At 49.4% G+C, this 57,671-nt stretch carries 50 protein-coding genes and 2 pseudogenes (2 of these 52 only partly in view); 37 read left to right on the top strand and 15 right to left on the bottom strand.

The features are described 5' to 3' along the window. The 12 genes from LDN30_RS14905 to LDN30_RS14850 all read left to right on the top strand — a co-directional run. Positions 1 to 637, top strand: the final stretch of a protein-coding gene (locus LDN30_RS14905) for an SLC13 family permease (protein ID WP_223930078.1). The gene continues 740 nt to the left of window position 1, outside the view; 637 of the gene's 1,377 nt are visible here — the last part of the coding sequence; the start codon falls outside the window, past its left edge; it ends in the stop codon at positions 635 to 637. A gap of 48 nt (positions 638 to 685) precedes the next feature. Next, the gene (gene pfkA, locus LDN30_RS14900; RefSeq protein ID WP_223927035.1) at positions 686 to 1,663 is read left to right on the top strand and encodes a 6-phosphofructokinase; all 978 of its coding nucleotides are present in this window, start codon (positions 686 to 688) and stop codon (positions 1,661 to 1,663) included. A 220-nt stretch (positions 1,664 to 1,883) separates the two neighbouring features. Next, on the top strand, positions 1,884 to 3,410 hold the full coding sequence (gene atpD, locus LDN30_RS14895; RefSeq protein ID WP_223927034.1) for a F0F1 ATP synthase subunit beta: 1,527 nt from the start codon (positions 1,884 to 1,886) through the stop codon (positions 3,408 to 3,410). A 125-nt stretch (positions 3,411 to 3,535) separates the two neighbouring features. Then, positions 3,536 to 3,775, top strand: coding sequence for an ATP synthase F1 subunit epsilon (atpC, locus tag LDN30_RS14890; protein WP_223927033.1), 240 nt, complete (start codon positions 3,536 to 3,538; stop codon positions 3,773 to 3,775). Between the two features lie 120 nt (positions 3,776 to 3,895). Next, a complete protein-coding gene (locus tag LDN30_RS14885; RefSeq protein WP_223927032.1) occupies positions 3,896 to 4,306 on the top strand; it encodes a hypothetical protein in 411 nt (136 codons plus the stop codon). 13 nt (positions 4,307 to 4,319) lie between these two features. Then, entirely contained in the window at positions 4,320 to 5,486 is a 1,167-nt protein-coding gene (gene atpB / locus LDN30_RS14880; protein ID WP_223930077.1) for a F0F1 ATP synthase subunit A, read from the top strand. Positions 5,487 to 5,547: 61 nt separating this feature from the next. Next, positions 5,548 to 5,790, top strand: a complete 243-nt coding sequence (gene atpE, locus LDN30_RS14875) for an ATP synthase F0 subunit C (protein ID WP_223927030.1) — start codon at positions 5,548 to 5,550, stop codon at positions 5,788 to 5,790. Between the two features lie 58 nt (positions 5,791 to 5,848). Next, entirely contained in the window at positions 5,849 to 6,358 is a 510-nt protein-coding gene (atpF, locus tag LDN30_RS14870; protein WP_223927029.1) for a F0F1 ATP synthase subunit B, read from the top strand. A gap of 6 nt (positions 6,359 to 6,364) precedes the next feature. Next, complete coding sequence (locus LDN30_RS14865) at positions 6,365 to 6,901, top strand: F0F1 ATP synthase subunit delta (RefSeq protein WP_223927028.1); 537 nt, start codon at positions 6,365 to 6,367, stop codon at positions 6,899 to 6,901. A 6-nt stretch (positions 6,902 to 6,907) separates the two neighbouring features. Further along, positions 6,908 to 8,503 (top strand): F0F1 ATP synthase subunit alpha, encoded by a 1,596-nt coding sequence (gene atpA, locus LDN30_RS14860; protein ID WP_223930075.1) that lies wholly within the window; start codon positions 6,908 to 6,910, stop codon positions 8,501 to 8,503. 10 nt (positions 8,504 to 8,513) lie between these two features. Next, complete coding sequence (locus tag LDN30_RS14855) at positions 8,514 to 9,485, top strand: F0F1 ATP synthase subunit gamma (RefSeq protein ID WP_223927026.1); 972 nt, start codon at positions 8,514 to 8,516, stop codon at positions 9,483 to 9,485. Positions 9,486 to 9,867: 382 nt separating this feature from the next. Then, complete coding sequence (locus tag LDN30_RS14850; RefSeq protein ID WP_223927025.1) at positions 9,868 to 10,206, top strand: MGMT family protein; 339 nt, start codon at positions 9,868 to 9,870, stop codon at positions 10,204 to 10,206. Positions 10,207 to 10,420: 214 nt separating this feature from the next. Here the strand turns inward: LDN30_RS14850 and LDN30_RS14845 are convergent, their stop codons facing one another. Beyond that, entirely contained in the window at positions 10,421 to 11,005 is a 585-nt protein-coding gene (locus LDN30_RS14845; protein ID WP_223930073.1) for a hypothetical protein, read from the bottom strand. A gap of 546 nt (positions 11,006 to 11,551) precedes the next feature. Here LDN30_RS14845 and LDN30_RS14840 point away from each other — a divergent pair. Continuing rightward, positions 11,552 to 12,895, top strand: a complete 1,344-nt coding sequence (locus LDN30_RS14840) for an MATE family efflux transporter (protein WP_223927023.1) — start codon at positions 11,552 to 11,554, stop codon at positions 12,893 to 12,895. 215 nt (positions 12,896 to 13,110) lie between these two features. On the opposite strand, the gene LDN30_RS14835 is transcribed toward LDN30_RS14840, so the two are convergent. From LDN30_RS14835 to LDN30_RS14820, 4 genes and pseudogenes are all read right to left on the bottom strand, one after another. Further along, positions 13,111 to 16,077 (bottom strand): leucine-rich repeat domain-containing protein, encoded by a 2,967-nt coding sequence (locus LDN30_RS14835; RefSeq protein WP_223927022.1) that lies wholly within the window; start codon positions 16,075 to 16,077, stop codon positions 13,111 to 13,113. A gap of 120 nt (positions 16,078 to 16,197) precedes the next feature. Then, positions 16,198 to 16,525, bottom strand: a pseudogene (rhuM, locus tag LDN30_RS16555) (RhuM family protein); the annotation flags it as partial. A 134-nt stretch (positions 16,526 to 16,659) separates the two neighbouring features. Beyond that, complete coding sequence (locus LDN30_RS14825) at positions 16,660 to 18,252, bottom strand: carboxylesterase/lipase family protein (RefSeq protein WP_223927020.1); 1,593 nt, start codon at positions 18,250 to 18,252, stop codon at positions 16,660 to 16,662. 505 nt (positions 18,253 to 18,757) lie between these two features. Next, positions 18,758 to 19,636 carry a DUF7281 domain-containing protein gene (locus LDN30_RS14820; protein WP_223927019.1) on the bottom strand — a complete coding sequence of 293 codons (879 nt, stop codon included), beginning with the start codon at positions 19,634 to 19,636 and terminating at the stop codon, positions 18,758 to 18,760. Between the two features lie 541 nt (positions 19,637 to 20,177). Here LDN30_RS14820 and LDN30_RS14815 point away from each other — a divergent pair. Continuing rightward, on the top strand, positions 20,178 to 20,606 hold the full coding sequence (locus LDN30_RS14815) for an Hsp20/alpha crystallin family protein (RefSeq protein WP_223927018.1): 429 nt from the start codon (positions 20,178 to 20,180) through the stop codon (positions 20,604 to 20,606). Between the two features lie 214 nt (positions 20,607 to 20,820). On the opposite strand, the gene LDN30_RS14810 is transcribed toward LDN30_RS14815, so the two are convergent. After that, on the bottom strand, positions 20,821 to 21,120 hold the full coding sequence (locus LDN30_RS14810) for a nitrous oxide-stimulated promoter family protein (RefSeq protein WP_223927017.1): 300 nt from the start codon (positions 21,118 to 21,120) through the stop codon (positions 20,821 to 20,823). A 167-nt stretch (positions 21,121 to 21,287) separates the two neighbouring features. On the opposite strand from LDN30_RS14810, the gene LDN30_RS14805 reads away from it, so the two are divergent. From LDN30_RS14805 to LDN30_RS14790, 4 genes are all read left to right on the top strand, one after another. After that, on the top strand, positions 21,288 to 21,809 hold the full coding sequence (locus LDN30_RS14805) for a low molecular weight protein-tyrosine-phosphatase (RefSeq protein WP_223927016.1): 522 nt from the start codon (positions 21,288 to 21,290) through the stop codon (positions 21,807 to 21,809). Next, positions 21,796 to 22,776 (top strand): aminodeoxychorismate synthase component I, encoded by a 981-nt coding sequence (locus LDN30_RS14800; protein ID WP_223927015.1) that lies wholly within the window; start codon positions 21,796 to 21,798, stop codon positions 22,774 to 22,776. The genes LDN30_RS14805 and LDN30_RS14800 overlap by 14 nt, the downstream gene beginning before the upstream one ends. Beyond that, positions 22,760 to 23,347, top strand: coding sequence for an aminotransferase class IV family protein (locus tag LDN30_RS14795; protein WP_223927014.1), 588 nt, complete (start codon positions 22,760 to 22,762; stop codon positions 23,345 to 23,347). The genes LDN30_RS14800 and LDN30_RS14795 overlap by 17 nt, the downstream gene beginning before the upstream one ends. Before the next feature lie 141 nt (positions 23,348 to 23,488). Further along, entirely contained in the window at positions 23,489 to 24,988 is a 1,500-nt protein-coding gene (locus LDN30_RS14790) for a DUF3843 family protein (RefSeq protein WP_223927013.1), read from the top strand. A 124-nt stretch (positions 24,989 to 25,112) separates the two neighbouring features. Here the strand turns inward: LDN30_RS14790 and LDN30_RS14785 are convergent, their stop codons facing one another. The 3 genes from LDN30_RS14785 to LDN30_RS14775 form a co-directional block, all read right to left on the bottom strand. Further along, positions 25,113 to 25,727, bottom strand: a complete 615-nt coding sequence (locus LDN30_RS14785) for a hypothetical protein (protein WP_223927012.1) — start codon at positions 25,725 to 25,727, stop codon at positions 25,113 to 25,115. Positions 25,728 to 25,757: 30 nt separating this feature from the next. Next, positions 25,758 to 26,252 carry an RNA polymerase sigma factor gene (locus LDN30_RS14780; RefSeq protein ID WP_223928297.1) on the bottom strand — a complete coding sequence of 165 codons (495 nt, stop codon included), beginning with the start codon at positions 26,250 to 26,252 and terminating at the stop codon, positions 25,758 to 25,760. Between the two features lie 284 nt (positions 26,253 to 26,536). Next, complete coding sequence (locus tag LDN30_RS14775; RefSeq protein WP_223927011.1) at positions 26,537 to 28,009, bottom strand: alkaline phosphatase family protein; 1,473 nt, start codon at positions 28,007 to 28,009, stop codon at positions 26,537 to 26,539. 184 nt (positions 28,010 to 28,193) lie between these two features. Between LDN30_RS14775 and LDN30_RS14770 the strand changes: the two genes are divergently transcribed. The 5 genes from LDN30_RS14770 to LDN30_RS14750 all read left to right on the top strand — a co-directional run bounded on the left by LDN30_RS14770 (position 28,194) and on the right by LDN30_RS14750 (position 38,683). Continuing rightward, positions 28,194 to 31,190, top strand: a complete 2,997-nt coding sequence (locus LDN30_RS14770; protein ID WP_223930071.1) for an FAD-binding and (Fe-S)-binding domain-containing protein — start codon at positions 28,194 to 28,196, stop codon at positions 31,188 to 31,190. Positions 31,191 to 31,205: 15 nt separating this feature from the next. Next, the gene (gene buk / locus LDN30_RS14765) at positions 31,206 to 32,252 is read left to right on the top strand and encodes a butyrate kinase (RefSeq protein ID WP_223930069.1); all 1,047 of its coding nucleotides are present in this window, start codon (positions 31,206 to 31,208) and stop codon (positions 32,250 to 32,252) included. Positions 32,253 to 32,356: 104 nt separating this feature from the next. After that, complete coding sequence (locus LDN30_RS14760; RefSeq protein ID WP_223930068.1) at positions 32,357 to 33,826, top strand: C69 family dipeptidase; 1,470 nt, start codon at positions 32,357 to 32,359, stop codon at positions 33,824 to 33,826. Between the two features lie 625 nt (positions 33,827 to 34,451). After that, the gene (locus LDN30_RS14755; RefSeq protein ID WP_223930066.1) at positions 34,452 to 37,268 is read left to right on the top strand and encodes a calcium-translocating P-type ATPase, PMCA-type; all 2,817 of its coding nucleotides are present in this window, start codon (positions 34,452 to 34,454) and stop codon (positions 37,266 to 37,268) included. 23 nt (positions 37,269 to 37,291) lie between these two features. Beyond that, on the top strand, positions 37,292 to 38,683 hold the full coding sequence (locus LDN30_RS14750; RefSeq protein ID WP_223930064.1) for a peptide-N-glycosidase F-related protein: 1,392 nt from the start codon (positions 37,292 to 37,294) through the stop codon (positions 38,681 to 38,683). A gap of 600 nt (positions 38,684 to 39,283) precedes the next feature. Here the strand turns inward: LDN30_RS14750 and LDN30_RS14745 are convergent. Next, entirely contained in the window at positions 39,284 to 40,183 is a 900-nt protein-coding gene (locus tag LDN30_RS14745; RefSeq protein ID WP_223930063.1) for a glycosyltransferase family 2 protein, read from the bottom strand. 113 nt (positions 40,184 to 40,296) lie between these two features. On the opposite strand from LDN30_RS14745, the gene LDN30_RS14740 reads away from it, so the two are divergent. Further along, complete coding sequence (locus tag LDN30_RS14740; protein WP_223930061.1) at positions 40,297 to 42,897, top strand: M6 family metalloprotease domain-containing protein; 2,601 nt, start codon at positions 40,297 to 40,299, stop codon at positions 42,895 to 42,897. A 211-nt stretch (positions 42,898 to 43,108) separates the two neighbouring features. Here the strand turns inward: LDN30_RS14740 and LDN30_RS14735 are convergent, their stop codons facing one another. After that, positions 43,109 to 43,726: a hypothetical protein gene (locus LDN30_RS14735; protein WP_223927004.1), complete on the bottom strand. Its 618-nt coding sequence runs from the start codon at positions 43,724 to 43,726 to the stop codon at positions 43,109 to 43,111. 273 nt (positions 43,727 to 43,999) lie between these two features. Here LDN30_RS14735 and LDN30_RS14730 point away from each other — a divergent pair, with 273 nt between their 5' ends. Together LDN30_RS14730 and LDN30_RS14725 are read left to right on the top strand one after the other, a co-directional pair. After that, positions 44,000 to 44,281 carry a DUF1905 domain-containing protein gene (locus tag LDN30_RS14730; RefSeq protein WP_223927003.1) on the top strand — a complete coding sequence of 94 codons (282 nt, stop codon included), beginning with the start codon at positions 44,000 to 44,002 and terminating at the stop codon, positions 44,279 to 44,281. Between the two features lie 50 nt (positions 44,282 to 44,331). After that, a pseudogene (locus LDN30_RS14725) lies at positions 44,332 to 44,726 on the top strand (hypothetical protein); the annotation flags it as partial. A 1,251-nt stretch (positions 44,727 to 45,977) separates the two neighbouring features. Here the strand turns inward: LDN30_RS14725 and imm40 are convergent. Further along, positions 45,978 to 46,322 (bottom strand): Imm40 family immunity protein, encoded by a 345-nt coding sequence (gene imm40 / locus LDN30_RS14720; protein ID WP_223927002.1) that lies wholly within the window; start codon positions 46,320 to 46,322, stop codon positions 45,978 to 45,980. A gap of 110 nt (positions 46,323 to 46,432) precedes the next feature. Then, on the bottom strand, positions 46,433 to 47,017 hold the full coding sequence (locus LDN30_RS14715) for a hypothetical protein (RefSeq protein WP_223927001.1): 585 nt from the start codon (positions 47,015 to 47,017) through the stop codon (positions 46,433 to 46,435). 315 nt (positions 47,018 to 47,332) lie between these two features. On the opposite strand from LDN30_RS14715, the gene LDN30_RS14710 reads away from it, so the two are divergent. The 6 genes from LDN30_RS14710 (at position 47,333) to LDN30_RS14685 (ending at position 52,732) form a co-directional block, all read left to right on the top strand. Beyond that, the gene (locus tag LDN30_RS14710; protein ID WP_223927000.1) at positions 47,333 to 47,614 is read left to right on the top strand and encodes an Hsp20/alpha crystallin family protein; all 282 of its coding nucleotides are present in this window, start codon (positions 47,333 to 47,335) and stop codon (positions 47,612 to 47,614) included. Between the two features lie 352 nt (positions 47,615 to 47,966). Then, entirely contained in the window at positions 47,967 to 49,145 is a 1,179-nt protein-coding gene (locus LDN30_RS14705) for an MFS transporter (protein WP_223926999.1), read from the top strand. A 107-nt stretch (positions 49,146 to 49,252) separates the two neighbouring features. After that, the gene (locus tag LDN30_RS14700) at positions 49,253 to 51,364 is read left to right on the top strand and encodes a prolyl oligopeptidase family serine peptidase (RefSeq protein WP_223930059.1); all 2,112 of its coding nucleotides are present in this window, start codon (positions 49,253 to 49,255) and stop codon (positions 51,362 to 51,364) included. Positions 51,365 to 51,432: 68 nt separating this feature from the next. Beyond that, the gene (locus LDN30_RS14695) at positions 51,433 to 51,693 is read left to right on the top strand and encodes a hypothetical protein (RefSeq protein ID WP_223930057.1); all 261 of its coding nucleotides are present in this window, start codon (positions 51,433 to 51,435) and stop codon (positions 51,691 to 51,693) included. A 3-nt stretch (positions 51,694 to 51,696) separates the two neighbouring features. Continuing rightward, positions 51,697 to 52,200: a gamma carbonic anhydrase family protein gene (locus tag LDN30_RS14690; RefSeq protein WP_223926996.1), complete on the top strand. Its 504-nt coding sequence runs from the start codon at positions 51,697 to 51,699 to the stop codon at positions 52,198 to 52,200. A gap of 7 nt (positions 52,201 to 52,207) precedes the next feature. Beyond that, on the top strand, positions 52,208 to 52,732 hold the full coding sequence (locus LDN30_RS14685) for an RNA 2'-phosphotransferase (RefSeq protein ID WP_223926995.1): 525 nt from the start codon (positions 52,208 to 52,210) through the stop codon (positions 52,730 to 52,732). Positions 52,733 to 52,953: 221 nt separating this feature from the next. On the opposite strand, the gene LDN30_RS14680 is transcribed toward LDN30_RS14685, so the two are convergent. Then, positions 52,954 to 53,307: a NifB/NifX family molybdenum-iron cluster-binding protein gene (locus LDN30_RS14680; RefSeq protein WP_223926994.1), complete on the bottom strand. Its 354-nt coding sequence runs from the start codon at positions 53,305 to 53,307 to the stop codon at positions 52,954 to 52,956. A 93-nt stretch (positions 53,308 to 53,400) separates the two neighbouring features. On the opposite strand from LDN30_RS14680, the gene LDN30_RS14675 reads away from it, so the two are divergent. The 3 genes from LDN30_RS14675 (at position 53,401) to LDN30_RS14665 (ending at position 55,287) form a co-directional block, all read left to right on the top strand. Continuing rightward, positions 53,401 to 53,913 (top strand): hypothetical protein, encoded by a 513-nt coding sequence (locus LDN30_RS14675; RefSeq protein ID WP_223926993.1) that lies wholly within the window; start codon positions 53,401 to 53,403, stop codon positions 53,911 to 53,913. A 65-nt stretch (positions 53,914 to 53,978) separates the two neighbouring features. Further along, positions 53,979 to 54,587 carry a low molecular weight phosphatase family protein gene (locus tag LDN30_RS14670; protein WP_223926992.1) on the top strand — a complete coding sequence of 203 codons (609 nt, stop codon included), beginning with the start codon at positions 53,979 to 53,981 and terminating at the stop codon, positions 54,585 to 54,587. A 145-nt stretch (positions 54,588 to 54,732) separates the two neighbouring features. Further along, the gene (locus tag LDN30_RS14665) at positions 54,733 to 55,287 is read left to right on the top strand and encodes a hypothetical protein (protein WP_223930056.1); all 555 of its coding nucleotides are present in this window, start codon (positions 54,733 to 54,735) and stop codon (positions 55,285 to 55,287) included. Here LDN30_RS14665 and LDN30_RS14660 read toward each other — a convergent pair. Next, positions 55,244 to 56,356: a transposase gene (locus LDN30_RS14660; RefSeq protein ID WP_223930054.1), complete on the bottom strand. Its 1,113-nt coding sequence runs from the start codon at positions 56,354 to 56,356 to the stop codon at positions 55,244 to 55,246. The two genes, LDN30_RS14665 and LDN30_RS14660, sit on opposite strands and share 44 nt — an antisense overlap. A 407-nt stretch (positions 56,357 to 56,763) precedes the next feature. On the opposite strand from LDN30_RS14660, the gene LDN30_RS14655 reads away from it, so the two are divergent. Then, the gene (locus tag LDN30_RS14655) at positions 56,764 to 56,958 is read left to right on the top strand and encodes a hypothetical protein (protein ID WP_223930052.1); all 195 of its coding nucleotides are present in this window, start codon (positions 56,764 to 56,766) and stop codon (positions 56,956 to 56,958) included. A 2-nt stretch (positions 56,959 to 56,960) separates the two neighbouring features. Further along, a protein-coding gene (locus LDN30_RS14650) for a DUF1810 domain-containing protein (protein WP_223930051.1) crosses the window boundary here: on the top strand, positions 56,961 to 57,671 show its 5' portion. 207 nt of this gene lie beyond the right edge of the window; the window shows 711 of its 918 coding nt (coding positions 1-711); its start codon is at positions 56,961 to 56,963; the stop codon falls past the right edge of the window.

The raw sequence follows: 57,671 nt of genomic DNA, 5'->3' as shown, positions 1-57,671 counted from the left end.
GTGGCAGCGACTGCTGATGCTCATCGTCGGCATAGGTGGACTGTGGTTCATACCGACGTTCCACAATATTACAAAACTCAGTCCGTTCCTCGGAGCACTCTGCGTATTGTCGGTGCTGTGGATAGTTAATGAGATTTTCAACCGCAAGCTGAATAATGTCGACAAGATGATTCAGAGCCGTGTACCACGGGTGTTGCAGTATGGTGTCATACAGATGATGCTGTTCATCGTGGGAATAGTCCTGCTCGTTGGGGTTATTATCGAAACCGGTGTGCTGCCGTGGGTTGCCAGCTGGGTGGCTGTAAATATCCATAACGTATGGGTTATCGGCACTGTGGCAGGACTGATAAGCACGGTGCTCGACAACTTTGCTACGGCGGCGACATTCTTCTCCTTCTTCGATGTTGCGACGACATCGCAGGGATTCGCCGCTGCTATGGTGCAGAATGGTATCTACTGGAAGATAATAGCCTTCTTGGTGCCTGCTGCCGGAAACGTGCTCGGCGTGGGGTCGATGGCCGGACTGGCCTTGCTGAAGATGGAGCACATGCACGTGGGATGGTATCTCAGAAATGTGGGATGGAAAGCTCTCGTGGGGTGTGCCCTCGGAATGGGTGCAATGTACCTTATGTATTAATATAGGAAATAAAAAAAATAATATAAATAACAATATCACTATTCAATTATGGGAAAGATTAAGACAATTGGAATCCTGACATCAGGAGGTGACGCACCAGGAATGAACGCAGCTATCCGCGCGGTCACTCGTGGAGGTATCTACAATGGTTTCAACATCAAAGGCATCTACCGTGGCTACGATGGTCTCATCAACGACGAGATTAAGCCGTTCACTACCGAGAACGTCAGTGGTATCATCAACCGTGGCGGCACCATCCTGAAGACCGCGCGCTCAAAAGAGTTTGAGACTCCTGAGGGACGTGAGAAAGCATATAAGAACATACAGGACGAGGGCATCGACGCTTTGGTTATCATTGGTGGTAACGGCTCGCTCACGGGTGCAATGATTTTCGCACAGGAGTATGACATCCCTTGCATCGGACTGCCAGGTACAATTGACAACGACCTTTATGGTACCGACAACACTATCGGTTACGATACCACGCTGAATACCATCGTTGAGTGTGTCGACCGTATCCGCGACACGGCCCAGAGCCATGAGCGTATCTTCTTCGTTGAGGTCATGGGACGTGATGCCGGATTCCTGGCCCAGAACAGCGCTATCGCTACCGGTGCTGAGGCTGCTATCATTCCGGAGGATTCTACCGACGTCGACCAGCTGCAGAACTTCATGGAGCGCGGTATCCGTAAGTCGAAGAAGAGCTGTATCGTCATCGTCTCGGAGAGTCCGAAGTGCGGTGCTCTCTACTATGCCGACCGTGTGAAGAAAGAGTTCCCTGGCTATGACGTGCGTGTGTCAATTCTCGGACACCTGCAGCGCGGCGGTAGCCCATCGGCCCGCGACCGTATCCTCGCAAGCCGCACCGGTGTCGGTGCTATCGAGGCTATCATGCAGGGACAGCGCAACATCATGGTCGGTGTGCGCAACAATGAGGTCGTCTACGTACCGTTCGCTGATGCTATACGTAGCGATAAGCCGTTCGACCGCAAGCTCATCACCGTCCTTGACGAGCTGAGCATTTAATGCGCTGACAAATCGTTCTTGAATAACCACTGTAAATATATTTGGCGAAATGGGCAAGTTTATGTTCATATCGGGAACAAATATAAAAACAGTGGTTAATATGGTTTTAAATAATGCTAAAAGATAACGAAAATTGCCGTTAGTGGTAAATTATTCATTACTTTTGCTCTGTAAATTTTGAGAACGATATTACATAAGTACTAAACTAAAACATAGAATTATGTCACAAATAATCGGACACATATCGCAGATTATCGGCCCGGTCATTGATGTCTTTTTCGACACCAACGGGGAAGATCCCGAGAAAGTGTTGCCTCAGGTTTATGAGGCACTGCGCGTGAAACGCCCGGGAAAGGCTGATCTCATCATCGAGACTCAGCAACACATCGGTGAGGACACTGTCCGCTGTGTGGCCATGGACAATACTGATGGTCTGCAGCGCGGTCTTGCCGTAGAGCGTACGGGCGCGCCAATACAGATGCCTGCCGGAGAACAGATTAAGGGCCGTATGATGAACGTCATTGGTCAGCCTATCGACGGCATGAAGGCTCTGGACATGAAAGGGTCATATCCTATCCATCGTGAGCCGCCAAAGTTCGACGATCTGTCTACTCATAAGGAGATGCTTGCCACCGGTATTAAGGTCATCGACTTGCTCGAGCCTTATTTGAAAGGTGGAAAGATCGGACTTTTCGGCGGTGCCGGTGTGGGTAAGACGGTGCTTATCATGGAGCTCATCAACAACATCGCAAAGGGACACAACGGTTATTCGGTGTTCGCAGGTGTCGGTGAGCGTACTCGTGAGGGTAACGACCTCATCCGCGACATGCTCGACTCGGGGGTTATCCGTTACGGTGAGAAATTCAGAAAGGCCATGGACGAAGGCAAGTGGGACTTGTCGCTCGTCGATCCTGAGGAGTTGAAGAAGAGCCAGGCTACACTTGTATATGGTCAGATGAACGAACCACCAGGGGCACGTGCATCAGTGGCTCTGTCGGGACTGACCGTTGCTGAGGAGTTCCGCGACCACGGAGGTCCTAACGGTGAGCCGTCGGACATTATGTTCTTCATCGACAATATCTTCCGTTTCACTCAGGCTGGCTCTGAGGTGTCGGCTCTGTTAGGCCGTATGCCGTCGGCTGTGGGTTATCAGCCTACACTGGCCAGTGAAATGGGTGCCATGCAGGAACGAATAACATCGACAAAACAGGGCTCTATCACATCGGTGCAGGCTGTTTATGTGCCTGCCGACGACCTTACTGACCCGGCTCCTGCCACAACGTTCACTCACCTCGACGCTACTACGGTGCTTAACCGTAAGATTACGGAGCTCGGAATTTATCCTGCCGTCGACCCATTGGCCAGCACATCGCGTATCCTCGACCCGCTGGTTGTAGGTAAAGAACACTATGAATGTGCACAGCGTGTGAAGGAAACTCTACAGCACTATAACGAACTTCAGGATATCATCGCCATCCTCGGTATGGATGAGCTCTCAGATGAGGACAAGCTCGTCGTGAACCGCGCGCGCCGTGTGCAGCGATTCCTCAGTCAGCCGTTCGCCGTCGCTGAGCAGTTCACGGGTGTACCCGGTGTCATGGTTCCTATTGAGGAAACTATCAAGGGCTTCAATGCCATCCTCGACGGTGAGGTCGACGACCTGCCGGAGCAGGCTTTCCTCAATGTCGGCACTATCGACGACGCCATCGCAAAGGGTAAGAAACTCCTCGATGCCGCTAAAGGATAAGCATGGTCATGGGTCGGAAAGGTGCTACGGTGGCAGCAGGGTATCTGTCACCATTGATGTGGGACAGAATTCTAAAGGTTACCGGGCAACTTATTCGACTCATATAAATAATAAAACTCAGAACAATGCTTAAACTCAAGATAGTCAGTCCGGAGAAAGTCGTATTCAAAGGCGACGTGGAGAGCGTGCTCGTCCCGGGAACACTGGGAAGTTTTGAGATTCTCACCGACCACGCTCCGCTAATCTCCTCGCTCTCTGAAGGCAAGGTGGAATACGGCACTAAGGACGGAAAGAAGCAGTTCGACATTCATGGGGGATTCGTCGAAGTTAAGCGAAACGAGGTCTCCCTATGTGTTGAGATGTAGCCTTTGGCACCATATATCGTTATTGTCGTGTCGGTTTTGACACCGCTGTTTCGACGGTGTTATTCTGATGTGACATTATATATATAAGGTGAAGAAAGGCTGAGAGAAAAATGATTTAGCATGGAAGTGATAAACAACATAGCAAAACGGTATTATAAGTACAGCTTGTGGCTCATTTTTGGGCTGACGGTTGTCATACTTATTGTCATGCAGTACTTCCAGGACACGTCGCTCGTCGGTGCCTTGTCCATAAGTGCACTCTTTTCTCTCATTTCCGGCATAGCCTACATCCAGTCGTGGAAAGCTGTGGCAAAACGCTCAACAGCATCGCTCGGAAAGTTCTACCTTGCGGCCTCGGCCCTGCGTATGCTTTCGGCGCTCGTGGTTGTCGTTATTGCCATGGTCGTCATGAAGGACGACAAGAGCTCGCTCTTAGGGTTCACGGCAATGTTTGTGGGTTTCTACTTAGTGATGTTAGTCTTCGACTGCGTTTACTTCTCCCAAATAGAGAAAAAGAATAAATTAAAGTAAAAACGATTCAGATATGAAATACATCAAGCAATTGCTCCTCATCGTCATGCTGGCCCTCGTTGCGGCTCCTGTAGGTGCCCACGACTTCTCTAAGAAGCAGCCGGTCGACGTGAAGAACATTTTGTGGGGTCATATCAAGGATTCTTATCAATGGCATGTTACAGGACCTGTCATCATCAACCTGCCGGTGATCATCAAGACCACCACGGGATGGCATGTTTTCAGTAGCGGCAATTTCGCTGAGCTGGGCGATGTCAAGGGCAAGGATGGCAACATCGTCAAGGGAGCCAAAGACCTTGACGGCAATGTCATCACCAACGGCGATCGTCCGTACGTCGGGCCTGATGCCAGTCTGAAGAATCTCGTCATCAAGAGCGGTGATGCCAAGGCGTATCCGAACAAGATTGTCGAGAAGGTTGACGGCAAGGAGGTCAGACCCGTGGACATCTCGATAACGAAGACTGTTTGCGTGCTTTTCATCGATGCCATCCTGCTGCTTATCTGTGTGCTCGTGCCGGCACGTTGGTGCAAGCGCCATAAGGTCAGCGACCCTGCACCGAAGGGATTCACCGGTCTGATGCACATGTTTATCATGAACATCTACGACGATGTAATCAAGGCATGCATGGGCGACGAGGCTCCAAAGTACGCTCCGTGGCTGCTCACCTGTTTCTTCTTCATCTTCTTGGCCAATCTGATGGGTATCGTTCCGTTCCCACCGGGTGGAGGAAATCTCACCGGCAATATCGCCTGTACATTCTTCCTTGGTGTGACCACGTTCCTCATCACAAACTTCACCGGAACAAAGGCTTACTGGAAGGATATCTTCTGGCCGGAGGTGCCGATGTGGTTGAAGGTGCCGGTGCCATTGATGCCGTTCATCGAACTGTTTGGTATCTTCACGAAACCATTGGCTCTTATCATCCGACTGTTTGCAAACATGATGGCCGGTCATGCTATAGCATTGAGTTTCGCGGCTATCATCTTCATCATGTTCGGTGTGGCCGATAGTGCCATTGCCAACATCATTGCCGGTTCGAGCATGACGGTCGTCAGCGTGGCCATGAGTGTGTTCATGATGCTTCTCGAAGTCCTTGTGAGCTACATTCAGGCTCTTGTCTTCACAATGCTCAGCGCGGTGTTTATCTCACTTGCGCATGTGCATCCAGAGAAAGCGTGAACTCTTGCCCCACAATTGTATAATAACAGAAAAAATAATAAACAATTAAAACTTTAGAACTATGTTATCATTATTATTAGCAGACGTTGCACTCGCAAAGTTAGGCGCCGCAGTAGGCGCAGGTTTAGCAGCTATTGGCGCAGGTATCGGTATCGGACGCATTGGTGGTCAGGCTATGGACGCTATGGCACGTCAGCCTGAGAAGATGAGCGACCTGCGTTCGTCGATGATTATCGCAGCAGCCCTTGTCGAGGGTGTCGCTTTCTTCGCAGTCATCATCGCTATCCTTGCCATCGTCATGTAATTGCCGACGGCACGCGAGTATTCAATGAATTAACGTATAACCAAGCAAACACCAGCATATGGATTTATTGATTCCTGATAGTGGCTTGCTGTTTTGGATGACCATCGTCTTCATCGTCGTCTTCCTCATCCTCTGGAAATGGGGCTTCCCTGTTATCGTGAAGATGGTTAACGACCGGAAGGAATATATCGATGGTAGTCTGAAGAAGGCCCGTGAGGCTAACGAGAAGCTTGCCAATATCCAGAAAGAAGGTGAGTTGCTGCTCCAACAGGCCCGCGAGAAGCAGTCGGAGATTCTTAAAGAAGCCTCTGCTACCCGCGATGCCATCGTCGAGAAAGCTCAGGAAAAGGCCCGCGACGAGGGTGCGCGCATCGTCAGCGATGCACGTACGGAGATCGAAAACGAGAAGCAGGCTGCCATCAGCGAGATACGCAACCAGGTGGCTGAGCTCTCGGTGCAGATCGCCGAAAAGATCCTCCGCGAGAAACTCAAGGGCGACAAGGAGCAGAACGAATTGATTGACAGATTGCTGGATGAGGTTTCTTCTACTGACAATAACGTTAAATAGCAGCTTATGGATTTAGGTGTAATATCGGTTCGCTACGCCCGCGCGCTACTGAAAAGCGCAACGGAGTTAAAGCTCGAAGATCAGGTCTATAAGGAGATGCAGACTCTCTCAAGAAGTTTCCTTGAGGTACCTGAATTGCGCTTTACGATCGACAACCCTATGCTCTCCAAGGACAAGAAGCTCAAGCTCATCGTGACGGCTTGTGGCGAGAATGTAGGCGAACTGACAAAGAAGTTCGTCGCACTCGTCCTGAAAGAAGACCGGGAGAAGACACTGCAATTCATGGCGGCCTCTTACATCACACTTTATAGACAGCAGAAGAACATTATCCGTGGCTCGTTGACTACCGCCGCACCAGTTTCAAAGGACACTGAGGACAGGATGCGGCGCATGGTGGAGAGCAAGACTAAAGGAACTGTGGAGTTCAAGACTGAGGTTGACCCCAATATCATTGGCGGATTCATCCTTGAGTATGATACCTACAGAATGGATGCAAGTGTTAAGTCAAAACTTAACAAGATCCTTACAGAACTTAAAAAATAATTTCAAATGTCAGATAAAATCAAACCAAGCGAGGTGTCGGAAGTCCTGCAGAGGGAACTCGAAGGCATTAACTCGGCTGAGCAGTTCGACGAGGTTGGTACCGTCCTCACCGTCTCTGATGGTGTGGCGCGTATCTACGGATTGCGTAATGCTGAGGCCAACGAACTGTTGGAGTTCGAGAACGGCACCCGGGGGCTCGTCATGAACCTCGAGGAGGACAACGTCGGTTGTATCCTCTTCGGTGCTACGTCCGGCATTAAGGAGGGCATGAAGGTAAAGCGTACCCATCATATCGCTTCTATCCGTGTTAATGATAATTACCTCGGCCGCGTCGTCGACCCGTTGGGTACTCCTATCGACGGAAAGGGTGATATCGACCTCACGGGCGCTTTCGAGATGCCGCTCGACCGGAAGGCACCTGGCGTTATCTACCGTCAGCCGGTGAAGGAACCGTTGCAGACAGGTCTTAAGGCCGTCGACTCGATGATTCCTATCGGCCGCGGTCAGCGTGAGCTTATCATCGGTGACCGTCAGACTGGTAAGACTGCCATCGCCGTCGATACCATTATCAATCAGAAGAGTCTCTATGAGGCTGGCAAACCAGTCTATTGTATATATGTAGCTATCGGCCAGAAAGCCTCGACTGTCGCATCTCTCGTGCAGACACTTAAGGACCATGGTGCTATGCCGTACACAATCGTCGTCAGCGCTACTGCCGCCGATCCCGCCGCCATGCAGTATTATGCACCGTTTGCAGGTGCCGCCATCGGCGAGTACTTCCGCGACCGCGGTCTCTCGGCTCTTGTCGTCTATGACGACCTCTCCAAGCAGGCTGTAGCCTATCGTGAGGTGTCGCTGATTCTGCGTCGTCCTTCAGGACGTGAGGCTTACCCAGGCGATGTGTTCTATCTTCACAGCCGTCTGCTTGAGCGTGCTGCACGTATCAACGACCAGCAGGAGATTGCCGAGCAGATGAACGATCTGCCGGAGTCGATGAAAGGCCACGTCAAGGGCGGTGGCTCGCTTACCGCTCTGCCAATTATTGAGACACAGGCTGGTGACGTGTCGGCTTACATTCCTACTAATGTCATCTCCATCACCGACGGACAGATTTACCTCGAGACCAATCTCTTCAATCAGGGCTTCCGTCCTGCCATCAACGTCGGTATATCCGTATCGCGTGTCGGTGGTTCCGCTCAAATAAAGAGTATGAAGAAGGTGGCCGGTACACTGAAGATTGACATGGCTCAGTATCGCGAGCTTGAGGCTTTCTCACAGTTCTCGAGCGATATGGATGCCGTCACCGCCATGACCCTCGACCGCGGACGTAAGAACAATCAGCTCCTTATCCAGCCACAGTACAGCCCAATGCCTGTGGGTGAGCAAGTTGCAATACTCTACTGCGGTGTGCACGGACTCATGCGTGATGTTCCCGTCGACAAGGTGCGCGACTGTCAGGACCAGTTCCTCGAGTCAATGCGGTCAGCCCACAAGGATGTCATCGACAATCTTGCAGCCGGTAAACTTCTCGACGATGATACAAAGACAATCGAGGAGGTTATGGCCAACATTGCAGGACAATATAAGCAAAAGGAGAATTAATTAGTTTATTATGCCGTCACTGAAAGAGATAAAAAACCGGATAGCCTCCGTCAACAGCACCCGGAAGATTACGAGTGCCATGAAGATGGTGGCATCGAGTAAGTTGCATCATGCCCAGACGGCTATTCAGAATATGCTCCCATACGAGAACACCCTTGAGCATATCCTAAAGTCGTTCCTCGTTTCGACGCCCGACGCCGACATTCCTTTCGACAAGCCGCGTCAGGTAAAGCACGTGGCATTGCTCGTCTTCACCTCCAACTCGTCTTTGTGTGGTGGATTCAACAACAATGTCATCAAGAAGATGCTTGATGTCATTAAGGAGTACAAGGATAAGGGCCTAACCGACGATGATATCCTAATCTATCCTATCGGCCGTAAGGTTGAGGAGAAGGTCAGGAAGATGCATCTTCACGCCGCCGGCAGCTATTTGCAACTTGCCGACAAGCCCGATTCGGAAAGTTGTCGGCAGATAGCTATCGAGGTAGGAACGAAGTGGATGCATGGTGAGGTCGACAAGGTTGAGATGATATACCATCATTTCAAGAGTGCCGGCTCACAAATTCTTACCCGTAGGACTTTCCTCCCCATCGACCTTGAGGAGCAGCTCTATGAGGATAAGGCTCGCGACTTGAGCATGAATGCTGTCACAGCAAAGGCACAGGAGTACAAGCGACTACACGGAAAGTCGTCTTCCGAAACCGATGGTGCTAATGTCGTTCCGCTCAACGACGACTTTATTGTTGAGCCCGACCTGCCCACGGTCCTCCGTGAGCTTGTGCCTAAGGAACTCCACCTGATGGTGTACACGGCATTGCTCGACAGCGTTGCCAGTGAGCACGCAGCACGTATGGTTGCCATGCAGACAGCCACCGACAATGCCGATGAACTCCTGCGCGAGCTCAATCTCGAGTACAACAAGTCGCGTCAGGCCGCTATCACCAACGAGCTTCTCGACCTTGCTGGCGGTGCACAGAACTGATAGTTTCTTAAACTACATAATCTATAAAAAGCCTCTTCCGGCACCATCCGTGAGGAGGCTTTTTCCTTCTTTGCCCCTTCCTTTATTATATAAGAAAGGAGCGGGTAGGGTAGAGCCGTCCACTGTTCGCCATACACCGTTGGCAGAATTATTCAGCCTAAAAGAGGGTAGAGCTTTTGCGCTTACAGTATTGGCATTCGACAGAAAGTTTATCACGAAGGCAGAGTATTGTTTGCAACCATTTGCGATATCATTCTGCTGTTAATATGAGATTTCATTTAGTTTATCAATAAATAAAACTTTCATGCAGTTCCTTGTTATCTTAAAAGAAAGGAAATCTGCTAACTAACGACATCTTCAATCACTAAATTTATTTTGCTCAATGCTTAAATGTCCTGACATCCCATCCACAGCCGCTTTCCGCGATTCCGTCTATAGTGTTGTTGCCGCTATTCCCCGTGGTAAGGTAATGAGCTACGGTCAGATTTCCGACCTCGTCGATGCTCCCGGTCATGCTCGTCTTGTTGGCCATGTGCTCAGTGGAGCCCCCGCCATCTATCCCTGCCACCGTGTCGTCAACAGTGTCGGACGCACTGTTCCAGGATGGCCCGAGCAACGTCAGCTCCTCGAGAAAGAGGGCGTAGGCTTCAAATCCAACGGTCATGTCGATATGAAACGTTTTCGTTGGGATCCCACGCAGCTGCCCGATATCTTCATGTAAAGCCTGCAACTTACTGGAGACCAATTGCTTACTACATTCTGAGTGTCAAAGCCTAAGTCCTTGTTACTCAGACTTTTTCGCTGCCAATGATTTCGGTCAGGCTATTGGAATTGTTCTCGTATAATTAATGTCGTATGAGCATAACCCTTTTTTGAATGGATATCTACGGCAGAAAAATATCTTTTGATAAAGAGAGACCTTTGTGAATAGATATCTACGGCAAAGTAATATCTTTTGATAAAGAGAGATATTGGCTAAAGTCCTCATTGAAGTTAGCGTTATACTTATTGATAAGATCATTCAACCACTTCTTGTCCACCACCTTATTTTCCTTTTTGTACGAATGAATTTCATCAAGAAACTCATCTACGTCATTCTTCGAAGGAGATGGCTTTGTCGGGTCTGGGGTGTTAATGCCTGGTGCTGCTATTACGGGCTTTTGGGCTTCTTTAGTTTTACGTATGTTTTCCTCTGTCACCTTTTTCTTTACCTCTTCTTTAAATAAGGTTGTAAATAGGTAGCGCATGGCATGAATGTCGTTCGACATCCTTATTTGCAGATACAATAGATATACGTTAAAAGCTAAAATGGCTAAGCAGAATAAGATAATAAGTCCATTCATAATAGTTTTGGTTTTAAGTTGATTGTTATTTGACTGCAAAGTTACAACATAATTTTGCCAAATCCAAATTTCTATAGGGTAGAAAGGGGTATAGAAAGAGGGGTATAGACGAATGTTTATTGCTTCATCAAAGATTACATATCCTTTAGCCAAGGCCGGAATGTAGAAACGGGCCATTTCAAAGTCGTAATGACGATTATGATAAATAGAGGATAATATAACAGGGGGAGGGGCAAAATGAAGGATAATGATGAAGTGCATTAGTTGGCGGATTTCAATAGATTTCTTTAGTTTCTATAGCTATAATAGTTCCTATAGCATTCTTTTTTGTTTGTATAGCCTTCGTGGCTTTCATTTCTATAGCCTTCGTGGCTTTCATTTCTATAGCTTATATAGCAATCTTTAGCTTCTATAGCCTTCGTGGTTTTTATAGCTTTATAGTTTTCTATAGCTTTTATAGCCTCATAGCTTTCATATATAGCTTTTGTTGCTTTCTATAGTTTTTATAGTTACTATGATTTTATAGCTTCCATAGCTTCTATTGTTTTCTATAAAAAGGCCGATAATCGAAAAGATTCTTTGTACCTTTGCACTCGGTAAGAGAATTCGATTCAACCAAAAAGTAGATTGATGAAGAAATATTCAACCAAAAAGTTGATAGATGAAGAAATATCTAACAAAAAAGTAGATTGATGAAGTAATATCTAACCAATAAGTAGATTGATGAAGAAATATTTTAGCCATTATCGTGCTCTCATATCGTTGGGCACACCGCTGATCATTGGTCAGATAGGTGTTGTATTGCAGAATTTCGCTGATACACTGATGATTGGGCACCATACCACTGTTGAGCTTGCCGCGGCCTCGTTAGTGAGTAATATCTTTATTTTAGGACTGCTGATGGCCATGGGCTTTGCCCTATGTATGACCCCGCTCATCGGTAAGGCCTATGGTCAGGGCGACACCGACAGCATCGGCGCTACGGTGAAGAACGGATTGGCGGTGAACACCATGGCTGCCGTAGTTCTGATGACGGTATATACTGTTCTATATTTCTTTCTCGACAAACTCGGGCAGCCAGCCGAATTGTTGCCTTACGTTCGACCGTATTATATTATCAATCTGATTTCGATTCCTTTCGTTTGTTGGGTCAACAGCCTGAAACAGCTCTTCGACGCAACCACTGATACTAAGACTCCGATGTGGATACTCTTAGGCGGCAATGCCCTGAATATCATAGGCAACTGGATGCTAATCTATGGTCATTGTGGCTTGCCGGAGATGGGCATCACCGGCGCGGGACTCTCCACGTTATTTGCCCGTGTGACGATGTTCGTGGCTATCGCCCTCTGCTTTGCATTTTCAGCCCGCCATCGCATTGAGCGTGAGGCATTCCGGAGCTGTAGCGTGAATCGTAGCGGTATGCGCTCGCTAATAACTCTCGGAACGCCAATCAGTTTACAGATGGGCATGGAGAGCGGAGCATGGTCGTTGTGCAGTATTATCGTAGGATGGATAGGTACCAACGCCCTTGCCGGACATCAGATAATGCTGACTATCAGCCAGTTGTTCTTCCAGTTCTATTATGCACTCGCCTCGGCGGTGGCTATTCGTGTAAGTCTCTTCCATGGTCAGCACGACTATACCGCCATCCGTCGTACAGCGTGGGCGGGATGCCATCTCAACTTCATGATAGCCATTGTCGTGTCGGTACCGGTTGTCATCTTCCGCGACAGTATCGGTATGCTCTTCACCAGTTCGCCGCAGGTGGCTGCTGAGGTGGCTGGAGCCATAGTCCCGCTAATCGTCTATCAGTTCAGCGACGGTTTGCAATGCACCTTCAGCAATGCCATGCGCGGATTGGCCTATGTTCGTCCGGCAATGCTCGTGGCCTTCCTCTCCTATTTTGTCGTGTCGCTTCCATGGGCTTACGTTTTCGGTATCAGCATTGACGGAGGTCTCGTTGGTGTGTGGTTCTCGTTCCCCTTCGGACTTACCATTGCCGGCCTGCTCTATTATCATTTCTATCACCGGCGCCTCCTGCAGCTCGAAGCGAATATGGATTGAGCCGGAGATCGAAAAATGAAGGTATTCACTACCCTACCGTTATTCCGTTATTTGGCGGTGAAAAGATAAGTGAATCACAACCCTACCGTTATTCCGTCGTTCGCATAATAAAAAAATCCCGAGGTCGAGCCCCGGGATATTTTATACATTTTCAAGACGGCATAGATCGAATACTAATCCTTAATCGATTCTATAAACCGTTGTCTTACAGCTTTTTATTTCACGAGCACTTTCTGAGTCGTGCCGTCGACAGTCACGACATAAACTCCTGCCTGAACGCTGACTGCCTTGCGGCCGACTACAGTTGCGTCGAACACCTTTTTACCGCTGAGTGTGTAGATGGCGGCCTTTGTGGCGTTGGAAGCACTGACGATTATCTCCTGGCGACCGCCCTCAACGGTGACGGTAGCTGTTGTAGCCGCGTCAATAGCTGTTGCCACGGTGAACTTAACCACAACGTCGGTAGCCTTAGTTACGATGAACTTGTTGTCGGTGATGTCCTTGCCGTTGGCCTTTGCCGATGCTACCTCGTAGCCCTCTGCTGGTGTGGCCACGATGGTTACGGTAGTGTTTTTCTTCACCTTGTCACCGCTCTTCACCTCATTATTGTCGGCATCGTAGAGCTTCACATCGCCGTTCTCGGTAGGAGCAATGGTGATATAAGCCTGGTCACAGCCTGTGCCGTCGCCCTCAGTGTTCACCTTCCAGCCCTTACCTTCGGCAATATCGCTCTCGGCGTGGGCAGCGTCGTTCTCATTGGTTGCACCATTCTCTGTCACCCACAGCGTGTTGCCGGTGCCGTAAGGTGTCTCAACCTCTTTCCATTGGTTCAGCGAGTAGTATAAGTCGTTGAGCGTGCAAGCGTCCCATCCGTTACCGCCGACATATATCAGCGAAAGGTCGTACTGGTTGCTGAGGTCGAGACCGGTGAGGCGGTTGTTCTGTACGAGGAGAGATGTGAGCTTCGTGTTTTTCGACACATCGAGGGTCGTAAGCTTGTTGTTGGCTGCCGACAGCGTCTCGAGCTCAGTATTCTTCGTCACGTCGAGTGTTTCGAGGTCATTGCCGTTGACGTTCAGCTCCTTCAGCAGTGGCATACCACTGACGTCGATTGTCGAGAAAGAATTGCCCTGAAGGATGAGCTTCTCCATCTTGTCGGTAGCTCCGAAGGTCAGCTCATCGAGGTAATTGCCTTTGAGGTCGACACTTACGAGCTCTTTCTGCTGAGTGAGGTCAAGGCTCTCGAGATAGTTGCCATAAGCTACGAGCTCACGGAGTTTGGGGTTGTGGGTGACGTCGAGATTCTCGAGTTCGCTATAAGCACAGTCGAGGCTCTCGAGGTTTGGCTCATTGCTCACGTCGAGATTTGAAATTTCGTTCATATATGTCGATAGCGAGCGCAGACTGTCGTTCTTTGTAATGTCGATGGCCGAAATCTCGTTGTCGGTACCGAAACCCTCATAACTTGAGAAATCGGCGTAGGTCACCTTGCCCTTTATGGTCACTGTCGTACCGAGGGTACCGTCGTCCTTGGCGATGCTGGTCTTTCCAGTGCCAATAGTATACTCCACTGGCTGTCCGTCACCCCAGTCGACGGTCACCGTAGTGTTGTCGGCGTCGGCACCGAGGAAGTATTGCTGGTTGGCACCTTTAGGTACGGTAAGGGTTATCGATGGCTCGTCGGCGGCTACGAACACTGGTTTTACGGTTGCTGCTGCCGATACGACGAAGATAGAATCCTCGACGAGACGGCCGTCGACCATCATTCCACCGAATTTATATCCTTCAGCCGGTGTGGCGGCGACAGAGATGGGATAACCCGGTTTTACGGTTGCGCCTACGGCTGTCCAACTGCTGAAGTTGTCGGCAATCTGTGTCAGAGCCACGCTGCCGTGATCATCGTTCTCAACGGTGAGGGCCACAGGCTCCATCGATGCCGTTCCGTCGCCGGTCACGTCCACCTTATAATAGTTGTCCTCGTCCTCGGTGATAAGGTCGGTGTTGGCCGTCGATGCACCGGGAATACCACTGATCAGAACGTTTGTGCCCCATGAATCGCCATTGTGCGGGGGCATGGCAGCGAAAGTGAAGTTCAGCGTTTGAGGTGTCATCATCTTATTGTTACGGAGGTCGAGGCTCCTCAGACCGTTGTAGCCAATCTCGTCGTGCATGTCGAGGAACTCGATATTAGTGTTCTGCGCGCTGACAGTCGAGAGATAAATCTTTCCTGTGAGGTCAAGACGGGCTATGGCCGTACTGTCGATAGTCACATTGCGCAGACGTGAAAGTTTGCTGACATCGAGTTTCTTTATTCCCGTATTAGCCACGTTGAGGTCCTGAATAAGGGTATTCTCATTCAGCGACAGCTTCGTCATCGGCGTGTGATCGACGCTGAGGCTGCGCAGCTGCGGGTTATTGACGAGGTTGACTTGAGCGACAGAAGTACCCGACAGGCGCAGCACCTCGAGCTCTGGGCATCCGCTGACATCGATGTCGCTGATATCGCTGTTACCGCTGAGTTCCAGGTTGTTAAGACTTGGGTAGTAATTGCCGATGGTGATATCCATGAGCGACCCGTTCTTGATGCTCAGATAGTTGAGCTTAGGCATCGATTTCTCATAGAAATGCGTGATGTCGCAGTTGTTCATGTTGATGCTCGTCAGCACATTATCGTCAGCAAAGACAACAGTCGAAAGCGTGGGGTTGTTGTTGATAGAGAATGTCTCGAGCTGGCTGAAAGCCATGAGGTTAAGCATCTCAATGGCATTGTCGTTCAGATCGAGGGTTTGCAGACTGTCAAGCCCCGTCAAGTCTGTGGTGGCATAAGTCAGTGCGTTGTTGGAAGCACGAAGCCTCTTCAGCGTTTTTTGAGCCGTGAATGACAGAGACGTGACGGAGTCGCCTGTAATCTCGAGACTCTTCAGTGCACCGTAGATGCGCACCGTGTCGCCGACGAGCTTTCCGCGCACGTTCGACAGTGTGCCCCAAGCCGTCTTTGTCGATTGTTTAACCTTTGTGCCGTCACCGTAGTCGACGACGATGCTGTCACCGTCGACGGGTTCTGCACTGAGAGTGAACTGCTTGCCATAGGATAGGCCGGTCCCGACTTTCACCATGCTCTCCTGAGCCGACGAGGCCAGCAGAGGCATTAGAAAGGCGAGAAGAAGTAGTGCTTTTCTCATAAATAATGTTGTATTGATGTGAAAATAAAAAAATAGTTGATGAAGTAAATATTAAATTGGCCGCAAAGTTACTACTTTTTTCTCGTTCTGTGAAAGAAAACCTCAACTAAGATTGAAATTATATTCCCTCAGCACCTTTGTTGCCCACTGACGGAACTTCGTGGCTTTGATGGAGTTGACACGGTAGCCGACGGAGATGATGGCATCGAGAGAGTAAAATTCGACTTGAGACTTTTGAGTTTTGCTCTTGATGGCTCCATGCTGAGTGGCTATTTCCATTTTGGAAACAACCACTTCTTTTTGCAATTCTCCTTCTTCAATTTTTTTTTTTCAGATGTTTACTGATAGCGGGAATTCCCACCCCGAACAGCTGTGCCATTGCTTTTTGGGTACACCATATCGTATTGTCTTTGACGATGACCTGCACCTTGCCCTGTTTATCGGGCATACCTGTAAGATTCTCAGTGCCAGAGAATTCCGCATATCTCGCAGACTCCGCAAATTTAACAACGGACAAGCGGCACCCTGCAAGCGGGATCATTAACGCTTGTCCGTTGTAGTGGTTAATCTGCCTGGGGAATCTTATTTGCCGTTGCAAACGAGGCGGAGGATGGTCTTGTTGCGCTGCTCTCGCTTGGCATCACGACTGACGAAACTGTTGACATCGAGCTGGAGAATTGGCTCCACGGCCTCACCATTAGTCTGAGGCCATTCGACGAGACCGAGACCATTGGGGTTGCCGGTCTTGATGAAGTTGGCATAGTAGTTGATAAACTGGTCCGAAACCCAGTAATCTTCTGGCTGCCAATCGTATACGCGGTTGGTGGGCAGTGTGCCCATAGCATACTCGATGTCGGCTGAATGAACCGCGCCCTTTGCCCGTGGAACAGCCGGCTGAGCGTCACTGGCGTCCTGCACACCGCCAGCGAGTCCGGCCACCTTCCCCTTGACAGCCATTGCTGGCCGCGGATGGCAATAACGGTAGCGGTAGACGGGCTGCTGTCCTGTCAGCGCATGGATGTATCCCCACCGCCATGTGGAGAAATCGAGGAAGAGATCCGATGCCAAGTCGATGCCCGGACGCCCCTGCAAATCGGCATCGGTCTGAATGCCATAGAGCGGGAAGATGGAGTCGGCATCGGCACCAAAGGCCTGACGCGCCATAGCTTTGGCCTCGTCGACGGTCTTCACGAACATAGTCATCTCCTGGTTGTTGCCGCCCAAGAGCAGCGGCACATGAGCCTGACGACCCTCGTCGAAGGTCGTGGCGGGCTGTTCGGTGAAGAAGCGTCCGTCGACGCATGGGGTGGGCATATTGCTGTAGTGCACCTTCTTCATCAGTTCCTCAGCCGGCATGGCGCGTAGCTCCTTGAGGTTGCGGCATCCGGCTCGGGTCATAATCTTCCGTCCTTCGTCCTCGGCCTCCTTCAGCGTCGGTACGGGGCGCAGTCCCAAAATCGAACCACTGGAGCCTATGGCCTGCGCAAAGAGGCCTTTGCTCATCGGCGATGCCATCAGCGCGCTCACCGACACCGACCCCGCCGACTCACCGGCGATGGTTATGCGCTGGGGGTCGCCACCGAAAGCTTCGATATTTGCCTTCACCCAACGGATGGCCGCTGCCTGGTCCATGAGACCATAGTTGCCGCTGCCGGCACCGCTCTCCTTCGACAGCTCGCGCAGACTGAAGAATCCGAAGATGCCCTCACGGTAGTTGGCTGTGACGGCTATGACTCCCTTGCGCGCCAGTGCTTGTCCGGCATATCGCGGCTCGCTGCCACTGCCGGCTATCAGTCCGCCGCCGTTGAAGTATATGAGCACGGGCAGCTTCTCCTTCATCGTCTTGGCCGGTGTCCAGATGTTGAGATACAGACAGTCTTCACTCATCTTCTTCGTTCCGAAATTCATGTCACCGAAAACCCGCTCCTGCATCGGGTTGGGACCAAACTTTGTGGCATCCCTTACACCCTGCCAACAAGCCACCGGCTGTGGCTCGCGCCAACGGAGATTGCCTACTGGTGGAGCGGCAAAGGGCACTCCCTTGAAAATCTTCACACCCGACGAGTCGGTACCGGCAAGGATGCCCTCGGCAACTTTCACGTTGACCTGAGTCTGACTGCTCACACCTAAGGCCACAAACAGTGCGGCCAATGAGATTAGGATTCTTTTCTTCATGATCAATAGTGGTTTAGTTATGCCACAAAATTACAAAATACTTTTCTTTCCTCCAACAGATAAACCAATTATTCGCGTCGTCAGGCCAATTTTCCCCCTTGCAACAACTCCGTCAGCGTCACGATTCCACATTCATGGCGCACAGGGTATCTGATGATGTCATAACGATGGTTCTGCGTTCGGCTTTTGTATAATGTTATTTTGTGAAATATATTTACACTGTTCAGATACATGCCATTTCGCATTGCAATTTGGGCCGTTTGACAATGCGAAACGGACTGTTTTGGAGCCTGAAACGGACCTCGTTGTAACGTGAAATGGCATGTATTGGCAAGTCGCTGAGTATCAGTGGGGTAACCGGAATGAAATAAAATGTGTTTTAGTTTGAATTATTTTTACGTTTTGTCTGATTCGCTGAAGGATGGATTACTTCCTCTCCTCTGCTCCACTGCTGCTTCTCCTTTGCTCCCCTACTTCTCCTTTGCTCCCCTACCGCCTGCGGCTGCTATTCATCTTGCGGTTTGACGCAGAATCCCTCCTGATCGTAGCCGCGGTGATGGCGGTGGATGCAGTCGATGAGCTCCTGCAGACGCGGGTCGTCGGTGTCGAGACTCTTGATTGTTGGCAACTGGAGGTCGTAGCGCTCCCTGCTGCCACTGATTATTCGCTCGTCGTAGTCGGTGGGGATGAGGAACGTCGCGCGCGGCCCCAAATAGCGCTGAAATTCAGTGAGGAAGATGCGTATTCCCGCAAGGTCGAGGTCGCCGAAGTGGACGTAGTCGTTGGTTATCGTCGTGAGCCATTTGACGAGGTCGTGGCTTCCGTTCTGCGGATAGCGCGACACGAAGAGGAGGCGCCTTCCGGGGTATAGGCTGTCGAAGAGCCATTTCTGCCATTTTATCCGTCTGAAATTTTCACTGTTCTCGATGCCGATGATGAGTGTGTCGGCAGGGACGGCGAATTGTTCGTAGTCGTAGATGAAGATGTAGCTGCCTTCGGGTGGCGACAGCGTTATCGGCTCCCCGTTAAGTGTCGCTGTCAGAGGCTCATAGGTGTTGACGAGGAATCCCTTCATCACCCGCCGCCTGACGAACTTGCTGTCGCCGGTGAGCTGCACCTGCGTGGAGCGTGAGGCCTCGTTGTCCTCGAGAATCTCCAACGCCTTCTCCAGGTCACAAATCTGATATTTACTGGCCAGGTAGTCGACGAAGAGCTTCTTGTCGGTGCAGCGGTATGTCTGGCGGCTGCCGTGGGTGATGGCTGTGAGCACACCGTCGGCGACCATCTCGTCGATTTCCTTGAACGAACGCATTTTGCTCGCCGGCACATTGTTGCCGTCGGCAAGGAGGATGAACGACCTTATTATTCCTTTTGTTACCTTCATATCGACTCTGTCATTAGTTTCCGTTTCGGCTCTTGTCGAATATCGCGGGTAAAGTTACAAAAAAATAATTTATATTCCATCATTTATAACAATTTTTTTATTTCATATTCCTTTCACGTTCAATTATCTCTCCTCTTTTAGCCCGACAAAAAGACAGGAAAACGCCCATTGGGGGACGATTACTATACATTATTATAATATAAGGGCGGCCCCCTACCCTACTTGCTCCCGGCCTACTGTGATTCAAGCCCTCATGCTGATGAGTTGTACCCAACTTGTTCCCAACTTACAGAGATTCAATCGGAAAAATGCGGTATTATTGTCGACGCAATGGTATCCTATTGTGCCAAAACTGTCACCAAAATGTAAAATTTTTAAGCATTGCTGACAACTATGGCACGATTTGTCATCATCTTCCTTTAGGCACGCATATTGCACTCTTGACGGTGAAGTTCAGAGGTTGGACGAGGGCAACGAAAGGAGTCGGAGGACGACCGAAGAACAGATAACGAATTAATTGATAATTAGGAGGTTTTGTATTATGTTGTATCCAGTTTTAAGAGACATGAACAATTGGCTTGACAATGATTTTGATGACATGCTTGACACAAGTTGGATGCCGCGCGTAAACGTTACAGCACCTGCTATCAATGTCAAGGAAAACGATAAGGCTTACGAAGTTGAGCTTGCAGCCCCTGGCACCACCAAGGATGATTTCAAGGTGAACGTCGACAAGGACGGATGTCTGACCATCAAGATGGAGCACAAGGACGAGAATAAGGACGAGAACAAGAAGGAGCACTATCTGCGCCGCGAGTTCTCATACAGCAATTACGAGCAGGCTCTGACGCTGCCTGACGATGTCGAGAAAGACAAGATTGAGGCTAAAGTTACTGACGGTGTGCTTCACATCATGCTTCCTCGCACTGGCAAGGCAGAGAAAGAGACAAAGAAGATTCAAGTCGCTTAACCGATTTTGGTTCTGTACAAAAATAGGGGGATTGCTCTTCGTGGGCAGTCCCCCTTTTACAATATATACTGGAGCGTTCCAGCCATGGACATCCTAAACTTGCCATTTCTTTTTTATCAAGGACCTGAAAATCAGAGAATTTTCTGTGGCATGGCGAATCGAAAAGAAATGGATTAGCTAAGCAGTTCTCTTCCTGACAGTTACAATCAGTCGCCTACTTGCCGAAGAGATGGAGGATTGCAGCTTTAGGCGAATAGAAAAGCATACGCGGACCGGCCCAGCGCATGACACGGCTGATAGCCTCACGCTCCTTTGGGGCATAGCAGTGGACAGGGCAGTTCTTGCACGCGCCCTTCTCCTCACCGAAACGGCAATGGTCGAGACGGCGGCAGGCATAGTCGATGAGATGGGAGTACTCCTCCGGGATGGTATCGGTCTTGAGATGGCGGCGGCAATAGAGTTCAACCATCTCTCGCACAATCTTCTTACTCTGTTCTATCTTGCTATTCTTCATCTTCAATTTATCTTTTCGCAAGACAAAGATAGCAATAAAATTCCGAAAAGAAGCAGGTGGAGAACAATTATTAACTTCCGGATGTATTTTTAAGAGACAACACACGTAGTAAGGAAATAATTTCATACCTTTGCGCAAGTAAAGACTATAAGGCATAAAACTGAATCATGACGCGACAAAATCAAGACAAGGAAAAGATATCACTGTTGTTCATCTGTTTAGGCAACATTTGCCGTTCACCGGCAGCCCACGCCATCATGCAGCGCGATGTCGACGATGCTGGTCTCACCGACCGCTTCTCTATCGACTCAGCAGGCATCGGGCCATGGCACGTGGGCAGTCTTCCCGACCGACGAATGCGGCAGCACGGAGCTCGGCGGGGTCTCGATGTCAGCCACATTGCACGGCAGTTCGATGCTGGTCGTGACTTCCGCTCGTTCGACTACATCGTGGTCATGGACGACGACAACTACCGCACCATCACGAAGATGGCTACCACCGACGCCGACCGCAGGAAAGTCATAAAGATGGCCGACTACCTGAAAGACCATCACGGTGCGCAGTCGGTTCCCGACCCGTACTATGGCGACGGTGCCGACTTCGAGCTGGCACTGGACTTGATTGAGGACGGATGCAGCCATCTGCTGCAAGCGATAAACGGGAAGGAGGATAATCTTGCAATGGATTGACGGCGACACGGCACGCACAAGGCTCAACCAGTGGGGCAGCGGCGATCGTCCGTTCTTCTTCCTCACCGACTACGCACATCAGAGATGGCTCGTTGAGGATGCCGACAGCCTGCCACAGGAAGAGATTCTCATAGCTTTCCCATCGTTCAGCAACATCAACCACGAGGCGACGGAACCGGCCCCATTCACGTGGCAGCCTCATCCTATTACGGCCGACGAATACCGTAAGAAGTTTGAAATAATCCACCGCAACATGCTCGCCGGCAACAGCTATCTGGCCAACCTCACCTGCCGCATACCATTGGAGACCAGTCTCACGCTGCGCGACATCTTCATGAGGGCCCGTGCCCGCTATCGCCTGTGGATAAAGGATGAGCTTGTATGTTTCTCGCCCGAGAGTTTCGTCCGCATCGACAACGGCACCATCAGCAGCTACCCCATGAAAGGAACCATCAGCTGCAGTGTGCCACATGCCGGGCAGACGCTCCTCGACGACCGCAAGGAGGCCGCCGAGCATGCCACCATCGTCGACCTCATACGCAACGACCTCAGCCGCGTGGCAAACCATGTGACCGTCAGTCGCTACCGCTACGTGGAACGTCTGGAGACTTGCAATGGAGCTATACTGCAAACGAGTTCGGAAATAACCGGACAACTGTCGGCCGACTACCGCCGGCACATCGGCGACATACTCATGGCGCAGTTGCCGGCAGGATCGATAACGGGGGCCCCGAAGAAGAAAACCGTCGAGATTATCCGTGAGGCCGAGGGCTACGACCGGGGGTTCTACACCGGTGTGGCGGGCATCTGCTGTCGGGGTCAGGTGGACAGTTGCGTGCTTATAAGATTCATCGACAACGAAAACGGAAAACTGTTCTTTAAGGCCGGCGGCGGCATCACGGCTATGAGCGACTGGCAGAAAGAATATCAGGAAATAAAGGAAAAGACTTATGTACCCTTTTGTTGAGACTGTAAGGATTGAGGATGGCATGATGCAAAACATCAGTTACCACCAGCAGCGGATGGAACGGACCATGAAACGTTTCTTTCCCGATACCAGGGTGCCCTCGCTTGCCGAGGTCCTTAACGGACGACAGTGGCCAGTCGACAAGATCTGGAAGGTGCATATAGAATACGACGGGGGCGGTATCAGCTGCATCAGGGCTGATGAATATCACATTCGCAATATCAGAAGATTGCGCCTCGTGACGTGCAACGACATCGACTACGAGTATAAAAGTGCTGACCGACAGCAACTTGAAGCACTGAGAGCCATGAAAGGCGATGCCGATGAGGTGGTCATCGTCAGGGACGGACTCATCACCGACACATCCTATTCCAACATCGCGCTCTTCGACGGCCATCGGTGGGTGACGCCCCGGCATCCTTTGCTCTGCGGAACGATGCGGCAGTCGCTGCTCGATGCAGGGCTATTGGAGGAACGCGACGTAAGGGCGAACGAATGGAACAGCTACGAAAAGGTGAGCCTCATCAATGCCATGATGCCCTTGGGATGCCTTGTTTGCTGCACCGATTAACGCGGAAAGTCGACGGATTGGCACAAAGTGATGAATTTTCGGCAAACGGAATTCAATCTTGAACTTTCGTTCCCATCATCTTGCACAATAGGAAGAATCTTATTATTTTTGCAGCTCAAAACCCACAAAAAACCAAAAACGATGAAAGGAATAATCACAGCCAAAGAACTCCGAATGGCACGTCCGTTTGATACCGTCTGTGCCACCGACACTTACTATACCCGATTTGCAAACCGGCTCAACAATAAATTACTCGGATTTGTCGATAAAAATGGTGCCAATAAAACATTCATCCACCGGTTAGCCCTGAGACTGACTCTATATCTTGAGGATATCGTAGCCGACATGGGCGTATGGCACTCGTTCTCCGACCTCTGCATGAAACTCTACGGCTATCCGGTACCAATGTATCACAGCGACGAGGAGTACTATCCCGATGAGCCCAGCTTTGATGCCGTGAGATACCTGATATGGGATGTTTCCAGCGATCTGGCATCGGACCAAATATTCGACGCCGACACCTTTTTGGCAGACTTAGCCGAAGAAGCCTTCGCGATGGTCGACGCAGCCTTCGAGGATGCTCCCATCAATGAGGAGGGAAAGAAACAGATAGAATCTATCATCGAGTATGCCGGCGAAGGATTCAACGAATTGCGCGAGAGTCTCAACTGGATTATCTTCGGATGCTATATCACTGCAGGAGAACGTGTCAGCGAGATGATAAGAACGGAAATAAGCGCATTGCCGGAGAAAGGCCCGTTAAAGGGTATGACCAGTTCGATGAAAGAATACTTTGTCATTTCAAGTACAAAGTTCTTCAATAATATCGGACCATTGGCTCTGAAACCATACGAATGGTTAGGGCAGTTGGCCACGACGACGGGCCACGACAATATTGCCGACATGATAAGCGAAATAGAGACCATTAAACCTGACACTTATAAGTATACTCCTACTGACGACGACCCCCTGACGTTGGAGAATCTCCACGGCAAGGTCATAAAGGTATCGCGTGAGGAACTCAATATGGACGACAGGATAATTAAGAGCCATAACGGTCTCATTGCTTCTTTTGTCTTTTTCAAAGGCGAATGGCGGCTAAACGGAGTGCTGATGCCTCTGCAATTATCTGACGGTCAGTTTGAAGATATCAAAAAGGACCAGCCCGACTATCTTGAGCCAGGGCAGAAACTCATGACGGCGGAGATGATTCTCGAAAAGATTGGAGGGCACCGACTTGTATACTTTAAGGATGCCGAAGAAATGACAGACTACCTTCATGAGAAGCTAAATTATTCCAAAGACGAGATAAAAGGCAGTTCCATCGCCGATATGGAGATGCCTTGCATGTTCATCGACACCGAAGACAATAAAGACCCGCAGTTCTTCGCACAGAACATTGAGGAGTACATTAAGGCCCCGGACAATCCTTACTACGATGCCGACGATGCGAAGGCAAGCGGCATCAGCCTGCTTTGGGACCCGACATCAGCCTCAACTAACATGGTTAACTACCTCATCGACAACGAGTTGCTCCCCGACATAGAGAATCATTTCGTATTCAGTCAGAAGTGTACCCACAAGCAACGGTTAGCTGACATGAACTTCTTCATGCGCTTCAGCAGAATGGACAAATACTAAACTGGCGGATGCCAATGTCAGCACAACCGACTGATAATGAACCCATAACAGCTGCATGGAACGACACCGAGCGTTTCCATGCAGCTATTTGGAAAAACGACTGATCTTTGAGAGTGAAGAGATTTCAGTCGTCTTTCGCCGCTACAAGGTCATTAATCTGGTCTAAAACCTGCTTGAATGTCCGTTGCTGACTACGAAAAATCTTAACCGCATATATTATACCGACGACAAGACCTACGCAACTGCCAATGAGACCTCCCCAGGCGGCGCTCGTAAGAATCTCACTCTGGAAGTCGATATTTTGGTAAAAGTCGACGAGAAACCATATAAACAGCACGAATGTCAACGGCATAGTGACCATCATCTCTATAGAGCTCAACCGCAGGGCGCGTTGCAGGCGTAACGCCGTGGGAACAAGATCGTCGGCCATGAACTCCTCTTCTTTTATACGATAAACACGGTGGTCAAAGATCATGGCAGCAATACAGACCACGCATATTGCAAGAACCGGTCCCCATGACAGATTGAAAACTCCTGCGAAAATGGGGTAGCATACGAGTACTATCGGCAGGAGGACATTCGACTGGAGGTTGAGATAACGGTTGATACTGGAATAGTTGTTCTTCATCGACTCACGAAGAAGCCGATCGTTAATGATTGTTTCCTTATCGAGTTTCGCCTGTAGAATTGCCATCTGACGGCGCATTTCTTCGAGGATGTTATTTTCTTGTGTATTCATAACTGTGTAGTTTTTAATCTGTTACGCGTATTATTCACGGTTATCGCCACTCATCGCCTTGAGCTGTTCCTTGATACGGAAAAGTCTTACCGAGACATTTTTGGTAGAGATTCCTACTATTTGCCCTATCTCATCGTAGCTCATATTCTCGAGCCACAATAATACAATGGCACGATCGAAAGGGCCGAGACGGGCAATCCTACTGCGGAGCATCTGCACTTGCCGCGTATCGGCATCACTGTCCTCAAAGAGGTTGATGTCCATCGTCAGAGGAACGGTTTTGCGCCGTCGCTTTTTACGGTCGAGCGAGATGCATGTGTTCAGGCTCACGCGATATACCCAAGTGCGGGGACTGCTCCTGCCCTTGAAGCCCTTGAAACCCTTCCATAGATTGATAATCACTTCCTCAAAGAGGTCGGCAACCTCATCTTCATCCTTGGAGAACATATAGCAAACCGTGTAGATGGTGCTCTTCTGTTCTCCGACGAACCGGGCAAACTCTTGTTTTGTTTGTTCTGATACCATCATTGTCGTTGATTTGATTTTCTCATTAGACGCTTATTCTTCCGAAAAACTACAGAAAAACGGAAGAATTTTTCCTATCATCTTCGTTCCGCGAACGATTTCATAAAATTGACCCATGAACAACGAGTGACAAAGGCGAAGTAACTAAATTCTATATTACAACAAAGGCTCTCGCCACCATTTCCGTAGTGGCGGGAACCTATGAACGAAAGAAATCCATAAAGGACAGAATCGTTACTATGCATATAACCGTTTCTCATTGAGAAGCTGAGTTCTCAGCCGTCTCATCGCGCCGGTGTGCCTATGGCAGCATCAGGCATCTGGATGTGAAGCATAGCACAAATGGTCGGCGCTATATCGGTGATATTCAGAGGCTTGGTACTCTCGCCATGTTCTACATTCCATCCATAGAGGATGAACGGGATATGAACATCGTAGGCCATGGGCTGTCCATGCTGCGTACCGCGATAAGTTGGCGACACCTCAGCACCGAAAACTTGTGGACGCGTCACTACGGTGATATCGCCGGAGCGTCCGGGAAAGATTCCATTTACGAGCCGCGACTTTATTGGTTCAGGGACCGTCGACTCCATAATCTTGTTGTTGTCGACAACCCATAAGAACTGCTTGTCCTTGCGGAGGATAGCGATGGCGGCATCAACGACTTTCTGCTTGTCGGCCGGAGCATAGGCTTTGTCGTTGAAGTAGAAGTGGTAATTGTCCTCACCAAGGACGGGATTGGCCGTCAGCTGAGGGAATTTCTCACGCAAGCCCTTATTGAGTTCGGCCACCGACTTGTCGTAATCCCAACCGTCAGCGGGAATGCGGTGCTGCTTGAGGAAGTTGTAGTTGTGCGAAGCCCCGTGGTCAGCGGTGAGGAAGAGAAGGTAGTTGCCCTTTCCGACCTTCTCGTCAAGGTAGTTGAGGAATCCGGCAAGATCATGGTCGAGACGCATGAATACGCTCTTATTCTCCTGTCCGCGGGTTGAATACTTATGTGCAATGGCATCTGTCGACGATATGCTGACAGTGAGCATATCGGTCTGACCATCAGTCTGGCCGAGACGCTCATTGTCGACGGCAGCCTCAGCCATCTTAAACGTCATCGTCACGCCCTCATCATTAGTCTTGATATTGAAGTTTGGTTTCGTATGGTTGGCTTTATTGAAATCTTTAACCCATTGCGGTAAGTCGTTCATATAGAACGTACTGGAGACGAAATGTCCGGCTGAAGTGCCCCACCAGTATGCAGCATCGGCACTATGACCGGCAGGGAGGATGGCGGCACGGTCCTTGAGAGCCACACCGATGACTTTCGACCGGAAGTCGGTGGCCAGATGGAGCTCGTCGCCAATCGTCGTACCGAGCATCCGGCGCGGGCTCATCTGTCCCTCAGCACTGTTGGAGCCAACGCTTCTCACCGTGGTATCTGTGCAGCAATAAACGTTCTTGCCATTCTCCCAGAACCAGTTGCCGGCGATTCCGTTCAGTGCAGGCACCGAACCAGTGTAGATGCTCGCATGCCCCACGGCAGTAACTGCGGGCGAATAGTTTATCTGCGTGTTCTCATAAGAGAAGCCTTCGCTAAGCAACCGTCGCAGGCCGCCGGTGCCATAGTCGTTGTAGTAATAGTAAAGATAATCCCACCGCATCTGGTCGACGACAATGCCCACAACCAGTTTCGGACGTGACACCTGCGCTCCGCAGGGCAGCAGGGCAAGCAGCATGATGGCTAAAGCCAAAAATTGTTTCTTCATGACAATACAAATAATTAATATTGTTTACCTAAATATGATTGCGTTTTTAACCGTGGATTTACCCACATCGTACATTGAATTTTATAAAGTGTGACAAAGGTATAAATTATTCTTCAATCCTTTGGCGTAGTCGCAAGTTTTTTGTAACTTCGCAATCGATATTTAATATTAATGAAATGATACTATGGAGCCAGAACGATACAGCCATTTCATAAGTGAGATAAAGGAGTTCTTGCCGTCGGAGAATATCTACACCGACAGTCTGCGCACACTGGCCTGGGGAACCGATGCCAGTTTTTACCGTATTGTGCCCCGTGTGGTTGTCCGCACCCGGGATGCAGTCGACGTCTCGCGGGTAATGGCCGCCTGCTCCCACAATCATATTCCTTACACATTCCGCGCCGCCGGCACCTCCCTTTCGGGTCAGTCGCTCAGCGATTCGGTGCTTATCGTGGCCGGAAAGAACTGGCGGAAATACGACCTCGGCACTGACGGCAGCGTTGTCACACTGCAGCCGGGACTCATCGGCGCTGAAGTCAACCATCTGCTGAAGCCCTACGGCCGTGTGTTCGGGCCCGACCCGGCATCAGTGGGAGCTGCAATGATTGGCGGCATAGTGGCCAACAATGCATCGGGAATGAACTGTGGAGTACATGCCAACAGCGACCGGCTGCTCGTTTCGGCCGAGATGATTCTCGCCGACGGAACAATTCTTGACACCGGCGACGAGAAAAGCAGGGCTGAGTTCAGGACTTCGCATCCCGATTTTCTGCGTCGAATAGAGGAGCTCCGCGACAGAGTGCGTGCTGACAAGGGTCTCACGGAGAAGATAAAATATAAATACAGCATTAAAAATGTTACCGGACTGAATATCCGTCCTCTCGTTGCCTACGACGATCCGTTCGACATCATTGCCCATTCACTGGTCGGCAGCGAGGGCACACTGGCCTTCATCTCGTCGGTAAGGATGCGCACTCTCGGCGATTATCCGTTCAAGGCAACGGCAATGGTCTACTTCACGACGATGAAGGAGAGCTGCAATGCCGTCGTGGCCCTGAAAAAGCTGCACGCAACGGGCGACGATATGGAGCGCACGGGTGAGGACCTGATGGTGAAAAGTGCCGAAATGCTCGACTATATGTCGTTGGCTTCGGTTGGCGATCCGGTCTTTGAGCAATATAAGAAGGATGTCGATGCAGGACTGATTGACGGTGTAAGTCCGGGCGATTACCACAATCTGACGGCACTGCTGACAGAGACCAAGGCTGCAACCGAGGCCGGTTTGAGCACGAGGGTGAAAGCCGTCAGCGACTGCCTCAGCAGTTTCTCGCTCTACCGGCCGGTGTCTTTCACCACCGACGCTACCGAACAGTCGCGGCTGTGGGCCATGCGCTCAGGTATTTTCCCGAGCGTTGGCGGTATGCGGCCTACCGGAACGAGCTGTCTCATAGAGGATATAGCCTTCCACGTTGAGGACCTCCCTGAGGCGACCGTCAAGCTCCAGAAACTCATTGCCGACCATGGCTATCACGATGCGTGCATCTATGGTCATGCATTTGAGGGCAACTACCATTTCATTCTGAATCAGAGCTTTGCAAGTGAGAAAGAGGTTGAACGCTACTCCGAGATGATGCATGACGTAGCCAGACTCGTTACCGAATATGGAGGCTCACTGAAAGCCGAGCATGGCACGGGCCGCAACATGGCTCCTTTCGTAGGCAGGGAGTGGGGCGACGATGCCATGAAGGTCATGCACGAGTTGAAGGACATCTTCGATCCCGAAGGCCTCATCAATCCGGGAGTAATCTTCAACGACGATCCTGAGTGCTTCATCCACAATCTCAAGCCCCTGCCAGTACTTACGTTCGACTATTCGCGCCTCGACAGTCTGCCGCCGACAATCTCAGCCAAGGAGATGATTGAAGGGGCAAAGCGGGCCAACAAATGCATCGAGTGCGGATTCTGCGAGTCCCACTGTGTCAGTTGTGGCTTCACTCTCAGTTCCCGACAGCGCATAGCATCGATGCGAACGATACTCGCCCTGCGCGACAGCGGCAACGACAAGGCCCTTCTCGACGAGCTGACCGGCGAATATAAGTATCTCGGTGAGCAGACATGTGTTACCGACGGCCTCTGTTCGACATCGTGTCCTATGAAGATCAACACCGGCGATATGACCCATCTCATCCGGCAGATAGGGATGATGGACCACAAGCAGCTATATAAAATAGGTGAATTCGGCGCCAACCACATGGCAGGAATAAAGAAGTGCCTGCGCGGGGTGCTGAAGACGGCTGCCTTGGGACACACAGTTCTCGGCACATCAGCGATGACACGGGTATGCGAAGGACTCAACAAAGCCGGACTGCCACTGTGGACCCCGGCCATGCCACACAGCCGCCGACAGCCTACGGAGAAGATTCTCGCTAATCAAAACGCTGCCACCGACAGTGAGGAAATCCCGACAGTAGTCTACTTCCCGTCGTGTATCAACCAGACCATGGGGCTGCCCCGCAACACCAACAGCAAGCGGCCGCTTGTCGAAGAGACGGTGTCGCTGCTGCAAAAGGCCGGGTTCAGGGTTGTCTTTCCAAAGGGAATGGAACGGATGTGCTGCGGTCAGATATGGGAAAGCAAAGGAATGATCGACATTGCCGACCGCAAAAGCAAGGAGCTCGAGGCCGCTCTCTACGAAGCCTCTGCCCACGGCAAGTATCCCGTTCTCTGCGACCAGAGTCCCTGTCTGCACCGGATGAAGAAAGTTATGAGCAGCGTGAGCCTCTACGGGCCGGTGGAATTTATCCTTACTTTCCTCAAGGACAGACTATTATGGCATAAGACCGACCGCCGCATAGCCATCCATCTGACATGCTCGACGCGCGAACTCGGTGTCGCCGACGACTTCATCCGCCTCGCCCACATGTGCTCATCATCCGTCCTCGTGCCCGAAGGCATCGGCTGCTGCGCCTTCGCCGGCGACCGCGGATTCACCTACCCCGAGGAGAACCGCTACGCTCTGCGCGACCTCCGGCGCCAGGTTACCGACTTCGGTGCCACCGAAGGCTACAGCAACAGCCGCACGTGTGAGATTGGACTTGCGGCCAATTCCGGCATAACATACCGCAGCATAGTGTATCTTGTCAACGAATGTACCGAACCAAAGCATACAAACAACATATAATTTCAGACTACCTACATGCATCGCATATTAGTGATTAATCCAGGGTCGACATCGACCAAGATTGCCGTTTACGAAGATTCGAAACAGATTTTCGAGAGTGACATACGCCATACACCCGAGCAACTCGCTCAGTTTCAAGGAGTTTGGGACCAGGAGCCCTTCCGTCTTCAAGTGGTCATCGACGAGCTCAACAAGCACAATATTCCCATGCAGCTCGATGCTGTCGTCGGCCGTGGTGACCTTTCGCATCCTGTGCAGAGCGGAACCTATGAGGTTACCGACGACATGATAGCCGCCGCCCGCAACGCGCACCACGTTCATGCTTGCGATATCGGGGGCGCGCTGGCCCGCGACATTGCCGGACGCGTGATGCCATGTCGGGCTTTCATCACCGACCCCGGCACCGTCGACGAGCTTGCACCGGAGGCTCACATCTGCGGATTTCCCGATTTCGACCGCAATCCTATATGGCATGCCCTGAACCAGAAGGCCATTGCACGTCGCTACGCCAAGGAGCAGGGAACGAGATATGAGGATCTCAGACTCATCATCTGCCATCTCGGCGGAGGCATTTCCATCGCTGCCCACGACCACGGCAGGGCTATCGACGCCAACAACGCCCTCGACGGCGAGGGCCCTTTCTCGCCGGAGCGCTCGGGATCGCTGCCCGTAGGTGCCCTCGTCCATCTGTGTTTCAGTGGGAAGATGACCGAGAAGGAGATTATGAACCGCATTGCCGGCGACGGAGGAATGAAGGCTTTTCTCGGCACCAACGACATGAGGGAGGTGGAACAGCGCATCGCTGACGGCGACAAGAAGGCAAAACTCATTGCCGACGCCATGATATGGCACACCGCCAAGTGGATAGCGGCCGAAGGAGCTGTGCTCTGCGGCAATGTCGACGCGATTCTGATAACGGGTGGAATGGCCCATTCGAAATACATCATCGACGGACTGAAGAAGCGCATTTCGTTCCTTGCGCCCGTGAACGTCTACCCCGGACAGGACGAGATGTTGGCTATGGCCCAGAACGCCCTACGAGAGCTCGAAGCCGAAGAGTAGTTCCGAATGACAAGCAACGTCATCAGCAAGACGAAAAATAATCATTTTCAGACAGTTACGACATAACAACAGAACACAAAATTCAAACAAAATAAATTATGGACATGAGTAAAAATCTCAAAAACAAAAATGATGTCACACCTCTAAGCAAGGAGGCACAACCGAAGTCGGAGTGCACAACAATTATCGTTGGAGAGAATCAGACCGCTGACGGTTCACATATCTTCGCCCGTTCGGAGGACTTTGACGCTCTCCGCACTAAGAACTTCATCGTAAAGAAAGACACAGCCAATGGCCCGGAGGAATTCATTGCCGCCGACAGTCCCTTCCACTGCAAACTGCCGAAGGAGGCACTGGGCTACACCGGACTTCCCGACTATCAGTACCACGAGGAATGGGGAAGCGCCGGATGGAATACAGCCGGTGTGGGTGAGAGCTCTACCGAGACCATCTTCTCGTCGCCCGAGGCCCTGAAAGCCGACCCCTACGTTGCCGACGGACTATCGGAGTGCTGCACCTACAACACCGTACTGCCCTACATCAAGACAGCCCGCGAGGGCGTGGAGCGGCTCGGCGCGATGATTGAGAAATACGGCTCGGCAGAAGGTTTCGGCATCGGATTCATCGACTCGAAGGAGACATGGTATCTCGAGAATGCCGGAGGACACCGCTGGCTGGCCTGCCGCATGCCTGCCGACAAGTATTTCGTCACCGGAAACCAGAGCCGTTTCCGCCACTACGACCCCAACGACAAGGAGAACTTCATGGCATCAGCCGACCTCATTGAGTTCGCCGCAAAGAACGGACTCTACGACCCTGCCAAGGGAGAGTTCGACTTCCACGAGGCTTACTCCAAGGACGACATAGCCGACACTACCTACAACTACCCGCGTGTATGGGGACTCCAGGGCATCTTCTCGCCCGACATCAAGAACGATGTGACGAAGAACACATTCCCGGTCTTTGCTGAGACCGACCATAAGATAAGCATCGCCGACCTCCGCCGCGCCTTCCGCTTCCACTACGACGGCACTGACCATGACCCATATCTCCACAACAACGGCAAGGAGCCTTACCGTCCGGTAAGCATCTTCCGCACAACGCAGACCCATATTCTGCAGAACCGTCCGTGGCTGCCTAAGGAGATAGGATGTCTCACATACGTGGCTGAGGGCATGGCCGACCTCGGAGTATTCCTTCCTCTGTATCAGGGCGTTACCGATTTCCCGAAACCTTACTTCGTCGGCGACGACAAATGCTCCGACGATTCAGCTTATTGGACATTCCGTAAGGTGATGGCTCTCGGCATGGTCAACTACAACGCTTATGCACCAATAATCAAGGAGACTTACGCAGCCCTCGAGAAGGAGAACGACCAGCGCCAGAAGGAAATGGAGGACGAATATGTAGCACTCGTCAAAGCCGGCAGGCCAATGGCTGCCCACGACCTTCTGCAGGCCTTCTCCGACCGCACTCTTAGTCACGCCCTCGCAGTTGCCCACGACCTTGAGAACAGACTCTTCACTCGTATGACCGCAGATATTCAGAAGGAATATATGTTCCACGGAGCATAAATCTACCCATCCGCGACGAGCGATGAGCCGCAATAAAATGCAATAGAACAGCTATCGCACAATTTCTTTACATGGACTCCACAATGGAATCCATCCGCAGCCTTGCCTGCAGCGTTCACGTTGCAGGCAAGGTTTTTTCATTTTGGCACGAAAATATCATCTCCTCACGAAAGCAATTTATCTTCTCAAGATGAATGAAACAATCGTAAATCCAACGAAATTGATAGACAATGAAATGTAAAAGTATTTCATCTCGCATACGCTTCTATCCCGCCTTTGTTACTATCTGATTATCAGCAATTTACAATTTATGCCATTTTGCGTTCTGAAACGGACCGTTTTAGAACGCAAAACGGACCGTTTCGGACGATGAAACGGGCCGTTTCGCAAGCCCAAACGGCACATATCGGAATGCTGTAAATATATTTCACATATTTTGAACGGTTGTAATCATGCTTGGATAACATCTCCATGCGAAAAAGATTAACCAACTTTACAGTTACATTCAGGTTGCTTTTGGATTTCATTGTGTCGCAGCAATTCAATCTTTTAGCCTTTGCAATGTCAGTTTTGGAAAATTATTGGTAACTTTGCAAACAAAAGAGAGAAACATAGAAGAATTTATATGCAAAACAAGAGAAGGTCATTCCTGCACCAGTGTCTTTTCGACGATTCCGAACAAGTAGCGAAAGGACAGGGCAAGAACATCATCCCGCCACCAGAGCGTGAGTCGAAATGGAAACAATATAAGGAGAAATTCAAGGACCCGCTGATCATTGTCCTTGAGGTAGTATTCTGCTTTGCCGTCATCGTGGCTATCTACGAGGCCACCGTCGGCGGCAAGGGCATGGAGGCATTCCTCGATCTCATCGGCATTCCCGTTGCCATTCTGCTGGCTACCACCGTCGGTTTCTTCTTCGAGATGAAAGCCGGCAAGGAGTTCGACATCCTCATCACCGAGAAAGACAAGCGTCCCGTGAAAGTGTACCGCCGCTACAAGAGCGACGGCAAGGAGACAATAAAACTGCGCGAGGTGAAACGTCAGAACGTCTGCTTAGGCGATTACATCTACCTCGAGAGTGGCGATGAGGTGCCTGCCGACGGCGAACTCTGCGAGTCGAACTCGCTGCTCGTCGACGAATCGAACTTCACAGGTGAACAATTTGCCCGCAAGTCGGCGTACGAACAGGACTTCGATGCTGAGGCCACATTCCCGACCAATAAAGTGCTGCGTGGCTCAACGGTCATCGACGGCAACGGCATCTTCCGCGTCACGGCCATCGGCATGGACACCGTCGAGGGCAAGGGAGCCGCCAAGACGCAGGAAGGCAGCGATGTCGATACCCCGCTCAACAAGCAGCTCAAGTCGCTCGGCTCCGTAATATCGAAAGCCAGTTTCGCCATTGCCATCCTCATCGTGGCCGGACGGCTGCTCTACTATTTCTTTTTCGACGGTAATGCAGCCAACAACCACGACATTGTAGACATCATCGAGTTCACTCTGAACTCCATAATGCTCGCTGTGACCCTCATCGTCGTTGCCGTGCCGGAGGGACTGCCAATGAGTGTCACCATCAGTCTGGCCCTGAGCATGCGCAAGATGCTCAAGGAGAACAACCTCGTCCGCAAGCTCCACGCCTGCGAGACTATGGGCGCAGCCACCGTCATCTGCACCGACAAAACCGGAACGCTGACGCAGAACAAGATGACCGTCACCAACCGCGACTTCTACGGCGACGATGCCGAGAAGAGAATAGAGCTGAATATTGCCCTGAACTCTACAGCCGAAATATCCCTCGACGACAACGGCAAGGAGAAAGCTCTCGGCAATCCGACGGAGGGAGCGCTTCTCTTCTGGCTCAGGGACAAGGGCATCGACTACGACAAGGTGCGCCACGAATACAGCGCCGACAACGTGCAGCCTTTCTCTACCGAGCGGAAATATATGGAATCGGAGTTCACTGCCAAGACACCGGACCCCGACGGCACTGCGCCGTTGCACATGCGGTTCATTAAAGGAGCACCAGAGGTGGTCCTCGCTATGTCGGAAGATATTGGCAACGGCACGACAAAAGACCATATCGAGACCATGCTCAAGGAGTACCAGCAACGTGCCATGCGCACACTGGCTTTCGCCTCGCAGCGTGAGGTTGACGGCAAGTGGACACCGCTGACCTTCGACGGCATCGTCGGCATCGCCGACCCCGTGCGCAAGGATGTCAAGGCAGCTATCAGCGACTGTACCCGCCGTGCAGGAGTAAGAGTCATCATCGTCACCGGCGACAACCTCACGACAGCCAATGAGATTGGCCGACAGGTGGGACTCCTTGCCGACGACGAGAAACCGCAAACCATTACAGGCCAGGAGTTTGAGGCCATGGACGACGCTGAGGCCTCCCGGCTTGTGAGCAATCCCGACTTCAAGATTATCTCCCGCGCGCGTCCCGACGACAAGGCGCGGCTCGTCACGCTCCTACAGAAGCAGGACGAAGTCGTGGCGGTCACCGGCGACGGCACCAACGACGCACCGGCTCTGAGCAAGGCGCAGGTGGGACTCTCTATGGGAGCGGGAACGGCGCGCGCCAAGGAGGCCAGCGACATAACCATCATCGACAACTCTTTCTCAAGCATTGTCAGGGCAATCATCTGGGGACGCTCGCTGTATCTCAACATCCAGCGGTTCATACTCTTCCAGATGACAATCAATATCTGTGCTTGTCTCATCGTACTCGTGGGAGCCTTCACGGGCACCGACTCACCGCTCACCGTCACCCAGATGCTGTGGGTGAACCTCATCATGGATACTTTTGCAGCTGGAGCACTCTCGTCGCTGCCCGCCGACGAGGAGGTCCTCGACAAGAAACCGCGCAACCCGAACGCTTTCATCATCGACCGGAAGATGCTGTCGCGAATAGTAGGAGTCGGACTGGTTTTCTTCGTCATCCTCTTCGGACTATGGCAGCTGCTGTGGCATCATGATGTTACGCCGTCCGAGGGCTTCGTGAGCCTCTTCTCGGCCGACGCACTGAAGAGTGCCGTAGGGCAGTATCTCGACTTCTCGAAAGCGAAACCGCACATCTCAGCCTACGAGATGGGAATATTCTTCTCGTTCTTCGTCTTCATGCAGTTCTGGAACCTCTTCAACGCCAAGTACTTCCGTACTGGGCGCAGTCTGCTCCAGGATCTCGTCGACATCTTCCGCAACCGGCAGGCCGTGGCCAAATCCTACAGCAAGGGATTCGTCGGCGTAATGCTCATCATCTCCATTGGCCAGATTGTCCTCGTCAATCTCGACGGGGTGATGTTCAATGTCGCGCCGCTGACGGCATCCGACTGGGTGTACATCATCATCGCCACGTCGCCGATAGCGTTTGTTCCCGACATCATCAGGACCATTCAGAACATCATTTCCCGTCCGAAAAGAAAGGAAACTTCAAAATAACACAAACATTAATACAAATCACTATGTTAAAAAAATTACTATTTTTTGTGTTCCTCCTCGTTCCATTGACGATGGCCGCCGAGGACAACGACACGGTGAAGTTCAAGCTTTTCGATGCCGTCACGTTCTATGACGGCTATCTCTACTCGAAGAATCCCGACAGTCTCGTCAACGACGGCGTTCTCCGCCACTCCACATCGCTATATGCCGTCCCGCTCAACGATTCTATCCTCAACAACATCGGCGACAGCGTGTGGCTGAAGGTCTACGTTCAGGCCTGCTGCGACAACTACGACCGCATCGGCAACATCAACCTCGCATTTGTTCCCAAGGGCAGCACAACGTACATTGCCGACAGCGTCAGCCGCATTGAACTCGGCCGCTTCATAACTCCTTTCATGGACAAGAACAAGAAGCCCGATACAGTGCCATACGCCTATCGGGTCGACTACCTGAGTCAGATTCTCCGCGACGACAGCATCAGAAGCAAGTACGACCTGTGGATGGAGTTCGAGCTCTTCGGCGTTCCCTATGCCGCCAACCAGGAAATTACGGGCTGCGCGGGACGCTCCGACGTATTCAAAGGCACCCTCATCCTCGAGACGTCAAAGCCCGCACGACCACTCATCGGCACCGATGTGCTCATACCGATAGCAATGAAGCATCTCGCCGACCGACAGAACAACCTCAACAACTATAATGTCAACGCCACCGACACCATCGGCAAGACAACGAAGACGTGGACATTCACCGTCTCGCGCGATGTTACTGACGCACAGTTCGTTGTCGTCACGTCGAACCACGGAGCCAACAGTGGCGGCGAGGAGTACAACCGCCGCTGGCACTACATCTACTACGACGGCGACCTCGTGCTCAGCTATCGTCCGGGGCGCAAGAGCTGTGAGCCCTTCCGGCAGTACAACACCCAGGCCAACGGCATCTACGGCCGCGGAAAGCGCAGCGACTGGGTGTGGCAGTCGTTCAGCAACTGGTGCCCTGGCGATGTCATCGATAACCGCATCATCAGTCTCGGAGCCGTGAGCGCTGGAACACACACCATCCGCATCTCTGTTCCCGACGCGCAGTTCGTGGGGCAGCAGGGCGACATTCCGGTGTCAATTTTCTTCCAGGGGCTCACCGAGGGCTCACTGCCCACCGGCATCACGCCCCTGCGCGCCGACGGCACACCGGTACCGTCGAAACCGGAAGTCGACATGAAGGTCAGCGGATCGCACATCACTCTCACGAGCACTCATAAAATCTACGACGTGTCGGTTTACGATGTCAACGGCAAGCGGCTGCACAGTCAGGAGGGCACCCAGCCCATCGACATCAGCAGTCTGCCTCATGGAGTATATCTCGTCAATGCCGAAATGGACAACGGCTTCGTCGAGGTACACAAGATTCTGAAATAGAACCATCAGCCGCAGCGCAAGCAATAAGCCTGACAGCAATAAAAACATAGCGCGAAACGTGCATAATCACATCATCGTGGAATTATGCACGCTACGCGCTTTTATTCTTTATTCGGGATAGAATATGCTCCCACGCAAGATGAAACTATAAACGTTTCGATGTGATTCTGCTGAAATATCGGGTTGAAAGCAAGGAGGAACAAGATGAATAAAACTAAAAACGGTTGCAGAGAAAACTCCGCAACCGTCAGTGAATAAGTCTAATATATTTTGACCCAATAAGTCAATCAAACCATAATTCGCCACCAACAACTTCATAAGATGGTGTTGTTTGTGTGGTTTCCTCCCTTTCGTAGTCCACGTAAATCTGTGGAAAATCTTTCTTTGTCATTAGATAACCCTTTCTCTTTTTTATTAATATTTCAATCTCACACTGCAAAGATACAATAAAAATATTTATAATGCAAACGTTTTCCCAAAAAATATTACTGATTTAATAGATTTTAATCAATAATTATGAGAAAATTGATTAAAGGCTGCTCTACAGCATACTTTTATCGCTGTCGGCACGATAAATGAATAATTTTTATAGTCTAAGCATCAGCGCATTATCTTCAACAAGTACCCAAGTTTATAGAGATTGAAAACCGTGAGGTTGGGATGGCTGCCAGTCAGATTGTTACGAAACGATGACAAAAACCACTGGAGAAATGTTCTTAATATCCCCTTCATGTGCCATCGCTCCAATTTTTCAACAACGGCCATCAGTCGTGAGTAACCCTCCAATTGTTCCCGGAAACGGCAAAGCGTCGAAAGGCCCTCCTCGGTTTTGCTAACAAAAGAGGCATTGTCCTCGAAAGTACAGAAGCCGATGGGATTGTCGATATGGTCGATGACGATGCCATCGCGGCGCATCTGCTCACCGTAGACAACATCTTCATAGCCGTACTGCCGGAAGTTGATGTCGAGGGGATGGGCCAGGAAGATGCTCCTCGGAATCATGAAGTTGCTCGTGTGGAAGTCGCTGTAGGGATGCTCTCGACGCCGCTGCGCCGTATGGGCCTCACGACACGACCGCTCATAGCGGTAGCGCAGGTTGTCGTCCATGCCGTCCTTTGCGGGGACTTCGTAGCCACCATATATAATATGTGTAGGATTCCAGGCATCGACATACGCAGCAATGAAATCGCGGCGCACCACGGTCATATCGCTGTCGATGAACAGCAGACTGTCGTAAGCGGCTTCTCCGGCAAGGAAATTCCTTATCTGAGCCCGTCCGCAATTCTTTATCCGGCGCACAAAGCGGCAGTTGGGCAGAATACCGATTGTACTGTTCGTTGCAAGGACAGAGCGGTCAGTAGAGCCGTCGTCGGCAACGATAATCTCAAAACAGAAACCTTTGGAGACTCTTTTAAGCTCCTCGCATTGCGTGAGCAAGTCGCCGACAAGCTGCCGGCACTCGTCGTTATAGGTGGGTATGAGTATTGATAATCCGTTCATTTGATTACAAAAATACGATTTTTCTTGTATTCGTAACTATTAATCAGCTCTTTTTTTCGCAAATCAAACAATTTAGACTAACTTTGCATCCGAAATTACATTATTTATAATTTATGAAGCGACTACTTCTTGCTGCAGTATTGCTTTTTACAACTGCAACCCTTGCTCTTGCCATCCCCGCCAAACGTTTCTGGCGCACTGTCGTCCAGCCCGACGGCACAGAGCTGAAGCTGATGCTCGTCGGCGACGAGCGTCTGCACTACTTCATCACTGAGGACACAGTGCCGGTCCTCGAGTACAAAAACGCATACTATTATGCCGACGGCATTGGTTTCGGCATGACACGTTCTAACACCCTCGCCCACAACGCTGGCCAGCGTACGGCATCGGAGGCGAAGATGGCACGGGCGGTATCGGCGAAACGAATCGAACAGCTGCGACCCATCACCATGCAGAAGCTCTTCCGCCCCACACGGCCGCTCATGCGCCGCGCCGACAGCAACGGGCCGTTCTACTCGTCCGACCACCGCTCCATCACCGGACAGCACAAGAGTATCGTCATCCTCTGCGAATTCCCTAACAAGAAGTTCGCTGCCGGACACGACTCTACATACTACTGGAATATGGTCAACGAGGAGGGATACACCAACGAGGAGGGGGCTATCGGCTCCATCCACGACTACTTCAAGGATCAGAGCCACGGGCTACTCGACCTGACATTCGATGTCGTAGGACCTATCGAGATGGACTATAACTACAGCCACTACGGTTCGGGAATGTCGCTCGACACACAGACCGGTGACAACGGATGGGAGTTCGCTTATGAGGCCCTCAACAAGGTCGACAGCCTCTACCCTAACCTCAACTGGGCCGACTACGACTGGGACGGCGACGGCGAGGTGGAGAACCTCTACCTCATCTATGCCGGATACGGACAGGCCACAGGTGGCAGCTCCAGCACGCTGTGGCCGGCGCAGACCAATTTCGACGACTACAACAGCTTCGCTGCATACTACGGCTATCCACAGTACAACGTCAACTTCGACGGCGTGAAAATCAATACCTTCGCCTATGGTAACGAGCTCTACGGAAGCAGCAGCTACAACAGCAAGCCGCAGGGAATGGGTACGATGACTCATGAGTTCTCACACTGCCTCGGATTCCCCGACCTCTACAACACCGATTACACCAGCTCGGCTGATATGGGCAACTGGTCGATACTTGCTGCCGGTTCCTACGGCGGACCACAGGGAATAGGATGGGTGCCGGTGGGATATACAGCCTACGAGAAATGGGCTGCCGGATGGATCGACTACAAGGAGTTCGGTGCTATGAACGACACCATCGACAGCATGAAGTCGACATACAACGGAGGCAACGCATACGTCATCTACAACGACAGGATGCTAAAGAACGCCGACCCGAAGAAACTCGAATACTTCGTCCTCGAAAACCGCACACAGAACCGATGGGACACCTATATCCCCGCTCAGGGACTCGAAGTACTCCACGTCAACTACGACGAGGACCTCTGGAATAACAATAACGTCAACAACGGCTCCAACGGACATTCAAATGTCGTCCTCGTCCCTGCCGACAACAGCAACAGCTCCTACAACGAGCGCTACGACCTCTGGCCATACAACAAGAAGGACAGCATCACACCGAACAGCACTCCTAAGCTGAACTTCTACAACAATCAGCTCGACGGTACAAAGACTTTCGCTAAGAAAATCGTACAGATTAAGTGGCATGCTGCCGACTCCACAGTGTCGTTCATCTTCAATCCTGTCGACACCATGCTGACACCGGCACCGACAGTAGAAGCCAAGCCGATAGCCGCCACAGCCAACTCGGGCAGCACGCGCTACTTCGCCGACTCTACCACCGTCACCCTCACAGCGCCCTTAGGATTCATCCGCTATTCCACCGACAGCGTGAACTGGAAGGACTACACCGAGCCGTTCACAATAAAGGACGACTCGACAACGCTCTATACCTACGCATGGCGCGAGGCCCACGACACATCGAGCGTCGTACAGGTGCTCTTCGTCAAGCAGAAACGTCTCGACCCGCCGGTAATCAGCGGCGACAGCGTATTCGTTGGCTCAACAAAGGTGACTATCACGGCCGACCGCGGACGAGTCTACTATGCCGTCGGCAACTCAACAACTCGTTTCCGACTCTACTCAGTGCCAATCACCGTCAGCTCCACAACCACAGTCAGGGCATTCACACGGTCGACGGAGAATGCTTATCTCAACTCCGACACCACCGTCATGTCGTTCCGGAAGATGGAAGTCTGCGCGGCACCGAAGATTTCCGTCAGCGACGACTCTACATCAATAGTCATCACGACGAATACCGACGGCGGACATATCTGGTTCACCACCGACACGACAAAGGCCTTCACAGAGTATGACAAGCCTATCGACGTCACAACCGTCGACGACTCCATAACCGTCTGGGCATACGTCAGCGCCGAGGGCAAGATCACGTCCGACACCGTCAGCTTCACCTTCGTCGCACCCGAGAAGCAGCCCGATGCCATCAGTGCCATCATCGCCGGTGGACTCACCGGTCGCATAAGCATCTACACCGTCAGCGGTCAACCCGTTGCCACCACCGACCGCATCGAGAGCGTCAGCCTGCGCCCAGGTCTCTACATTGTCCGCGATGAAAAAGGCCGCACGCGCAAGGTGACAGTGAAGTAAACCCACAGTGGCCGGAGCCCCGCTCCCTCACCACGCTACATAACCCAAGCAGGGACCGTACCATCCGGTGCGGTCCCTGCTTCGTTATTCTTCGGTGGCCAGAATCAGCCCTCCCTTATTATAGCTGTCTATAGTCCCTATAACCTATAGCTTCCTATAGCCCCTATAGCTTCCTATAGCCCTATAACTCCCTATGGCTTCCTATGGCTGCCTATTCCCTCCAAGCTATCGGCACATCTCTCAGCTCAATATATCCTCTACATGCGCCATTGCCATCCTCAAAGTCATTGTAGAGAAAGAGCTTTACAAGCTGGAGCTTTTCTGTCTTCTTCGGCACATTGAGAAAGTGCAGACCGTAAGAGCCCAAATCGGCCTTCACGCTGATGCCCTCAGCGACCTTGATACTGTAGGCAGTATTGTCGATGCGGTAAACATTGCCCTCATCGTCGTAGGCTGTCGTCTTGTCGTCGCCGATGTAGTCTATCCTGTCGGTGACCGTCTTAGCCTTCAGTTTCAGGACCACCGACACGTCACCGAAGTTCATGCTCTTGCCAGTGCCGTAGACTTCTACAACCTCCACGTCCAATTTCTTCTCAAATGGATTGTAGAGTGTACCGCCACTGACGATGGCCGTAGCCTGAGCCTTAGGTGCATCATTGCTTTTTGCCGATGGGATTGTGGTGGTAGTCGTCGGGGCAGTCACTTGTTCAACCTTGTTAAGGACTTTCTTGGCTTTCTTGAGAATACCGCCAAGTCCTTGTGCCTGAGTGGGAACCGTGCCAAGCAATAAGAACGCAAGGCTGAGAGAGAATAAATTTCGAGTTTTCATTTCGTTGTATTTTTAATAATGTTCTTACTGTGTTCAGCGCAAAGATAAGCACAACATAACACCAAAGCAATAGCAGAGAATCAATTTTACCTATTGAAAGAAAAAAATACCGTTTGAATCTTTTCTTACGCTTTGACAGTATGCTTAGTTCAAACTATTTTCTGTAACTTTGCATCCGTCTACTGCAAGCTCAACAGCTGACTAACGCCACGATTTGTCGCCAGGCCCCGCGTCTCTGTCGGTGCAGAACATTTACTACAAACAAGCAGAACAATGAATAGATTCGAATTCGATGCAGTTATTGAGCCCGTACCCGACAAGGGCGGGGCATATATCAGGGTGCCGATAGACATCAGGAAGGAGTTTGGCAAGGGTCGAATGAAAGTCCGCGCCACCTTCGACGGCATACCCTACGACGGCAGTATTGTCAATATGGGGGTGAAGAACGCCGACGGTTCCATCTGCTATATCCTCGGCCTGCTAAAATCCATCCGAAACAAACTCCACAAGCAACCCGGCGACACGGTTCACGTGGCAATATCACCGATGCCGTAAATCATCAAACAGCAGAATTACACGGAATTTAGTAATAAATAGACGCACACTTCGTGGAGTCGCAGATTATCTTGCTGACAGCCATCATTTGGTTTTATATGAAAACAGCAAGTATTGCACCTTTCCACATGCCATTGAGCTCCTGAACCGACCCTACGCACGGATATTCCCGATACTCACCTCCTACGATGAGCTTGCCAACTATCTTTCTTCCTTTATGGATGCGTGGGCGGGAGGGGCGCAGGATCAGTTGCAGGGGAAGATTGCGAGTGCTAAGATCCGCTATCACGCATGATTTCATGATAAATCCACCTCTATCTCTACCCGGACGGATAGTCTTATCCCTGCATCAAAAATCAGCAACCTCACACAAGGCATGTTCGTGGGTACTGTGTCCGACAACTTTGATGAACGTATCGACCAAAAGATTTTCCATGCTGAGATAGGCGAGGGTGTTCTTCTCCCTACCACTACCAGCCCCGACGGGGCTGAATCATCAATAACCCCGGACTAAGCGAGCGATAGCGAGTGCAGTCCGGGGAAGAAGGATGCTGACAGCTATACACTCAGTGCCTCGAAGACGCACAATAGCACGGAGTGCGCATCTACGCATTGGTAGTCTAACCTCCTTGAACGAAGAACGGTTGCATAGACAATCACAAATTAAGACCAAAACCATAAAAACCCTGTTGTCAGCGCCAAGGGCTTTCGCCCTTTGCCTGGCAGATCCTCCTCCGTCGGATCTTGGCGCTGACACAAAGGAAAACCTTCAAAACAGACTAACGCGACAGATATTCGGTCTGATGACCGACCGGACGGCCATAAAGGCCGCACCTGCAAGCTGATAGGTGCCGCACATGTAATATATCACTTCACCGCCCAACGTATTGCCTCCGCCTGATGCTCATTACATGTCATGGTGTAGATGCTATAGTTCTTTTCGTTAGTCAGTATTATTTATTAGGCTCATGGAGCAACAAGTGAATACCGATAACAAGTTGTTAAGATAATTCATATTATTTCATCTTTTGCGCCGCCTCTGTACAACATTGATTATCAATGGATTACTAATACATGCCATTCCGTGTTCTAAAACAGCCCGTTTTAGAACGCCAAACGGTCCGTTTCGCAAGCTGAAACGGACCGTTTGGGAAGGCAAAATGACATGTTTGGGAATGGTGTAAAGATTTTTCGGTATTGGTTTGTTGTAGCATTGGCTTTTCCTGTCTGTAAGTATGATAGGGAAAACTCTCTATTATAGATTTATCTCTGCACCCCATAGGATTCACCAAGAAACCTATAGCGTCTTGAAAGTCTGCTATGCTGCTTGTGTTCTGTTGAGCTGCACAATATTTTATGCGCCTTGGCGCAATTTATTTTATGCGCTATGAGCAATTTTATGCCTTGGCAATTTTCGTCATAGGCAGGCTTTAACCCCGTCAGGGTTGGTGTGGGAGTGATGGGGCAGACTGCGAGCTTGCTCGTAAAGGCTGCCCCATCACTCCCACACCATAGCTCCATCGGGAGCTTAAGCCTGCCTATGACTATTTTCCTTGAGTTATGGACCGCTCTAACCAAATATAGATCTGTAGATTACAAATATTGGCCCGCGGGAAATATTCAGTGCGCCATGAATTTTGCTAATGACCAAATTTACAAGCGCACTTATAATTTGTCGAACTTACATTAATTCTAATTAATTTTCTAAGACAAAGGAAAATAAAGGCCTATCACAAGAATGAGTCTTAAAAGTCCTTATGTAAGATTCGGATTTATTGCAACTGTTTTGCACGTATTCGTAATATGACTCATGTGGAGCCCTGTCATAATACCAATTATTATCTGAGTTCTTTATAGTAGAATTATTCATACTATATACATCACCGCCTAATATTGGAATAGCTAAAAGTTTGCATATGTGCACTATTTTAAGTGCTTCTTGGTATGGAAAGGCATAGCCTTCAACACCTAAATTCTTCAAGGAATAATATTCGGAAATATTATTATCTTGAATAATTGGAATTATATCATTCTGCTTCATTTAAAGGACTAAATAATCTATAATTAATATCTCTGTTCGGCTCTTTGATAGACACTATAACTATCTATAGACTTGAAGATTAGAGAGGTCTTTTGAGTGCTACTATAGAGCTACTTAGAATATACTAACTTCTTTTTCTCTTTGTTTGGGAATATGTAGGTGTTGAATTCGTTAATGTTATTTGTAAGTTCTGGCAAATCGCATTTTTTCCACAAATGATCTACATATTGTACAAGGTAACGTTCTGCGGATTTTTCGACAAGCAGAAAATCGGATTGACCAAATAAAAAGTATAATTTATCTGGCTTAATACTATTAACTAATGAAAGCAAGGGATTATCTTTCGATTTAGAATAGCAGTAAGAATTATAGTTTGAATATTTGCCCTCTAATGTGTAGTCCCAATCTGATGTGGTTGCGATAACTTCATCTAAAGTAGCATGATCGAAATCGAGATATGCCTCTATTCGCTTATATTTTGGTACTGCATCGAATTTCATATTCCGATATTCTTTCTTGACAAGCACACGGTATATGGGAAAGCATGCCTTCACAGAATCCTCGGCAAATTCCGGAATGTATTTTTCAGCCTTAACCAGCTCTTTATGAGCGTCATAATCATTTCTTTTAGCTGACTGAGCCCATGAGTTGAATGTTATGCCGGACGATAGCAATAATATTAACAATCTTATCATATAATTTCTAAATTACGCAGCACTATAGTTTAAATTAATTTATAAGTTCCTAAGCAACAAAATGTTGCTCAGAATTTTGCTGTGTCGGAAATCTTACTTAATTTAGTGCTGAAAAATTAATGAATCACCAACACAGAATTGTAAAATTACATATAAAATTCGAGAAACTTACACCTATCGGTAGTTAATATTTAGAATTTAACTCTTATTATATTAAAAGCACATCTCCAACCAGATAATAGGATTCGTGGGTAACACCATTAGCAACGACCCTCTCGTAATCGTCCAGGTGGGTTGCTTTACGCAGAATCTAAGATGGAGCACAAGGACGAGAAGAAGGATGAGAACCGAGGGAGCAGCGAGAGCCATCAAGCTTGCTTGAATGGCAGAGTCGCGAACGAGGACGGCAAAGCCAACAAGAAGGAGCACTACCTCCGCCGTGAGTTCGCCAGTTGCAACTATGAGCAGGCTTTGAGTCTGCCTGAGGATGTCGAGAAAGACAAGATCGGTGCCAAGGTTGAGAACGGTGTTCTTCACATCACGCTTCCTCGTACCGCAAAGGCTGAGAAAGAGACCAAACGCATTGAGGTCGCATAAACTTCACGCACTAGCATAAGACACAAGGGACTTTCCATTATTGGACAAGCCCCTTTTGTGTTATATATACCCATACTACCAAAAATCTTGAATGGATACATATCAACATAATCTCTCCTATGCCGGGTGCATAACTCGATTCAGGCAGTTTCATTAACTTGGAACTGCCTTTTTGGGTAATTCATGTTGCTTTAGGGATTACCATCATATTAAACGATAGAATTCCTCTTTGTAAAACAAATAAATCTTTACGGTATTTACTGCAAGATTTTTCCAATACAAATAAAAGCGTTACTTTTGCATCCACTTTAGGAATGATGACCATAAACTAATGATTGAGCTAAAAGAAAATATGGGAATACCCCGTAGCATTGTCATAGCAATGGCAGTGCTCGCAGGAGTTACGGTTGCTAACCTTTATTACAATCAGCCGTTGCTTGAGATGATAAGCAGCGGTCTTGGCATAAGCCACATCACGGCAAACCTCATAACTGTTATTACACAGGTCGGCTATGCTTTCGGGCTCTTCTTCATTATCCCTTCTGGCGATTTATACAGCCGCAGGCGTATCATTTCGGTCTGCATGACAATGGCAGCCGTCATGTCATTAATCATAGGCCTGGCTAGTAATATATACATCATTTGGGGAGCGTCATTATTGCTTGGAGCATCATCGGTTATTCCGCAGCTCTTCATACCCGTTGCAGGACAGTTCTCACGACCCGAAGACAAGTCGAAGAATATCGGCTATGTTCTTTCTGGTTTGCTAACCGGCATTCTTGCAGCCCGTGTCGTCAGCGGCTTTATCGGCGAATGGCTGTCATGGCGTGCAATGTTCCTCATTGCAGCCGGACTGATGATTATCTGTTGCGGCATAGCCCTGAGAATCTTGCCGGACATGAAGCGCAACTTCACCGGTACATATCCACAGCTGATGCATTCCGTCTGGACAATATTCCGCACTCATCCGAGAATCCGGTTATACAGTGTTCGTGGTGGACTTGCCTTCGGTTCTATGCTGACTATATGGTCATGCATGGCTTTCCACCTTGCAGAACAGCCGTTCTGCGCAGGCAGCGACATGGTCGGGATGCTGGGACTTTGCGGTATGGCAGGAGCAATAGCAGCATCTGACATTGGCAAATATATTCCGAAATATGGAATAAAGAAATTCAGTGGATGCGGTGCAGTCATTCAAATCATTGGCTGGCTCGTGTCCTATTTCTTCGGCTATGGCTACATAGGTCTAATCGTGGCCTTAATCTTAGTTGATATTGGCACACAATTCCAGCAACTCAGCAACCAAAGCGGTTGCATAGCCCAAATACCTGAGGCAAGCAGCCGTGCCAACACCATTTTCATGACCACATACTTCATTGGCGGCAGTCTTGGAACATTCCTTGCCGGACAGGGCTGGGCCGCAATGGGTTGGACCGGTGTCTGCATTGTCGGCGGACTCTTTGCATTCGCAAGTCTTCTCATAACTTTACTCACTAGTAGGATTAATATAGAACTGAAAGTGATCATATAGTCAAGCAATGACCGAACACCATTAAAGGCAGTTTCCGATATAGAAACTGTCTTTTCTCGTTTAAATATAGTAACTTTGCAAACATTGACGAAATCCGATATAATATAATGAATAAGAACTTATTATTTGCCGCAGCAATGGCAATGACAGCAACAACAGCTATGGCACAGAAACTCAAATATCCTGAGGCACCCCACGACAACACCGTCGATACTTACTTCGGTGAGAAGGTAGCCGACCCGTTCCGTCCGCTTGAAGACGACAACAGCGAGGCTACCTCCAAGTGGGTAAAGGAAGAGAATGCGCTCACACGCTCATATCTCGACAAGATGCCGCAGCGCAGCCAGTACCTGAAACGCTTGAAGGAAGTGTCGAACTATGAGAAGGTTTACACACCATTCGAAAAGCATGGCAAGTGGTACGTTTACCGCAACAATGGCTTGCAGAACCAGGCTGTGCTCTATCAGATGGACAAGCTTGGCGGAGAACAGCGTGTGTTCCTTGACCCGAACAAGCTCAGCACAGATGGAACTGTTGCGTTGAAGAGCATTTCGTTCTCTAACGACGGAAAGTACTTAGCTTATGTTATTTCCCGTAACGGCTCCGACTGGGAGGAAATCTATGTCAAGGATGTAGCTACAGGCAAACTGCTCGACGACCATATTGTTTGGGCTAAGTTCACCGATGCAGCATGGCAGGGCGACGGTTTCTACTATAGCGCCTACGATGCACCGGAGCAGGGACATGAGACTTCCGCAAAAAACTCTATTCAGAAAGTTTATTATCATAAGCTCGGCACACCGCAGTCTCAGGACGTGCTCTTCTATCAGAATCCGGCATATCCTCTCCGTTTCTATGGCGTTGGCGTAAACAAGGAAGAGACAATGATGTTCCTCTATGAGTCGGGCATGGATCAGGGACTTAATCTCTATGTCCGTGATCTTCGTCAACCGAACTCGCAGTTCATTCAGATGACCGGTGATGCATCGAAGAACTATTCGCCTATTGAGACCATTGGCGATTCCATCTATCTCTTCACCAATGCCGGAGCCGAGAATAACCGCATCATGGTTGCCGACATTCATCATCCGGGCTATCAGGACTGGAAGGAACTCGTTCCACAGAGTGATGACGTTCTCGACGGAGTAACATTCATCGGTGGCGACAAGTTGGTGCTGACATACACTAAGGACAATATCAGCGAAGCTTTCCTCTATAATATCAATGGTCAGCGACTCAGCGAGATAAAGCTACCGGGTGTAGGCAGTGCATCATTCAGCGGAAAGCGTGAGCGCCCAGAGTGTTTCTACTCTTATACTTCATATACTGTTCCAAACACCATCTATCAGTACGACTACAAGACTGGCAAAAGTACGGTATACAGTCAGCCGAAGGTAAACTTCCGCACATCCGACTATACCAGTGAGATGCAGTTCTACACCAGCAAAGACGGTACACGCATTCCTATCTTCCTGACTTACAAAAAAGGCTTAAAGCGAAACGGAAAGACTCCTGTTCTGATGTATGGCTATGGTGGCTTCAACGTAACCTATCCGCCTTACTTCTCGGCTATGCGTCTGCCGTTCCTTGAGAGTGGCGGCATTTATGCTTATGTCGTTCTCCGTGGCGGTGGCGAATATGGCGAGGCATGGCACCTTGCCGGTACCAAGATGCAGAAGCAGAATGTCTTCGACGACTTTATCTCGGCTGCCGAATGGCTCATCAAGGATAATTATACCGATAAAGACCACCTTGCTATCATGGGTGGCAGCAATGGCGGATTGCTCGTCGGTGCCTGCATGACTCAGCGTCCTGACCTTTACAAGGTCTGCATTCCTGAAGTCGGTGTAATGGACATGCTCCGTTATCATAAGTTCACCATTGGCTGGAACTGGGCTCCAGACTATGGCACATCGGACGACTCAAAGGAGATGTTCGAGTATCTGAAAGGCTATTCTCCACTTCATAATATAAAGAAAGGTGTAAGCTATCCTGCTACGCTCGTAACGACTGCCGACCACGACGACCGTGTTGTTCCGGCTCATTCGTTCAAGTTCGCTGCTACACTACAGCAGGATCAGGCTGGCTCAGCACCTGTCCTTATCCGCATCGATTCGAAAGCCGGGCACGGTGGCGGCAAGCCATTATCGAAGCAGATGGAAGAGAATGCCGACATCTATGGCTTCATCATGTATCAGATGGGTATGAAGGTAAAATAGTATGGATAAGATACAAATCATAAAGATTTGGCGAGCAAGCGTTTAAGCCACTGGGCGGAGTGTATGCCATGTTCCGGGTTGTCTGTGAAGACCTCGGACTGGACTATCGCCTGACATCACTCTGCCAGTTGCTCAATGAGCCTCAATATAAAGACGCCATAAGCAAGATGACATTCATCACAACCACCGGACTCGTCAATGCCATGCTCAACAATCCTGAATACAAGAATATGAAGGATGAACTTGGACTTAATGAGAATTCCGTTGTCTTGGTTTTCAGTACCGAGGGCAACACTGATCCTGACAATTATAAAGCGATAGCAGGTTGACAAATGGCGACAATAGTAACTGTACAAGGTAAAACTCCGAAATGGGGAAAGGATTGTTTCATCGCCGAAAATGCCACACTTGCAGGCTACATAATCATGGGTGATGACTGTAGCATCTGGTATGGTGCGGTACTCCGTGCCGATGTTGATGCCATCCGCATCGGCAATCGTGTCAACGTGCAGGATAACGCATGCATCCACCAGACAAACGGTTTCCCTGTAACTCTTGAAGATGACGTATCAGTCGGCCATGGAGCGATAGTACATGCCGCTACCGTCCGCAAAGGAGCGCTTATTGGCATGAATGCTGTGGTTCTTGACGGCTGTGATGTAGGTGAGAATGCCATCATAGCTGCCGGAGCGGTTCTCCTTGCAGGGACAAAGGTCGGCGCAAACGAAATGTGGGCTGGAGTTCCGGCAAAGTTAATCAAGAAAGAAGACCCGGCCAAAGCAAAGACATTTGCCGAACATTACATGTATATCAAGGAATGGTACAGAAGCAAGTAGTATAGCTATGACAGAAGAGAAAGACCTTATCCGTAAGAGCAAGCATCTTGCATTCCTGCTTCGCCATGACACTGAATACCAATTTGATGAACATGGATGGCGGGATGTAAAGGACTTGATAAAGAATCATGGCTATACGATGGCGGAGCTCGAAGACATCGTTGCCAACAATGACAAGCAACGTTATGAGTTCAATACGCAGCATACCAAGATTCGTGCAAGACAAGGGCATTCCATTAATGTAGACGTTGAACTGCAGGAAACCGTTCCACCAGATATTCTATACCATGGAACAGCGACAAGATTTCTGCCATCTATCTATGATAAAGGCATTCTCAGTGAGACTCGCCAATACGTCCATCTGTCTCCAACCAAGGAAATAGCCACAAAAGTCGGCTCACGCCATGGCAAGCCTTATGTGTTGGGAATAGACTGCAAGAGAATGGCTTCCGACGGAATAAAGTTCTATCTTTCACGAAACGGAGTGTGGCTGACGAAATACGTTGACCCAAAGTATCTTCTTACAATCTGAGGAGATTGCCTATATCAAGTGAAAGTAGACAACGACAAAAGCCATAATTTGCAGAAATAAAATTACAGGAATGCCGTACTTGAATTTCTTGTGCAAGGTCTTATTTCACATCACCAAAAGTAAAGCAGAAATCACCACCGCGGCGTTTGAAGTCAGAAATCTCGTCTTTAATACTTTCCTTGTTCATCTTTGTTTTTTTAGTTTTTCCTCAAGGTCAATAATTAATGAGCACATCCGTCATGATGACAGCTGCTGTCACCATACTGTATAGTACCGTCCAGATACTGCTTTACGACTTCGTCAATATCTATAGCAGGTGCGCCAGCATGAAGCTCAATCCCCACCTGATGCAGAAGGTTCACTGCTCCCATGCCAAGACCACCGCACAACACTTCGCTTGCACCATGCTCAAGTATAAACTTCACCATAGCGCCATGTGCATGTTCAGGAGCGTCAAGCAGCTCCTTACCTGTTATATTTCCGTTATCATCAACCGTTATGAATGTTACTTGTGGAGCCTTGCCGAAATGTGGCCACAGCTTGCCATTGTATGTCGGAATCGCTATTTTTCTCATATTTGCTTAGATTTTATGCAAAGTTACTCAAACAAAATGGATAATCTCGTTTTTTCTTTTTATTTTTGCATGTAGATTGACCATATTTGCTTTATGACTAAAAACAGATTACAATTCAGCCTGATCATTGTAAGCATTATAGCAATGTTTATATGTTCATGTTCTCCAAAATCAAGAACAAAGAAAGACACTCAACAGGATTCCGCAAATACGCAGTCCAATACGCCTTCAATCAATGTTGACTCCATGGCAGCAACCATTGATACAACTTCATATACCAATACCAGCCGGTATAATGAAGAAGATGAAAATATTGATAAAGACGAAGACTATGAAGACTATGACGATGATGATGCAGAAGATGAATATGATGATCCGTTCTCGCAGAAAACACGTCATGCAACAGCCACATATTATAGATATGACGGACTGGGCGGTAAGAGAAGAATTGACGTTGATGTGGATGTTGACGTACAGAACGGCCGTGTTACAAGGGTACATTTCCCCGACAACGGCGTTTATCCATCAGGAACAGACCTGATGGCGGCTATCTGGAGAATGGCAAAACTCACGTCACAAATGACATGGGTAACGACTATGACATAACAATCCGCTGATAAACAAAAATCAAATACAAAAACAAAAAGGACTGCCCCAAAGACAGTCCCTTTATGATAGTTGTCAGCGTTCTGTTCATTTTCGATGGCAACCCAGTCAAGGTAATTATCATCAAGTACGTCCCGCTTCAGCTCAGCTGGGAATACGACCTTATAGTCAGTAAGGTCATAAGGACATATCTTGTCAATTGCCTTCTGCATGATTCTGGCATCAGAAGGAGTCCGCTTGCTGTGCTGGTATTCAGCATACGCCCCGGCTATTCTGTCAGACCGGTCCTTACGCTCTTCCTCAGTTCCCGCATCGGAATACAGGAAATCAGAAAGAATCTCCATCTCATCATACAGGTCAACATCAATATTCTCAAGATGCTTGAACTGCGCCTTCTCCCCGTGTTTGAGGAACAGCTTCCGCGAACAAATCACGACATAAAAGAATATGAAAGCAAAAGTTGGAATTACGTCATAACCGTCTGTGACCATGCAAGAGAAACATGCCCTGTTTTTAGCGGCAAAGTTGGTCAACGCCTTCACCTTGGCTTCACCGATCCAGCAATGGCAAAAGGCAGTGAAGAGGAAAAGCTGTCAGTCTTTCGTAAAGTCAGAAACGAGATTATAAACTCTTTTAATACTTTCTACCGACAAATTTCGAAGAAAGATTTTTGATAATCAAATAAATAATTGCTAATTCCGTCAAATAGTGCTATCTTTCTATAAGATAGGCTGCACCTCAACAATAAAAAGAAGCAAACTTATTTTGTATTGTCTTCGGTTTGCACTATCTTTGTCCAATGAATTAAAAATCACAGCTATGGCAACTTACAGAACCATACAAGAACTTAAAAAGCATAATGGCTGGGCTAAGCTAAATGTCAATGTTCTTTGGGACAAGAGTGGCAAATACATTTTCGAAGGTGAAGAAGACATTATTCGAAAGTACAATGACAATCATCCCGAAGAGAATAGAAGAAGACTGATATTAGAAGTTCCTCCTGAGCCTTTCTGGGGCAATCCTTTCAAGGCAGATATAATCATATTGTCCAAGAATCCCGGATATGTAGAGCACATAAACAAATGGCTTCCTACGATTCTTTCTCCTGAAAGCATAAGAGAAATATGTGAAGAAAAGGAGAAGTCCCTGAGACTTGAGTCCGACTGCCTAATGTCGAGTATCGGTGTAAAACTCCTTTCAGACATGTATTGGGTAAACTCGCTAAAAGAATTACTCTCTACATACCAAAAGGAGCTTAACACAGAAGATGAGCAAGGCTTTTATAAGCACTTTGCATTAGTCAATACTTCGTTAATATTTGCCCCATCTTTTAAGCAGCGGCCTCCGATAGAGCCCGCAAGTCTTTTAAGATGAGATTATTTTTCTTCTTGTCAAGTTTGATACCTGACACTTCGATAATTCTTCGATATATGAACATGTTGTGCATCAGCATACTATATGACGCTAAAGACATACCCTTGTATTTGTCATCACGTGCCATTGCCACCTTTGCTGTATTGATTGCGGCGAGCGCGGCGTTGTAAGCAAAGTGCAGTTTCTTTTTGCTTCTGGCCTGACAGTCCTGCAGGCCGGTAAACTGTTTGCCGTCGCGGAAAAGATATTCCTCTTGGAACCTGGCATGATAAATGGCCATGGTATCCTCTCCGCTCATGTCCTTGTCAGTTGAGTAATATAGACGGTAACCGCCGCTCTTAACCCGGGCGAGACCCTCTGGATACCATACCACCAGTCTGACATTCCGCTTGAGGCATTTCACATTTGCAACTATTGTATAGTACTCACCATCATCACCACTCAGACTGTCGATCTTCTGCATTCTGTCCAAATCCGGACTCTCAAAGTCAATGTATCCGTCAAATGTCTTCGGCCGGCCTCTCTTCCCCGTCTTCTTACCTGCGTACAGATATCTGACCGCTGTGTCCTTTCTCAGACGGCTGACGAATGTGAAACCTAACTCTACCATGCTGTCGGTGAAGTGCTTAGTAGAGAACGCCGCATCACCTACCATGTTATGGGTAATCCTCTGCATTCTCTTGGAGTACTTCTTGACTTGTTTGATGTAGAAGTCTGTAAGCGACATCTTGCGTCCGTCAGCTTTACCAGGCGTCTGTATTGCCCGGAAGGCCATCGCGTCTTTCTGTGTCGCATTGACGATGGCCAGCAGGGTAATCTCACAGCCGTGCTTGACGGCCTGTGCACATCCGGACCAGTAATTGCCGATGCCATAAGTCTTTTTCCCGGCCTTACGGATATAGCTCTGGTCTATTGCCACAGCAAGCAGGTCATTCTCTGTGTCAAAAAGTTCCCTGATGAGCTTTGTATTATAGACACACCAGTCGATGCCTTTCCTGAAGGCACTTCTGTATGTGTGCTCGTTGTGTTTACCGTACTTCGCCATCTGCGTAAAATTCTTTTTTCTCATGACCAGCAAAAGAATCATGATCTCAGGGAAAAGATCCTGAAGATTTTTTCGTACCTTTGCACAAGTTGCGAGGAGAGTATCCTTTGCAAGTCCCATATAGTGGCTTATATCTTCTTGATTTGTCATATAACTTCATTATTTTTTCAACTATAAAGTTACTGAAAATCAACGATATAGCCACTATTTTATGTCATAATTAATCTTATCATAATGTTAAACTTTATTATTGATAAGTATCTAATAATCAACACGTTAAATAAACTTTGATGGAGGCGGTTTTCTTACCGAACCATTGATTAGTACAACTGAATGGTTACACCTCCGAAGAATATCCAGACAGCTTTGCAAAATACAACAATAGGGACAAGTTCCTGCCATCTCAAGAATTTACAAAGAATGTTCTTGAATTGGCAAAAGACCAACCTCAAAAGCCTCTATTCGTTGTAATGAGAGGAAAAGACAAATGGAAGGAATTAATGGGGGATTCTCTTCCACAAGAAAGAACAATAGTCAATCCGCATCCAATTAACCAGTACTTGACACAAAAGAATCTCGGAGATGACAACTACGACAAAATCCTCACACAACTTAAATTAAAGTAACTATGCACCAGAATGTAGAACGTTTCCTTGCGCCTCATGAGTCATATTATGACGAGGCACTGAAAGAGATAAAGTCCGGCTATAAATCCGGACATTGGATATGGTGGATATTCCCACAGATGCGTGGACTGGGATTCAGTCCATTATCACAGAAGTATGGCATAGAGTCGCTCTATGAGGCACATGCCTACTTCGAGCATCCAATATTAAAGAAGCGTCTCATGGAGATAACCCACACACTTCTGACTGACGCTTATGACGTAAACACCGATATTGAGGAAATCCTTGGTCCTGTCGATGCCATGAAAGTGAAGTCCTGCATGACGCTCTTCGATGTCGTTAGTCCGCATGACATCTTCGAAGACACCCTCAGCAGCTTCTACAATGGGGAGCGCGACCAAAGAACCCTCAAGATGATTGCAAAGGACAAGGAATATTTCGAGAGCAATCCCTTCGAGAAGTATGGCATCAAAATCAACCCGCGAACCTTCTTCGAAAGCAACGTTGCCGAGTCCGACGAAATGACTTTAGACCGCCGTGCAGCAACCCTCATTGAGATGTACACCAAAGGCGAGAACCTCAATGACCTTGTCTGCTGGTATCTAGTCAACAAGCGCGACATCTTCAGCAATTACCGCACCGAAGGGATTATATCATCATGGGGCTCATTATGCCGCAACATCATTAATGACTGCTTCGACGAAGCGGTAAAG

Source organism: Prevotella lacticifex (genome assembly GCF_019973375.1).
GTDB lineage: Bacteria > Bacteroidota > Bacteroidia > Bacteroidales > Bacteroidaceae > Prevotella > Prevotella lacticifex.
Note: the sequence above shows the minus strand (reverse complement) of the source record. Positions and strands in the feature narration are given on the sequence as shown.

Coding starts and splice junctions, on each gene's coding strand:
- LDN30_RS14780 (WP_223928297.1), bottom strand. CDS start 26,252: ATGGTATCAGAACAAACAAAACAAGAGTTTGCCCGGTTCGTCGGAGAA.
- LDN30_RS14770 (WP_223930071.1), top strand. CDS start 28,194: ATGGAGCCAGAACGATACAGCCATTTCATAAGTGAGATAAAGGAGTTC.
- LDN30_RS14820 (WP_223927019.1), bottom strand. CDS start 19,636: ATGAAGGTAACAAAAGGAATAATAAGGTCGTTCATCCTCCTTGCCGAC.
- LDN30_RS14815 (WP_223927018.1), top strand. CDS start 20,178: ATGTTGTATCCAGTTTTAAGAGACATGAACAATTGGCTTGACAATGAT.
- LDN30_RS14755 (WP_223930066.1), top strand. CDS start 34,452: ATGCAAAACAAGAGAAGGTCATTCCTGCACCAGTGTCTTTTCGACGAT.
- atpC (WP_223927033.1), top strand. CDS start 3,536: ATGCTTAAACTCAAGATAGTCAGTCCGGAGAAAGTCGTATTCAAAGGC.
- LDN30_RS14675 (WP_223926993.1), top strand. CDS start 53,401: ATGACTAAAAACAGATTACAATTCAGCCTGATCATTGTAAGCATTATA.
- LDN30_RS14750 (WP_223930064.1), top strand. CDS start 37,292: ATGTTAAAAAAATTACTATTTTTTGTGTTCCTCCTCGTTCCATTGACG.
- LDN30_RS14885 (WP_223927032.1), top strand. CDS start 3,896: ATGGAAGTGATAAACAACATAGCAAAACGGTATTATAAGTACAGCTTG.
- LDN30_RS14795 (WP_223927014.1), top strand. CDS start 22,760: ATGTACCCTTTTGTTGAGACTGTAAGGATTGAGGATGGCATGATGCAA.
- LDN30_RS14810 (WP_223927017.1), bottom strand. CDS start 21,120: ATGAAGAATAGCAAGATAGAACAGAGTAAGAAGATTGTGCGAGAGATG.
- LDN30_RS14665 (WP_223930056.1), top strand. CDS start 54,733: ATGGCAACTTACAGAACCATACAAGAACTTAAAAAGCATAATGGCTGG.
- LDN30_RS14740 (WP_223930061.1), top strand. CDS start 40,297: ATGAAGCGACTACTTCTTGCTGCAGTATTGCTTTTTACAACTGCAACC.
- LDN30_RS14760 (WP_223930068.1), top strand. CDS start 32,357: ATGAGTAAAAATCTCAAAAACAAAAATGATGTCACACCTCTAAGCAAG.
- atpB (WP_223930077.1), top strand. CDS start 4,320: ATGAAATACATCAAGCAATTGCTCCTCATCGTCATGCTGGCCCTCGTT.
- LDN30_RS14690 (WP_223926996.1), top strand. CDS start 51,697: ATGGCGACAATAGTAACTGTACAAGGTAAAACTCCGAAATGGGGAAAG.
- LDN30_RS14705 (WP_223926999.1), top strand. CDS start 47,967: ATGGGAATACCCCGTAGCATTGTCATAGCAATGGCAGTGCTCGCAGGA.
- LDN30_RS14840 (WP_223927023.1), top strand. CDS start 11,552: ATGAAGAAATATTTTAGCCATTATCGTGCTCTCATATCGTTGGGCACA.
- LDN30_RS14775 (WP_223927011.1), bottom strand. CDS start 28,009: ATGAAGAAACAATTTTTGGCTTTAGCCATCATGCTGCTTGCCCTGCTG.
- LDN30_RS14715 (WP_223927001.1), bottom strand. CDS start 47,017: ATGATAAGATTGTTAATATTATTGCTATCGTCCGGCATAACATTCAAC.
- LDN30_RS14855 (WP_223927026.1), top strand. CDS start 8,514: ATGCCGTCACTGAAAGAGATAAAAAACCGGATAGCCTCCGTCAACAGC.
- LDN30_RS14670 (WP_223926992.1), top strand. CDS start 53,979: ATGATAGTTGTCAGCGTTCTGTTCATTTTCGATGGCAACCCAGTCAAG.
- LDN30_RS14865 (WP_223927028.1), top strand. CDS start 6,365: ATGGATTTAGGTGTAATATCGGTTCGCTACGCCCGCGCGCTACTGAAA.
- LDN30_RS14835 (WP_223927022.1), bottom strand. CDS start 16,077: ATGAGAAAAGCACTACTTCTTCTCGCCTTTCTAATGCCTCTGCTGGCC.
- imm40 (WP_223927002.1), bottom strand. CDS start 46,322: ATGAAGCAGAATGATATAATTCCAATTATTCAAGATAATAATATTTCC.
- LDN30_RS14695 (WP_223930057.1), top strand. CDS start 51,433: ATGTTCCGGGTTGTCTGTGAAGACCTCGGACTGGACTATCGCCTGACA.
- LDN30_RS14735 (WP_223927004.1), bottom strand. CDS start 43,726: ATGAAAACTCGAAATTTATTCTCTCTCAGCCTTGCGTTCTTATTGCTT.
- LDN30_RS14710 (WP_223927000.1), top strand. CDS start 47,333: ATGGAGCACAAGGACGAGAAGAAGGATGAGAACCGAGGGAGCAGCGAG.
- LDN30_RS14805 (WP_223927016.1), top strand. CDS start 21,288: ATGACGCGACAAAATCAAGACAAGGAAAAGATATCACTGTTGTTCATC.
- atpD (WP_223927034.1), top strand. CDS start 1,884: ATGTCACAAATAATCGGACACATATCGCAGATTATCGGCCCGGTCATT.
- LDN30_RS14850 (WP_223927025.1), top strand. CDS start 9,868: ATGCTTAAATGTCCTGACATCCCATCCACAGCCGCTTTCCGCGATTCC.
- LDN30_RS14845 (WP_223930073.1), bottom strand. CDS start 11,005: ATGGCCCGTTTCTACATTCCGGCCTTGGCTAAAGGATATGTAATCTTT.
- atpF (WP_223927029.1), top strand. CDS start 5,849: ATGGATTTATTGATTCCTGATAGTGGCTTGCTGTTTTGGATGACCATC.
- pfkA (WP_223927035.1), top strand. CDS start 686: ATGGGAAAGATTAAGACAATTGGAATCCTGACATCAGGAGGTGACGCA.
- LDN30_RS14660 (WP_223930054.1), bottom strand. CDS start 56,356: ATGAGAAAAAAGAATTTTACGCAGATGGCGAAGTACGGTAAACACAAC.
- LDN30_RS14680 (WP_223926994.1), bottom strand. CDS start 53,307: ATGAGAAAAATAGCGATTCCGACATACAATGGCAAGCTGTGGCCACAT.
- LDN30_RS14790 (WP_223927013.1), top strand. CDS start 23,489: ATGAAAGGAATAATCACAGCCAAAGAACTCCGAATGGCACGTCCGTTT.
- LDN30_RS14785 (WP_223927012.1), bottom strand. CDS start 25,727: ATGAATACACAAGAAAATAACATCCTCGAAGAAATGCGCCGTCAGATG.
- LDN30_RS14825 (WP_223927020.1), bottom strand. CDS start 18,252: ATGAAGAAAAGAATCCTAATCTCATTGGCCGCACTGTTTGTGGCCTTA.
- LDN30_RS14745 (WP_223930063.1), bottom strand. CDS start 40,183: ATGAACGGATTATCAATACTCATACCCACCTATAACGACGAGTGCCGG.
- LDN30_RS14730 (WP_223927003.1), top strand. CDS start 44,000: ATGAATAGATTCGAATTCGATGCAGTTATTGAGCCCGTACCCGACAAG.
- LDN30_RS14685 (WP_223926995.1), top strand. CDS start 52,208: ATGACAGAAGAGAAAGACCTTATCCGTAAGAGCAAGCATCTTGCATTC.
- buk (WP_223930069.1), top strand. CDS start 31,206: ATGCATCGCATATTAGTGATTAATCCAGGGTCGACATCGACCAAGATT.
- LDN30_RS14700 (WP_223930059.1), top strand. CDS start 49,253: ATGAATAAGAACTTATTATTTGCCGCAGCAATGGCAATGACAGCAACA.
- atpA (WP_223930075.1), top strand. CDS start 6,908: ATGTCAGATAAAATCAAACCAAGCGAGGTGTCGGAAGTCCTGCAGAGG.
- atpE (WP_223927030.1), top strand. CDS start 5,548: ATGTTATCATTATTATTAGCAGACGTTGCACTCGCAAAGTTAGGCGCC.